This window comes from Paenibacillus sp. FSL R7-277 (genome assembly GCF_000517965.1).
Classification (GTDB): domain Bacteria; phylum Bacillota; class Bacilli; order Paenibacillales; family Paenibacillaceae; genus Paenibacillus_AQ; species Paenibacillus_AQ silagei.
Genome location: NZ_ASPX01000009.1, coordinates 115,344 through 173,014 on the forward strand (window position 1 = coordinate 115,344; position 57,671 = coordinate 173,014).

A 57,671-nucleotide genomic window follows, 5' to 3' on the forward strand; every position below is an offset into this window, starting at 1 on the left:
GCGTGGAAGCCGCCTGCTCCTGCCCGACGGACGCAATCTGGCCTATGGCTTGACTGATCCCTTGCATGGCCGACTGAATCTCACTCAGGGTGTCCCTGATCCGCTGCGCCGATTGCTCGGTTTCCTTCGAGAATCTGCGGATCTCCTTAGCCACAACGTCGAAGCCCCGGCCCCGCTCCCCGGCATGGGCGGCTTCAATCGCCGCGTTAATGCCAAGCAGGTTCGTCTGGTCAGCCACCTTCCTCAGCACCGCCAGAACCTCACTGCTTTTACGGACACTATAAGCCGTTGCATCCGATTGAATCAGCAGCTTCTGCGAATAATCGGCAAGCAGGCCTGAGCCGTCCGCGACCTGGCTAATCCGCGCATTGGCCTGATTCAGGGACAGCGCCATCCGGTCCGCGATCTCCCGCAGCTCCGTCTGCCTGCGTACCTGAATGCATACCGCCCCACAGACCTCCTCATCCTCCCCATGTACCGGCAGAACCGTACCCACAAATTCATACCCGTAATATTCCCTGGGGACATTAGCCACCGAGTATTCATCCTGCTTCAGCGCATGATACAGAGGCTCATCTGCCTGAATGATCTGCCCTGCCCGGATGCCCAGATCAATGGAATCACCGGGGTAATAGGCAAGGAACTTCTCTGTGTCGCAGATGGCAATTGAGATATCGTAAGGAAAAGCAGCTTTCAGAATGGGTGCCAGATTCATTAGTTCTTCAAGGGAGCGGACGATGTTTTTCATAGATGCGGTTCTCCTTCTATTTCAGGTAGCTTCACGGTACAGTGAAATCTTGAGTTAAGTTCGACATTTTGCGACAAACCTCCTTTATTCAAAAATGAATAATTAAAAATTGATTTATAAGCACAGCATCAGCCTGACGGGTGAAGGAAGCGGGTGCTTCAAGCAGCACCCACATTTTCTTCGCCTACCTGCAGGCGTGACCATTGTGGGCGGTTTTTCGACCACATCTGGCTCGCGCGCCCTCGAAGTGACCAGTGTGGTCGGTTTTTCGACCACATTTGGCCCACGCGCCATCGGCGCGACCATTGTGGTCGGTTTTTCGACCACATTTGGTCTGCGCGCCCTCGAAGTGACCAGTGTGGTCGGTTTTTCGACCACATTTGGTCTGCGCGCCCTCGAAGTGACCAGTGTGGTCGGTTTTTCGACCACATCTGGTCCGCGCGCCATCGGCGTGACCATTGTGGTCGGTTTTTCGACCACATTTGACCCGCGCGCCATCGGCGTGACCAGTGTGGGCGGTTTTTCGACCACATTGGGCCCGCGCACTCTCAACGTGCCAAGTGTGGGCGGTTTTTCAACCAAAAAAGCCGGAACCCGTCAGTCTATTGCTGACAGGCTTCGGCTTTCCTTCGCTCATTGCGGCTTAACTCTATTGTACTCCTGCCCCTATTGCATCCTTCAACCGGTCCAGTTGAAGCAAGTGGTGGCGGTAGTGCATCTCGATCAGCAGATACCATTCTGCTGCAGTCAAGGGGCCGAAGCGGGGATGAGGGACAGTGCTGTGCTCAGGTGCCTGCGCAAGCTTCGGCAGGGTCTCCCGCATACGGTCCATCACGGTGTGCAGACCCTGGATCAACTGCTCCTTGCTCTCCGGCTGTACCGGCGTGTACTGCGGTGACGGCGGAACATGAACGCGTACAGGCGGGAAGCTGCCCCCGGCAAAAATCGCTTTACCCTCCGGGGTCATCTCTGCTTCATTCCCCGCCGCTTCCCCGTTCCCGGCCAGACACTGATCGATATTACGGAGCTGCATGTACAGCGCCGATTGTATCAAATGCTGGACCATCTGCCCGAGAGACCACTCTCCCTCGGCAGGCTGCCGCAGCAGCTGCTCCATACTGAAGATATCTAATTCCATAAGATAGTGATGGGCAGTCTTCTCAAACTGCTGTAAGGCTTCTGTTGTCTTCATATTCTTATTCATATTCATATTCATAATATTCAGGCAGCTCCTTTATTCTTAAGGTCTGTTCTGAATATACACAACCTCTCCTGACAACGTTATGTCAGTAGCGTTCCAGCATTCTCGCCGCTTCCTCCCGCACAAGCCTCCGCAACGCTTCCGGCTCCAGGACAACCGCCCCCGCTCCCCAGCCAAGCACCCATTGCAGCAGGTCCTCGGGCTGGCGCACACGGAAGATCATATGCCTGCCATCTGCCCGGTCCTCCACTGCCTCCAGATAAAAGTTACCCGATTCAGCCGCCTTGCCCGCGATCTCCGGCTGAACCAAAATGCACACACGTACATGGCGGTCATCCTCCGGCTGGTACTCGTGCAGATCGAAATCCGCAGGCGCTTCGAACCGGTCATCCAGAATGGTAAGCTCACTCATTCTGGATAAGCGGAAATGACGGATCTCCTGCCGCAGTCCGCACCAGGCCACCAGGGTCCATGCGCCTCTGTTCAAGACAAGTCCATACGGCGAGGCGGTTCGGACACTGCGGTGACTTCCGTCAGCTTCCTGTCTGCCCTTTGTATACCCAAAGCCGATCTTCCGCTGCTCCAGAATCGCGCGTCGGATCTGCTCCATGTACTCCTTCTCCTGTCCTTGCAGCTTATCTTTACTGGTATTCAGCAGCAGGATGCTCTGGCGGAGCCGGGCGGCATTCTCCTTGACATCCTCCGGCAGAACCGCTTCAATCTTCCTCCCTGCTGCGGAGGCCTGGTTACCATACTGAGTGTCGAACCGCTGCTCCACGAAATCCGTCCCGATCAGCAGGGTCACTGCCTCCTCGGCGGTGAAGCTGACCGGAGGCAGGAAATACCCTTTTACCAGTGAATATCCCTGACCCGTAGCGCCTACCACCGGCACTCCGGCTTCACTAAGCGCCTGGATATCGCGGTAGATGGTTCTTACGCTAGTCTCGAAGACGGACGCCAGATCCTCTGCCCGTACGACCCCTTTGCGCTGCAGCTCCAGTACGATAGCTAACATGCGGTCTGTCTTGTTCATGCGGCGGCTGCACCCTCTTCATCCTGAAATCAGTTTATGTATTGATTATACTGATTTCCTGATCACTTTTCTCCTTACGGCTTCTAATGGAATACAGAACGAACAGCAGGATGAACCAGAGCGGGGTGAACAGCAGCGCCGGACGGGTCTCGGCAGCAAAGAGCATGATCACAAGAATGGCGGCGAACAGCGTCAGGACGGCATAGTTAATTACCGGGGTGAACGGCGCTTTAAATTTGGAAGCGGCATGTAAGTCCGGGCGGTTCCTTTTATACTTGATATGGCAGACCAGCACAACGCCCCAGACCCAGATGAAGCAAATGGCGCTGATCGTAGTCACGATGCCGAAGGCCTGACCCGGAATAAGCTTGCTGAGCAGTGCCCCGGCAGAGATCACCAGCGTGGAGAGGAATAAGGAATTCGCAGGCACATGATTCCGGTTCAGCTTGCCAAGCTGAGGCGAGGCCTGATTCCGTCTGCTCAGATTGTAGAGAATCCGGCTGGTCGAGAACATCCCGCTGTTGCAGGCGGAGGCTGCCGAGGTTAAGACCACGAAATTGATAATCCCCGCAGCAACCGGAATCCCGACCAGACTGAAGGTGCGCACGAACGGACTTTCAGCTGCGCTAAGCTGGGTCCAGGGATTAATGCACAGCAGCACGAAGAGCGCGCCGACATAGAAGAAGAGAATCCGCAGCGGAATTTTGTTGATCGCGGACGGGATGTTTTTCTCCGGATTAGCCGTCTCCGCTGCCGATACCCCCACCAGCTCCACGCCGACATAGGCGAATACCACCATCTGAAAAGAGAACAGGAAGCCCTTCACCCCGTTCGGGAACACGCCCCCGTGCTCCCAGAGATTGCTGACCGACACTGAGCCTGCATCTGTCTTGAACTGGGTCACAAGCAGGACAATCCCCAGGCCAATCAGAGCCAGAATCGTAACCACCTTGATCAGAGCAAACCAGAATTCGAGTTCGCCGAAGCTTTTGACCGTGAGCAGATTGAGTCCGAGCAGAATGATCAGGCAGATCACGGCCGGTACCCACTGCGGAATATCGAACCAGTACTGCACATAGACGCCCACCGCAATCACATCGGCCATCGCCGTCATAATCCAGCAGAACCAGTAGGTCCAGCCCGTAATGAAGGCCGCGCGCGGCCCCAGGTAGTCTTCCGCAATATCGGTAAAAGACTGATACCCCGCCTTCGAGAGCAGCAGCTCCCCGAGCGCACGCATCACGAAGAATACCGCCAGCCCCACGATCAGATACGTGAGCATGATGGAGGGCCCGGCCTGCTGAATGGCTTTGCCCGATCCCAGGAATAAACCTGTGCCAATCGTACCTCCGATAGCGATAAGCTGGACGTGCCGGTTTGCCAGCTCTCTTTTTAATTCTGTCTGTACCATACCTGTTTCCCCCTTAGTGTATATGACGCTGTCCTGCCGGGTAACGCAAAAAGGAGACTGGATATCATCCAATCTCCCGGTTCATAAGAAGTTCCAAATAAGCTTCTGCAGCAGCGGCTAATCCGCACGGCAAAAAACAAATTCGGTACTCTTCTGTCCTTTTGCCTGAGATTGTGAACCCTTCGGCGCTGCGGTTCCCCGCAGTCTCTCCAGAAGCTGCTCCTGCTGTAGTGTGATCCACAGCAATCATAGCTTGCTAATATTTAATTTTATGAAGCTGGCTTCATGTAAATATTTTTCAATTCTATGCACAGTCCAGACTTCTGTCAATATCATTTGTTACTCTCGTGGTCATCGCCGGGTGTCCTGCACTGCTTCATTGCACGTTATTTAACCGTAATTTTGGTTTCCAGGTCTTTATAATAAGTTTTAGCCCATTGGCCCTGCTTGTCTTTGAACATCTTCCCGCTGGCATCTTTGGAATACGTAAAAGGCTTAACGCTAATGGACTTCGGAACGGCTGGGAATGCACTATAGTTCTGTTCCTCGGTACCGCTTGTTTTAACCTTCTCAAACGGCTTGCCCCACGGCGAGACCACATTCCCCTTCTCATCCACAAGATCATATAGCATTCTTTCCGGGTTGTTCACTTTGGACTTGGCCGCTGCCGGAACTTCCCCCTTAAAGGTCACCTGCAGAGACATCGTTAACGCGGTCATCTGGAAGGAATTCACCGTATAATTGAATTTGTTGTTCTTCTTGGAGACGCCCGGCTTCAGGCTTAACAGGGTCCCCAGCTTGTTCACTTGAACTTTGAAAATAAACGGCTCCTTCACCCCGTTGGCGTATGCCTTCAGCGTCAGGTCGAATTTGTCCGGGATTTGCTGCTTCATCGCTCCCTTACTCAAATAGATCAAGGCTGTGTCCGTATCTTCCAAATTGGGAATGATGGAAGTATCAAACAGCAGCTTTTTCCCATTGATCAACACGTCCACATTCCTGGTCTGGTCCATGAAAGAACCGTTCTTGCCCACCGTCCCTCCCTCCTGCCGAATGCCTGCGACAAGCTCATTACTGTCATAGATCAGATCGGTTAGAGTCAGGGTCACCCCTTCCTGGGTCACGGCCTGATTCGGGGCAGCAGCAAGCCCTTTCTGGAAAATAGCCTTCAGAGTGGCGTTGTCGCTGATCGCAAACACGCTGCCAGCCTTAGCATCCTTATTGACATTGACTGCCGCCGCTACGGGTACAGTGAATCCCCCGCCGACAACTGTCCCTCCGAGTACAGCCGTTACTGCTGTTGCTATCATTGCTTTCTTCATCGTATTTAAGCTGATCGTGTACATAGTTTCTCTCCTTTGCTGATTAAGAATATACAGGTATAACGTTCCCTTGCTTCTATTTTGTGACAGGAGCGCAGAATAACATCTTACTTGCACAAAGTCATTTTTGAATAAACAGGGTCATTTGCAAGAGAGAATTCGGTTCATCCGCTCTACTATAATAAATTCATCCAGAACAAGTAGAGTGAGGTTAGAACTTATGGCAAATCCCGCACCACAAGCTATGAACACCAAGCTAGCGACACCGCCCCAGGGCCGTTTCGGCCGTCTGCTGCACAATATCGTGCGATACCGGGTGCTGCTGCTGATGCTGCTGCCCACCTCGATTATCTTTTTCATCAACTGCTATATTCCGATGTTCGGATTATTCATTGCCTTCAAGAACATCAACTACATTGACGGCATTATGGGCAGTCCTTGGGCCGGGCTCGACAACTTCCGGTTCCTGTTCGCCACCTCTGACGCCCTGCGCGTGACCATCAACACCGTAGGGTACAATGTGGTCTTCATTATCTCAGGACTCATCCTCTCGGTCTCACTGGCCATTGCGATCAATGAGGTGCGTAACAAGCTGGCTTCGAAGTTCTTCCAGACCGTCATGATTATGCCGAACTTCCTGTCCATGGTCGTGGTCAGCTTCATCGTCTATGCCTTCCTGCACCCGGAGTACGGCTTCCTGGTCAAGCATATTCTGCCAATGTTCGGCTACTCTTCAGTGAATGCCTATATGCATCCTAACGCATGGCCTTACATTCTGTGGATCACCAAAATGTGGCACTCCATCGGGATCGGCAGCGTCATCTACCTTGCAGCCATCACCGGCATCAGCGAAGAGCTGTACGAAGCCGCGGTGATGGACGGCGCCAGCAAATGGCAGCAGATCACCAAGATTACCCTGCCGCTGCTCACACCGATCATGGTCATTCTCACGATTCTTAACATGGGCGGCATCTTCCGCTCTGACTTCGGGCTGTTCTACCATGTGACCCTGGACTCCGGTGCGCTGCGCTCGACTACGGACGTCATCGACACCTATGTCTACCGGGGCCTGATCCAGCTCAACGATCTGGGGATGTCCTCAGCGGCGAACTTCTATCAATCGGTCGTCGGCTTCTTCCTGGTCATCGGCGCGAACGCTCTCGCCCGCAAGCTGAACCGCGATACGGCGCTTTTCTAGAAACGGAGGATTCTAATGACTACTGCATCCCGAAGCAACCCCTATACCAAAGGCTCCACTACCGCCCAGATTATTCTGAATGTGTTCTTCATCGCCTTCAGCCTGGCATGTATTCTGCCGATCCTACTCATTGTCGCCATCTCCTTAACCAACGAGAAGGCCTTGACGCTGCAGGGTTACAAATTCTGGCCCGATCATATCGACGCATCCGCGTACCAATATCTGTTCAAGCATTCGGAGACACTGGTTAAGGCGTATGGCGTCAGCCTGACCGTTACCATTATCGGGACTGTTTTGGCCGTGCTGCTGATTGCGCTATATGCGTACCCGCTTTACCGGAAGGATTTTCCCTTCAAAAAAACATTCAACTTCTACCTGCTGATCACCATGCTGTTCTCGGGAGGGCTTGTTCCCTTCTATCTGCTGTACGTGAACTATCTCGATCTGAAGGACTCGCTGGTTGCACTGATCCTGCCCGGCCTGTCCAATGCCTTCTATATCTTCATCACCCGTACCTTCTTCCAGCAGACGATTCCGGAGGAGATGATTGAATCCGGCAAGCTTGACGGGGCCTCGGAATGGAGGATATTCTTCCAGCTTGTGCTTCCGATCTCCCTGCCTGTTCTGGCTACGATCGGTCTGTTCACTACGCTGATGTATTGGAATGACTGGTTCAACTCCATGCTATTCATTAATGACACCGACAAGTTCTCCCTGCAATACGTCATGATTCAGATGATCCGCCAGGCGGAATTCTTCAAAACCCAGCTTGCCGGCAGCGGTGTCGCCCTGATGGTACAGGAATCCGTTCCGACCGAAAGTCTGCGGATGGCTATGGTCGTGCTGTCGATTGGTCCGATTCTGTTCATCTATCCGTTCTTCCAGAAGTACTTCACCAAGGGCCTTACTATTGGTGCGATCAAGGGTTAAGCTGTCTAGCTCTGGCGTAAATGCCGGTTAGAATATATGATCTAATTATCATTCGAGGAGGTTCATACAAATGAGAACAACAAGAAGCTCAGGCACGGTGCTTGCCGCTCTGACTGCCGTGATACTGGGCATTACCGGATGCGGCGGGGGCAATTCAGGTGCATCCGCCCCGTCCAAGGCAGAATCGACAGCAGCAGCCGCAACAGCAGGCACGGAAGGCAGCACGAATCCTGATACCTCAACGTTCCGGAAGCTGAAAGTTTACACGGTCGGGAATTTCCCGCAGAATGATACCAAGGCAGTTGTAGATGAGATCAACAAGTATCTCAAAGAGAAAATCAACGCCGAGATTGACTTCCAGGGACTCCCTTGGTCCTCCTGGGCCGAGAAGATGGCACTGGCTTACCAGTCCGGTGAACAGGTTGATCTGACCTTCGCCCCCAACTGGGCCGACTTCGCCAATAACGTAGCCAAGGGCGCGTTCCTCCCGCTGGATGATCTGTTAGCCAAATATGGACAAGGCATCAAGGAGACCCTTGATCCCCGCTTCCTTGACGGCGGAACCGTAGACGGCAAAATCTATGCGATTCCTACCAATAAGGAAATTGGTGAGAGCCATACCATTATGTTCCGCAAGGATCTGGTAGATAAATACGGCTTCGATGTGAACTCGATTGAGACGCTGGAGGATCTGGAGCCATGGCTGCAGACGATCAAGGAGAAGGAACCGGCTATTGCGCCGATCTGGCTCTCCGGCAGCGGCTCCGATACCCTGGGCTACTTCGACAAGACCAGAGAGAGCATGAAGGAGAACTTCCGTTATGAGCTGGTGGCCGGCGCTCCTGCCGGAATCGTACTGGATACCAAGACTGATAAGATGGTGATCAGCTCGATGGAGTCCGACACCGCAATCTACCGGATGAAGCTCTACGGCGACTGGTTCAGCAAAGGCTACATCAATAAAGATGCCGCAACGACCAAAACCAGTACTGAAGACGCTTTCAAGGCCGGTAAGACCTGGATGAAATTCGGTTCAGACAAACCGGATTCCGACAAGGAAGATTCCATCGCTACCGGCATTGAGCTGGTGAAGCTGAAGGGGAATGAACCCGAGATCAGTACAGCCAGCGTCAGCAACTCCATGATGGCCATCGGACGCACCTCGATTGATCCCGAGCGGACCATGATGTTGCTGAACCTTCTGCATACCGACCCGGTGCTGGTCAATCTCATTGACTTCGGTGTAGAAGGACGGCAATATGTGAAGGTGGAAGGCAAAGAGAACTTCATCAAGCTGCCTGACGGCATTGCTACCCGTGCCGATACCGGCTGGGCGCCGGGCATTGAATGGATGTTCGGTAACCAGACCATAACCTATCTGTGGGAAGGCGAAAGCGCCGACAAGTGGGAGAAATTCAAGGCTTATAACGAGAGCGCCCATAAGGTGAAGTCCTTCGGCTTCAACTTCAATACCGACGCTGTCAAAACACAGGTCTCCGTGGTCAGCAACATTATCAAGGAATTCCGCCCGCTGCTGGAAACGGGCAGCCTGGGTGTAGATAAGGTGCTTACGGAGTACAATAAGAAGCTTAAGGCTAACGGCATTGAAGAGATCCGCGCCGAGGTTCAGAAGCAATACGATGCCTGGAAGGCCAAACAATCCTAAACAAACAAGAGAAAACGACTATGCCGTCCTTTTAAGGACGGCACCCGTTTCAGCGAGAAATATAAGGATAAGTTGTCGTGTGGAACATACAAATTCTTATATTTTAAGCTAAGGGGAAGGACGGCTGCCGTCCTTCCCCTTTCCTGCCGCTCAGCGTGTAAATGTACCTAAGGATAAGGGGGAAGACTGTGAAACTATCATTGCGATTCAAAGTGAGTGCCCTTGTCCTGCTGCTGGTCACGCCGCTGTTCCTCTTTCTCTCCTACACCAATCTCTATTCCACCAACATTGTCCGGGAGAAGGTTGCGAAGTCCGCTTCGGACACGTTGACCCTGCACTTAGGTACACTCGATGAGCTGCTGGAGCAGACCAGCCATTATCTGCTGCGTACGGCCAATGAAAACATGCTGCTGGAGCTCTATTCGGACAGCGGGCCCGACAGCGTCAATTATTATCTGTCCATCCGCAAGCTAATGGACCAGTGGTACAGCGATGTCAGCTACTACACCATTATCCGCAGTGTCTTCGTCTACCATCAGGACCGGGATGAACTCTTCCTGAGCAGCCAGAGAGAGTATTACCAGGAGAAGGAGATGATTGCCTCCGGGCTGTCTTCACACCTCAAGACCCCTAATCTCCAGGCCTCCCTGAAGTGGGAGACCGTGACCCTCGGCGGAGAGCCGGTGTTATTCAAGGTGCTGCCGGACAAGAGTGGCCGGCTTCTCATGGGGGTACTGGTCAGCATCGATTCTCTGGCCCAGCCCCTGACCCAGCTGGAGTCTACCGGGGGCAGCGGACAGGTCGGCATGATCGACAATGACGGTAAATTACTCTGGGGCCAGTTCGCCAGTGAAGATCTTGCGCTCATCCGCAGCCGGCTTAATCAGCCCAACCCTCGTGCGGATGCCTCGATTCGCCTGAGTAACGGTAATTCGTATCTGCTGATTGACAAGCCATCCCAATATTCCAATCTGAATGTCTTTTTCCTGCTCGACGAGAAATCCATTCTGGACGAGCTGCCGATCTTCCAGCAGATCATCAAGGTGATTCCCTTCGTCATTATCCTCGTAATGGTTATCCTGTTGGCTCTGCTTAGCAGACTAGTGTTCAAGCCTATCCAGCAATTGACCAGCGGGATGCGCATCTTGGGGAAGGGACAGCTGGAATACCGGCTGAAGGATGGCAACAGCAGAGAGTTCCAGATCATTACGAAGCAATTCAACCAGATGGCGGAGCAGATCGGCAATCTCAAGATTGATGTGTATGAGGAGCAGATGAAGGTGCAGCAGGCCGAGCTGAAGCATCTCCAGGCGCAGATCAATCCGCATTTTTTCATGAATTCCTTGAATATCGTCTTTCATCTGGTGGAGCTGAAGCAATATGCCTTGATCAAAAAGATGATCGGACATCTGGTCTCCCACTTCCGGTTCATCATGAATACCAACGACGCCTGGCTTCCGCTGCGCAGCGAGCTGGGTCATATTCAGAACTATATTGAGATCCAGATGGTTATGTATCCGAACAAGCTGTCTTATGAGGTGCTGCTTCCGCAGGAGCTGGAGTCTACGCTGATTCCGCCGCTGCTGATCCAGCCCTTCGTCGAGAATGCCATCAAGCATGGCTTCATCAACAATTCGAAGCCCTTCAATGTCGGCATCATAGTCAGTGAAGAAGCCGGAGAGAGCGGCGATTCCTGCATTGCCATTCAGATCCGCGATTCCGGGCCGGGCTTCTCCGCGGCTCAGCTCGACAGGCTCAATCATGGCGTATATGAGCGCAAGCCGACAGACCGCCATCTGGGCATATGGAACGTATACAGACGCATGCTAATGTTCTATAACAACCGGGCACGGCTTACCTTCCACAATGCTCCAGACGGAGGCGCGGTTGTGGAAATTAGACTACCCGTTCAAAAGGAGCTGTGACGTTCAATGTACAGAGTTCTAATCGTTGACGACCAATACTTCGCCTTGCTCGGCCTCCAGCAGGGGGTGGATTGGAGCGCGCTTAGCGTGTCAGATGTCTGTCTGGCGGAGAACGTAGACCAGGCGATTGCCGTTCTTGAGCAGCAGCCTGTAGACCTGCTGATCTGCGATATCGAAATGCCGGGCAGAAGCGGCCTGGAGCTGCTGGCCTGGGTGAAGCAATCCGCTCCCGGTACGCTGACGATTATGCTGACCTGCCATGCCGATTTCGAGTATGCCCAGCGCGCGATTTACCATGGTGCCTTCCATTATCTGCTCAAGCCGGTAGACTATGAGGAATTGATGAAAATCTCCCGTGAGGCGCTATTCGAGATCAGCAAGCAGAGAGAGCAGCAGCAGTTCGAGGCCCTGATCCAGAAGTACCGGAGACAGTGGGAGCATCAGCTCCCCCTGCTGGTGGAACGGTTCTGGCAGGATATTCTCAGCCAGCGGGCAGCGCCCGTGCTGGAATCGCTCACCCTTCCGGCGAACACCTACAATCTGGATCTGCAGCCTGGAGACCGGTACTTCCTCGCTCTGCTGGGGTTGGAGCAGTGGAAGGAGAACCTTAGCGCACGGGATGAGACGATTATGGAATATGCACTGCGCAACATGGCCGATGAGCTGCTGCTAAGCGGGCTGGAAGGCACTGTGCTGCAGGATCAGGTCGGCCATAATCTGGCGGTCATCTACGTGCGTGGCGATATGAACGCCGTCCGGCATACGCTGGAGCAGAATGGCCGCACCTTCCTGGATACCTGCGGACGGCTGCTGCATTGCTCCCTCTCGATCTACATCAGCGCGGGTGTCCCTCTGTCTGGAATCATGAGCGCTTACACGGATGTCACGGAGCGGGAACAACGCAACCTGAATCGTTCGCGTCAGGTGTTCGGACCGGAGGATCAGGCATATAGCCGAGATCAGCCGCTTGCGCCGGTGCCTCAGGCAGCGCCTATGCATATCTTCGGAGAGTGGGCAACCCTCCTGGAGCTTGGCGAGCTGGAGGAGTTGGAGCGCCGCGTGACGCTGTGGTTCTCGGGCATTGAGCCCGGCCGCTGGACAAGTGAGCTGCACCGCCAGCTTATCCACGGCATCCTGTTCATTGTACACACCGTTCTCGCCAAAAAAGGCTTATCCGCACACGCCTCAGCGGAGCTGAAGCCCTTGATGGATAAGGAGAATTATCCGAAGCAGTCCGCTTCGCTCCAGCATTGGGCGCTGGAATGCCTGCGAGCCGTAATGCACTTATTGCAGACCAGCAATAACGTATCCTCGGCCACAGTCACCAAGATCAGGCAGTATATCCGCTCCCGCTTGAGCGAAGAGATCACCCGCGACGAACTCGCGGCTTATGTCTACTTGAACCCGGCCTACTTGTCGCGGCTGTTCAAGAAGGAGACCGGGCTGTCAATCTCCGATGTGATTATTCAGGAACGGCTGCAGAAGGCCAAGCAGCTGCTGGAGGAGACAGAGCTGAAGATCACCGATATCGCCGAGCAGGTCGGATACACCAGCCTCGGCAGCTTCTCCAACCTGTTCAAACGGATCGTCGGGGCCACACCGCAGCAATACCGTGCGCGGAATAAGAAGTGAGCGGAGCAGGCGGGGACGTTAGGGACACCAGGGGCACTGGTCCACGCGCCCCCCATCCGCCGCATTGTAATCGGTTTTTCGATTACATTTGGTCCGCGAGCGCCCATCCGCCACATTGTAATCGGTTTTTCGATTACATTTGGTCCGCGAGCGCCCATCCGCCGCATTGTAATCGGTTTTTCGATTACATTTGGTCCGCGCGCTCCCATCCGCCGCATTGTAATCGGTTTTTCGATTACATTTGGTCCGCGCGCCCCCATCCGCCGCATTGTAATCGGTTTTTCGACTACATTGGGCCATCTACCGTCGCAGCAGCAAATTGTGTTCAGTTTTTCGCATACATCTTTCTCACGCTTCCCGGCGGGGCAGGCAGATGTCTTTTGCATACCGGCGCCGCGCCCGCCATACCTGCCGAACAAAAAGAGCGAGAGGGCTATATGCCCCTTCGCTCTTCTTCACATGCTGCTCGCGCTTCCCTTAACAAGTTACTCTAATTACTTAATAATTACATATTCCAGGCCAACCAGCTTCGCATAGGTAACGATCTGATCGGTGGTCAGGTTCAGCGATACAACGGTGTGGTGTCCGCCGCCGTTCTCGATCCAGGCTCTGACTCCGTCCTGGAAGTTAGGCTTCACCTGCCACAGTACACGGGCTACCGGCAGATTCGGAGCCGGAACGGTAGGTTCGAAGGCGGTAACTTCGTTGATCAGCAGCTTGTAATGAGTGCCGAAGTCGGCCATCGATACCACGACACCTTCGCCTGCCTTGCCGTCGAAGACGAGGCGGGCCGGGTCTTCACGGTCGCCGATCCCCAGCGGGGAGACAATGATCTTCGGCTGGTTGCTAGCCAGGCTCGGATCAACCTCCAGCATGTGGGACTGGAGAATCGCTTCCTGTCCAGCAGCCATTTCGTAAGTGTAATCCTCCATGAACCCGGTGTTCAGGTTGTGGCTCATCACCTTCATCAGGCGGTCCAGGGCCGCAGTCTTCCAGTCCCCTTCACCGGCGAAGCCGTAGCCTTGGGCCATCAGGCGCTGAACAGCCAGACCCGGAAGCTGCTTCATGCCGTGCAGGTCCTCGAAGTTAGAGGTGAAGGCATTGTAGCCGCCTGCATCCAAGAAGCGCTTAAGGGCAATCTCGTAGCTCGCCTGCACCTTCACACTGGCTTCCCAATCTTCCTTGCTGTACGTGCCATAATCAACGGTATACAGCTTGGTATATTCTGCGAACAGGGCATCGATCTCTTCCTGCTTCACTTCATTCACATAAGCGACCAGATCGCCGATGCCGAAGTAGTCTACGGTCCAGCCGAACTGAATCTGGGCTTCTACCTTGTCGCCTTCGGTAACGCCGACGTTGCGCATGTTGTCGCCGAAACGGGCAACCTTGATGTTGAAGCTTTCGTTATATGCTACGGCAACATCCATCCACTCGGCAATCTGCTTCTGGACTTCCGGACGTTCCCAGTATCCTACAACGACCTTATTCTGCTTCTTTAGGCGGGCATTGATGAAGCCATACTCACGGTCGCCATGGGCAGCCTGGTTCAGGTTCATGAAGTCCATGTCAATCGTTGCCCAAGGGATGCTCTCATTGTACTGGGTAGCCAGATGCAGCAGCGGCTTCTGCAGCAGCTTCGTGCCGCGAATCCACATTTTGGCCGGGGAGAAGGTGTGCATCCAGGTGATTACACCGGCAACCTCATCACGATAGTTCACTTCTTTCATGATGGAGGTGATTTTGTCTGCGCTAACGGCCAGATCCTGCAATACCAGCGGATAAGGAAGCACCCCGCTGTTGTTGAGCGCATCAGTCATTTCCTGGGCATGTGCCTTCACCTCACCCAGCGCTTCATCTCCATACAGGTGCTGCGATCCTACGACGAACCAGAATTGCTTGTCGCTTACTGTTGACATATCATTCATCCTCTTCTCTATTAGTTTGGTAAAAGTCGTTACTTCTGTCCGTAATACGCATCCTTGCCGTGCTTGCGCAGATAATGCTTGTCCAGAATCCGCTGCGGCAGCTCCTCGGCGAACGTATTCAGCTGGCGGGCGAAGTGGTTCATCTTAGATACTTCCTCCAGTACCACACTGTTCATTACAGCGGCGTGGGCATCCTTGCCCCATGTGAACGGCGCGTGGCCCTTCAGCAGAACGCCGGGAATCGCCATCACATCCAGCCCCCGCTGTTCAAAAGTCTCAATGATCACATGCCCGGTCTCTGCTTCATAACCGCGGTCAATCTCTTCCTGGGTCAGGAACCGGGTGCACGGTACAGAACCATAGAAGGTGTCTGCATGTGTCGTCCCCATAACCGGAACATCCAGTCCGGCCTGAGCCCAAATGGTTGCCCACGTGGAATGCGTATGCACGATGCCGCCGATCTCGGCATAATGCTTATAGAGTACAGCATGGGTCGCTGTATCCGAGGAAGGCCGCATCTCTCCCTCCACCACATTGCCATCGAAATCCACAACGACCATATCGCTCGGCTTCATCTTGTCATAGCTGACTCCGCTCGGCTTGATGACGAACAGACTGCTCGCCCGGTCCACCGCGCTCACATTGCCCCAGGTGTATTTGACCAGCCCGTGCTTAGGCAGCTCCAGATTGGCCTCGTACACCTCTTCCTTCAGTTGCTCCAGCATGTGTTAATTTCCTCCGTTCTCTACGAGATGATCTACAGCGGCCTGCTCAATCGCCAGACCCGCCGTGTAGCGTTCCATGAACAATTCAAAGCCCTTCACATCCGCCGCAACCGGATGAATGGTCTCGCCTTCGATATCCTTGAAGACCTTCTGGTCGAGGAAATCATCCAGACGCTCCTGCTGCGCTCTGTTCTTCATATAAGAAGCCAGAATCGCCATGCCCCACGCGCCGCCTTCTCCGGCTGTTGCCATCACGGAGACCGGAACATTCATCGCAGCAGCCACGATTCTCTGTCCGACAACAGGCGTTTTGAACAAGCCGCCGTGCGCCAGAATGCTGTCGATGGACACCTGCTCCTTCAAGGTCAGAATATCCATACCAATCTTCAGCGCGCCAAAAGCGGAGAACAGATGCGTCCGCATAAAGTTGCCCAGCGTGAACCGGCTCTCCGGTGAACGGACGAACAGCGGCCGTCCCTTCTCCAGCCCGGTGATGTTCTCACCCGAGAAATAGCCGTAGCTGAGCAGCCCGCCGCCATCGGCGTCCGCCTCCAGCGCTTTATTGAACAGAACACTGAAGAGCTGGGCCGGATCAGCCTTGAAGCCCATCGCCTCCGAGAATTCCCGGAACAAGCCGACCCAGGCATTGATATCGCTGGAGCAGTTGTTGGCATGCACCATCCCTACCGGACTGCCATCGGGGGTAGTCACCATGTCAATCTCAGGGTATACCGCTGTAAGGTCCTTCTCCAGCACGATCATGGCGAACACGGAGGTGCCTACAGAGATATTACCGGTCCGTTTGCGCACACTGTTCGTAGCGACCATTCCTGTTCCGGCATCGCCCTCTGGAGGACAGAGCGGAATGCCTGCCAGCAGGTCCCCGGACTCATCCAGCAGTCTCGCTCCGGCTTCCGTTAACACACCAGCCTGCTCGCCTGCTGCGTAGACCTTGGGCAGGAGATCACTCAGCCTCCAAGGGTAATTCTTAGCGGCAATCAGCTCATCGAACTGGCTGACCATGGCCGGATGGTAATTCTGCGAAGCTTCATCTATAGGGAAGACCCCGGAGGCATCGCCAATCCCGATCGCCTTGCTGCCGGTCAGCAGCCAATGGATGTATCCGCCCAGCGTCGTTACGAACGTTGCCTGCGGAACATGCTCTTCCCCGTTCAGAATCGCCTGATACAGGTGGGCAATGGTCCAGCGCTCCGGAATATTGAACTGGAACAGCTCTGTTAATTCCTTGGCCGCCGCACCGGTTGTAGCATTACGCCAGGTCCGGAACGGAACCAGCAGCTCGCCCGCGCTGTCAAAGGCCATATATCCGTGCATCATTGCTGAGAATCCGATCGAACCGACAGTAGTAAGCGTAACCCCGTATTTCTGTGCAACCTCCTGCTTCATCTCGCGGTAAGCCGCTTGCAGCCCCTTGATGATATCGGTGAGGGGATACGTCCAGTACCCGCCTTCCAGCAGGTTCTCCCACTCGTAGCTTCCGGATGCAACCGCCTCGAATCGCTGATCAATCAGGACGGCCTTGATACGTGTGGACCCAAATTCGATACCCAGTGATGTCTCTCCCTTAAGTATCGCTTGCTTGATGTTCTGATCCATGCCCACGTTACTCCTCTCTGAACCAAACTGTGTTACTTACGAATCTAAAGAATGCGCTTCCTTTATGAACAGGTTTAGTATATTTTTTGTTCGTACATTTGTCAACAATAGATATAAGATATACCTACAAATTTACCGGAAAATCACCCGTATTTTACGCAAATCATGATATATAGTAGACATCCGGGGATATAAAGCTTATATTCAAACTATAATATGTACGTACAACTACAATAATTTCTCCACTCCATATAAGAACAACTATGAAAGAAGTGACCCGTGTGCGAACCAAGTACCAGATCATATTCGATGAACTCAAAAGCAACATCCTGTCCGGCACCTACAGTGTAGGCGAGCAAATTCCTACGGAGTCGGCGCTGCAGGAGATGTACGGCGTCAGCCGCCAGACCGTGCGGAAGGCCATTCTGGAGCTATCCAATGAGGGGTTCCTGCGCAGCGAAAAGGGCTCGGGCACCTATGTCAGCCACCAGTTCCGGTCCAAATCCGGGAATGGCGCGGGCAAGCGGACCATCGGCGTAATAACCACTTACCTCTCCGATTATATTTTCCCGTCCATTATCCGGGGCATTGAAGGCAGGCTGAATGAAGACAATTATTCGCTGCTGCTTGCCAGCACCAATAACGATGTCGCCCAGGAGAAGAAAGCGCTGGAGATGATGCTGTCCTACGGGGTAGACGGGCTGATCATTGAGCCAACCAAGAGCAACCTGTACAATCCCAACATCGCTTACTACTTGTCGTTCAAGGAGCAGGACGTCCCGTTCATCATGATTAACGCTTATTATGAGGAGCTGGAGGTGCCGTTCTTCTGCCTGGATGACGTACAGTCGAGTTATCTGGCGACCCGGGAGCTGATTGCGAAGGGCCATACCCAGATCGGGATTATCGCCAAAATGGACGATCTCCAGGGCAAATACCGCATGAAGGGCTATATCAAGGCACTCGGCGAGGCCAAGCTGCGCTTCCACCCGGAGCAGGTCCTCTCCTTCGATACCGAATCGAAGCAGGCGCTGTCGGCCAATCTGGAGCAATTCCTGACAGATAACAGAGAGGTGCTGACCGCTATCGTCTGCTATAACGATGAAGTGGGCCTGGAAGTGGTCAAGGTGTGCCGCGAACTGGGGATCTCAATTCCTGGAGAGCTGTCGATTATCGGGCAGGACAATTCCTATATCGCCAAGAATGCAGGGATCAAGCTGACGACGCTGACCCACCCGCAGGAGAGAATGGGCCGTGACGCCGCCGAATGGGTCATTAAGAAGCTTCAGGGTAAAAAAGATCTGAAGAACAGCAACTACTATCTGCCCGAGCTGGTAGAGGGGGAGACGGTGCGGGTGCTGGAGCCGGCTCCAGTGGAATAGGAAGTCCGCCCGGGAATAGGCAGACAAAAGACAAACAGCCCTGACCGCGTCATGACCGTTACAGGCCGTGAAGCGGCAGGGCTGTTCAGTATTCTGCTGATTCAGGGGACTGATTTAGTCCAGCAGAGTAGAGATGCTTATGCTTTCAATCTTAGCGCCCTTGACGTGGAACAGCATATAATCCACATAGTTGCTTGGGGCGAACCGGAAGTCATCCTCTTCCTCAGGTGCACCGTCTCCGGTCAGCTTGCCTTCGGGATAGGCTTTTTTGAGCGTATCCAGGCTGTCTCCGACCTTGATATTACGGACCGTAGTGTACTTCGGATCAGTGATCTTCATGTTGAAGATGTAGAACCGCTTGCCGTCACCCGAATCAATGGTCTTAATCTCAAGGCCCGGGAAGGTATACGTGTTCTCTGTTCTGCCGATCAGGGTATCCATATTTTTACCGTCATCCAAGGAATAAGTGTGCGATTTCTTCGCCGTTGCCTTGCCAAGCATACTCTCCAGCTTAGCATCATCCACAATGTCAGAGAGGGCAATAGTCTGGTCCTTATAGACAAAAGCCAGCTCCTTCAGAACCACATTCCCTTCCTTCTCAATGGTTCCCTCCTTGATTGCCTCCGGGCTGCCCGCTGAAGCCGCAGGGGTTGGCTCGGCCGTAGCAGCTTCAGTCGCCGCAGGGGTAGCCTCCGGTGCCGCCGTGGCCACCGCTTCAGTTGTAGGTTCTGCCGAAGGAGTGGCCGCCGGAGCGGCCGAATCGGATTGGCATCCGGCCAGAAGTGTCATTAATAATACTGCGGGCAGCAGCAGCGCTGCCGGTTTTTTAAATGTTCCCATAAGTAATCCCTCCATGAATGTACGCGATGGACGCGTTGTTTGTTTGGTATGAGGTTAGTATACGAAAAGCATTTATTAGTGTAATAACAGAGTTGTATCAGTCTTGTAACGCCTGTTCACAGGAGCGGCAGACGGATGTAGACCGTGGTTCCCGCGCCGAGCTGGCTCTCTATATCCAGATGCCCGCCGAACTTCTCAGCGATCTCCTTACAGATGGACAGCCCCAGCCCCGTTCCGCCTGCCCCGCCTGCATTGCTTGCCCGGTAGAACCGCTCCTGCACACGGGTAAGCTCATCCGCGCTGATTCCAATGCCCTGATCGCTGATCCGCACGACAGCTTCCTGCTCCCGGACCAAAGTTTCAATGCTTACCCGGGTACCGGGACCGGAGTATTTGATCGCGTTGTCCAGCACATTCGCGATGGCATGGGACATCAGCACCTGATTGACATTGACGAAGGCCGGCGGCCCCTGCCGGATCGTAAGCTCTATCCCCTTACTGTCAGCCTTGGCCCGCATTCCGGCGGCTACCCCCGTAGCCAGCTGTGCCAGGTCCGTCTTCTCGGCATCGATTCCATCCTGCCCTGCCTTATCGAAGCGCGACAGCATGAGCAGCTCATTGACCAGCCGGGTCAGGCGGTCCGATTCATTCACCAGATGGAAGTAGATCCGCTGCAGCTCCTCATCCTCGTCCTCGCCTTCGTACAAATATTGAGAGAACCCCTTGATCGCAGCAAGCGGCGTTTTCAGCTCATGGGATACGTTCGAGACAAACTGCTTCTGATACTGGATATAGTCGCTGAGCTGAATGCCCATCCGGTTCAGGCCCGCAGCCAGCATGCCCAGCTCATCCTTCCGATTCAGGTGAACCTCGCGGAACTGCTGCTTGGAGAAGCTCTCCGTAGCACCCAGCAGATATTTAATCGGCTTCGTCGTATTCCGGGCAATGAACAGACTGGAGAGCGTAATCAGAATAATGAATCCCCCTGCACCGGCGAACAGGATATAGCGGATCTGGTCCATCATCGTATAGAAATAAGAGACATCCTCCACGAACTCGTACACATAGCTATTCTGATAATACTTGTCTTGGATCGGAACCGCGAAGTACAGCAGATGATCCTCGGAGACCGTATACGCATAATTGCCCTTAAGGGCATTCTGGATATTCCCGGGGAAAATGACAGGGGTCTTGTTATTGATCACAATCCCGTCAACGGCGAGTCCCAGCAGCTTCTGGCTGCTGTCGTAGATGCGCACCTCCTTGACGGAGGCTTTTAACGTCTCCAGCGCGCTTCTCGCCACCGCCTCCATCTGCCCCGCATCTACCTCCTGTTCGTGCCTGGAGAGCACCTCCCTGAAGGACATCTCGCCAAGATCGGCCTTCTCCATCATTTGCTTCTCTATGGTTACGAAGCTGAAATAGTCAATCGCCTTATTAACCGAAATAATGATAACGGCAAAGGACAGCACCGAGAACAGCAAATACATTAGCACCAGCCGGGTCGCGTATTTCAGGCGGAGCCACCTCCCAGCTGATAACCGAAGCCGTAGACGGTGCGGATATATTTCGGATTCTCGGCATCATCCTCCAGCTTCTTTCTTAAGCGCATGATCGTCATATCCACGCTGCGGCTGTCGCCCATGAAGTCATAGCCCCAGACAATCTCCAGCAGCTCATCCCGGGTATAGATTTTGTCCGGGCGCTTCAGCAGGGTCTCCAGAATCCGGAATTCCTTGGCTGTCAGAGCCACCGGAACGCCGCCTTTCTGCACCACCCGGGTCTCCAGATCGAAGGTCAGCTCCTCATGAGTGATCCGGGTATCTTCAGCTTCTGCGGGCAGACCGCTGTTCTGGGCTCTCCGGAGCACCACCTTGATCCGCGCCAGCAGCTCCCGGTTATCGAACGGCTTGGTCATGTAATCCTCTGCCCCCAGCTCAAGCCCCAGCACCTTATCGATAATCTCATTCTTGGCCGACAGCATAATGACGGGAACGGCCTGCCGCTTGGTGATCTCCTTACACAGGTCATAGCCCGAGCAATCGGGCAGCATCAGATCCAGTACCACCAGGTCCGGCTGAAAAGCATCCAAGGCCGTAAGTCCCGCACTCCCGTTCTCCGCTGTCCGCACCTCATAATTCTCTCTGCGGAGCACAAGCTCGATCAGATCTCTAAGGGCAGCTTCATCATCGATTACGAGAATTTTGTTCATCCGATCCCTCCTCCTATACTTAATATTAACACTGGCAGCGCACGTTAATCTCTCTGCGGTGCAGATCACCTGTTATCATTGCCCGTGAACCCGTCGCCAGCATATTGTGTTCGGTTTCTCGCCTACATTCGGTCCGCGCACCCTGGTGTAGCCGGAGCCTTTGCTGTTTCCGGACCGCTAGCTATATCCTTTCCAAAAATAAACCTTCGGCAGGCGGTTCACCTATCGCATTTTCCAACATACCTTGAATAAACCAACTAGAAAGGGGACAAATCAATGTATCTGCTCTGGGTAATCATCGTAGGGGGACTCATCGGCTGGCTAAGCGGCAATCTAATCGGGCGTGATGTTCCGGGAGGCGTACTGGGCAATGTAATCGCCGGGTTCATCGGTTCCTGGCTGGGCTCTGAGCTGCTTGGTCCAAGAGGCCCTGTAGTAGGTGGCTTCCACATTGTTCCGGCCATTATCGGCTCCATCGTTGCGCTATTGATCTTCTTTGCCCTGGCCCGCGGCGGCGCCTTCCGGCGTCGTTAATCCTTCCCGCCGGCTGCTGCAAAGTCAACACAGAGCCCCTCCTGTTCAACCAGGCAGGGGCTCTGCCATGTCATCCTTACAGAATCCTTAGAATCTGCCCTTAGAGTATAGGGAGAGAAAGGATGATATACTATGCAGGAACATATTCTGGAAATACAGGATCTATGTAAAAGCTTCAAACGCCAGACAGCCGTAAACAACGTATCGTTAACTGTTGCACGCAATTCGGTCTACGGGCTGCTCGGTCCGAACGGTGCAGGCAAATCGACCCTGCTCAAAATGATTACCGGCATGCTGCGGCCCGATTCCGGGACAATCCGCTTCCAGGGCCAGGAATGGACCCGGAAGGACTTAAGCCGGATCGGCGTATTAATTGAAGCACCTCCGCTGTACGATAATCTGACCGCCCGGGAGAATCTGAAGGTACGCACGCTGGCCCTCGGACTGCCGCAGTCGCGTATCGAAGAGGTGCTTGCCGTTGTCGATCTGACCGCAACCGGGAAGAAGCGGGCCGGACAATTCTCCATGGGGATGAAGCAGCGGCTCGGCATCGCCATTGCGCTCCTCAACCAGCCGGAGCTGCTGATTCTGGACGAGCCGACGAACGGGCTGGACCCGATCGGGATTCAGGAGCTGCGGGAGCTGATTCGCTCCTTCCCGGAGCAGGGAATCACCGTCATCTTGTCCAGCCACCTGCTCTCCGAGGTGGAGCAGACAGCCGACCATATTGGCATCATCGCGGGCGGCGTACTGGGCTATCAGGGTCCAATCTCCCCGGACCAGGACCTGGAGGCGTTGTTCATGCAGGTTGCTGCGGCCCACCGGAGGGACGGTGCGGTTCATGCTTAATGTCATACAAGCCGAACGCCTGAAATGGCGGCGGACCTTCATTCCCAAGCTGACTTGGCTTGCCCCGGCGGTTGCGCTTCTGCTGTGTGCGGTGCTCATGGGCGGCAGCCTGTTCCAGAGCGGCTCCTACAACTGGTGGTATACCCTGTTCCTGCCCGGTGCGCTGAGCCTGGCCTGTTCGCTGGCGCTGCTCAAGGATGCCAAGCTGAAATACCGCAGCCTGCTGGCCCTGCCCTTTACACCAGGTACGCTCTGGACCAGCAAAATCCTTGCCTGCACCGGTTGGCTGCTCACTACTCTAGCCGTGTTCCTGACCGGCGTTACAGCCGGTAGCTTGCTGTTCGGACAGATGATTACACTGCCAAGCAGTCTGGCAGGCAGCGCGCTGATCTTCCTCACCTTCCTGTGGCAGATTCCGCTGTGCCTGTTCCTGGCTGCCCGGCTCGGATTATTCGCAGCCATCCTGCTGAACCTGTTCGGTACTATTCTAGGTGTAGTTCAATTCGACAAGGGCGGCTTATGGGATTACATTCCTTATACAATTACCGCAAGGCTCATGTGTCCGGTGCTGTCCATCCTGCCGAACGGCCTGCCGGTCCCGGCGGACAGCCCGCTGCGCAGCACAGATATGATTCTTCCCGGTACCTTGGTCTCCCTCGGATGGTTCGCCCTTCTGTTCCTGCTGACCACCTTATGGTTCCGTAGACAGGAGGCGAAGTAGCATGAATGCACTGCCGGGTCTGCTCAGGGCCGATCTGCTCAAAATGCGGCGCACCCCGTTTCTCCTGACCCATCTGCTGACTCCGCTGATCGGGGCTGCCCTATTCATGGCTTACTATTCCATTTCCTCTGCCAGCGAAGGGGTTAAGGTGATGGCGTTCATACAGGCGGTCGCCTGTGCGTTTCCTACCCTCATCGGGCTGCTCTGTGCGATGGCAGCGGAGCAGGAGGCCGCCGCCGGAGGATTCCAGGGAATGCTGGCCTTGCCTGCGGCAAGAAGCACCACCTATGCAAGCAAGCTGCTGCTCCTGCTGGGCTCCAGCCTGGGGGCTGTCCTGCTGATCTTTGTCCTGTTCAGCCTGGGCTTTGCCGGAATGCTGGGGCAGGACCGGCACGGCATACTCTTTTATCTGACCGGTGCCGTGATCCTGTTCGCAAGCAACATCCTGCTCTATCTGGTTCACTTCGCTGTCAGCCTGCGGTTCGGCCGGGGAGTCTCCATCGGCATAGGAATCACGGGGAGCCTGCTCGCCGCCCTGATGCTGACTGGTCTTGGCGATATCCTGTGGCCGTATATCCCCTTCGCCTGGGGCGGCCGTTTCCTCTCCCTGCTGGAGATTCAGCATTCGGGACTCCGGCTGCCCCGGGCTGAAACGGGACTGGCCACCGGCATATCCATCTGTACAGGAGCAACAATAGCCGCTGGCCTCCTCAGTATGTTATGGTTCAACAAATGGGAGGGCCGCTCTGCGGATAACTAGCCTCCTAATCTGTAAATGAAGGAAACAATGACTATGGCCAAAATACTTGTGGTAGACGACGAACCCGCTATCCTCTCCCTGATTCATAACGCGTTGAGCACAGACCAGCATCTGGTGACCACCATTTCCAATCCGGCGGAGGTGCACAGCACCGATCTGGGGGCATATGATTTGATTCTGCTGGATGTGATGATGCCGGGAGTGGATGGCTTCACGCTCTGCCGGGAGATCCGCACGGCGGTGGATTGTCCTATTCTTTTTTTGACGGCAAAGACGCTGGAAAGTGACCTGATGTACGGACTCGGGCTGGGGGCGGATGACTATATTACGAAGCCCTTCGGCATCGGCGCGCTGCGCGCGCGGATTCAGGCCCATCTCCGGCGGGAAGGCCGGGAGCGGCGCAATATGCTGTACCTGGACCCCGTGCGCCTGAACCTCTCCGGTAAGGAGCTGTATCTACGCGAGAATAAGGTTCCGCTGACCAAAAGCGAATATGAAATCTGCGAATTCCTGGCCCGCCACCGCGGACAGGTCTTCTCCAAGGACCATATCTATGAAGGGGTCTTCGGGATGGACGGGGACAGTGACAGCAGTGCGATCACCGAGCATATCAAGAATATCCGCGCTAAGCTGGCCCGGCACGGGCTGGAGGCCATAGAAACCATCTGGGGGATCGGATACAAGTGGAAGCTGTGAAACAACGTAAAGCCGTGCGACTGCGCACTTTTTTCCTAAAATACCTGCTGCTGCTTAGTCTGGGCACCATTCTGCTGCTGGGAGGACTGCTCGGTGTATTCGCGCTGGCGTTCGCCCGGGGGGCGCTGCTGCCTGCCAACTATGAGGAGAAGGCAATTGCCCAGTTCAAGCAGCAGTTAGCTGCTGATGTAACAGATACGGTTCCCCGGGTCCCGGACCAGCTGAATTACACCGTATTCACCTTGGACGGGAAGCCGCTGGCCGGCAACCTGACGGCTAAGGAGGCGGAGCAAGCCTGGAGAATAATCCGGGAGGGGAACAACAGAAGCGCCTACTACTATACCACCGCTGAGCATGGGCAGGAGCTATGGATCTTCCGCTATGTCCTGACACCGCAGTATGCTTCTCCAGTGCTGCGCAGCGCGCTGCCGAATCCCCAGCTCCTGGGCCCCTTGCTCTTCGTGCTCGGGTTCCTGGTGATGGCCGCCCTGCTCGCGGCCCGGTTCGGCCGGAAGCTCTCGGAGCGGATGGCCGGACTGCAGGAAGCGACCGAGAATATCCGGCGCGAGAATCTGGAGTTCGCCGTCCATCCCAGCGGCATTGTGGAGATTGATGAGGTACTGGGCTCGCTGGACCGGATGAAGGATGCCCTGCAGACTTCACTGGAGAAGCAGTGGGAGCTGGAGCGCTCCCGCAGAGAGCAGATCTCCGCGCTGGCCCACGACATCAAGACGCCGCTGACCATTATCCGGGGCAACGCCGAGCTGCTGCAGGAGATTGTAGAGACGGAGCCGCAGCGTGAATACAGCGGCTATATCCGCCGCAGCGCTGAAGACATTGAAGCCTTCGTGCAGGAAGTCATTGATCTGTCCAGCCAGCAGGCCGGCTCCTCCCGCCAGAAGGCGCTGGTCCCGGCAGCAGAGATCATAGCTGAGCTGGAGCTGCAGATGAAGGCGCTCAAGGCAGGCAGGGACCTGAAGACCTCTATCCGGCAGGAGAAGCTGCCGGAATACCTGTTCATTCACAAGGAGCTGCTGCTGCGGGGCATGATGAACGTGATTACCAACGCCGCCGAGCATACCCCGCCCGGGGGCAGCATTGCCCTGCTTGTCCAGAGCGGGCCGGATGCGGTTCAGTTCACGGTTACCGACACCGGCAGCGGCTTCTCGGCGGCCGACCTCCGGGAGGCCACCAGCCAGTTCTACCGGGGCGACCCGAGCCGCAGCTCCGGGAATCATCACGGAATGGGGCTCTATATTGCACGCTCTGTGGCCGAGCAGCACGGAGGCAGCCTAAGCCTAAGCAATGTCTCCCCTTCCGGGGGCGGGAAGGTGACGATGCGCATTGCCACGCCTGAGTAGCAGCACATCCAGCTCGTGGCTGAATTCCATTGTTCTTAATATTGCTCTTCCTGCGTTCATTGATGGTTCCTCCTAATTAAAAATTCAGGCTTCTCCCCAGTTCCGCTGATACAAGCGGCGGGAGGGTGTGTGTTCCGTATGCTCTGTGTACAGGTTGGTCGCGGTTATAAGCGCAGCCACCTTGTCCATGAAGATCGCCTTCGGCAACTCCTGGCCGAGAATCACCTCGTAGACCTGCTGCAACTCGGCCAGGGTGAATTGTTCAGGCATTAAGAGTAGCGCGATTCCGGTTCTTTCCATCTCCTGACGCAGCCGTTCAATGGCATAGGCAATGATCTTGGCGTGATCAAAAGCAAGTCCGTCATTGGACAAGACGGCATATTGCACCGATCTGGCCGACGGTGTCACCGTCACCGTCTGTTCGATCACTGCTGCCAGCTCCTGCCCGCCCGCTTCCAGCCGAAGCTCATAGGTACGGGTGCGGATGCAGCCCTGCTCCAGCAGCTCTTTGTGCTCCTGCCGGAGCTGGTAGCTTACCTTGAACCAGGCCGCAGCCTCGGCATCATCCCCTGCCTCTAATTGGATACGGCGGCTGTTGACCAGCGCCATATAGCTGCTGCTGATCACCCAGGTACGGGGATCGCGCCCGGGGTCAGAGAAGGTGCGAAGCTGCTCCAGATATACACCTGTAACACCGGTCTCCTCCTCCAGCTCGCGTGCGGCCGCCTGATCCGTGGTCTCGTCCGGCTGGACGAAGCCGCCCGGCAGCGCCCACTTTCCCAAGCAAGGATGCCCGCCTCTGCGGATGAGCAGCAAGCGCAGCTCCTTCGCCACTGGACCAGGCCCTTGGTCTGCTTCTGTGTCCGTGACGGTGAAGATTACCATATCCGTAGCCACTGAAGGCTGCACATAATCCCCTGCCCGGTACTGCTCCAGGAATTCACGCTCTGTAAGTCCGTTAGCATCTCTCAATTCCACTCTCTCCGCCTCCTCTGTCTCTGGCTCAATGCTCCAGCTTTCCGAAATAATTCCCGTACGGCTTGAATTTTGCCAGTACACTGTCCACCTTGCTTATACGTTCCGTAAGCGTGCCCCTAAGGGTTATATAGGGAATCCGCCTCTCCTTCAGATCTGCGATAATCTGCTTGTGGAACACCTGACGCTTCTGATCCCCGCTGCGGTCCCACGTATCGTCATACGGAATATCATCGTCGCACAGAAAGAACAAGTCATAGCGCTGCGCGTTCTCCAGGGCCAGCCGGGTCAGCAGCTCAGGTGCCTTCCCGTGGTAATCCAGCGCATACATATAAGTGGTAATCGCATTCGTGTCTACAAATAAATACCTGTTGGCATCAAGCAATGCCTGCTCTTCCCGCTCCAGATGCCCCACCGCGATCTCGTCAAAAGCCTCCAGCCCAATCCGGCGGTCCACCTGATGCTCCGTCCAATAGTCCCGCCCGTATTCACTGGCGAAGGACGTGCCGTATTTCCGGGCAAGCGCTTCGGTGATCGTCGACTTACCGGTAGACATCGCCCCTACAAATACGACCTTGGTAATTAGATCGCGGTACACTAGCCCGCTGACATAACCCCGGTATTGGTAAGGGTCCGAGCGGACCATCGTGGCCGATACCGGAACCTGCACCCTCGCCTCATCCACCCGCCGGTCAATAGCACCCAGCGCCAGACTCATATGCTCTCCATAGAATTCACTCGAATAAAAATGGGTCACCTGCTCGCCCTTCAGCAGCCCGAGAATGTACTGCTCCTCCCGGATCTCATGCTCCCTGTCATCCGAGTATCCACCCGGGCCGTCCCAGGCCTCGATTACCCGGACCGCAGGATAGAGCCTGCGAATCCAGTTGGCCCGGATCTGCAGCGGTACCGGAGAGACCTTGGTCTCATAGATCACCACAATCAGCTCGTCAACCTCCCGCAGCGCCGTCTCGAACATGAACTGGTGCCCTTTATGCAGCGGGGCGAACTTCCCGAGGGTTAATCCAAGTGTCTTCATGACAGCGCCTCCTTAGCCCCATTGTTCCAGTTGTAGTAGCCGTAGACCGCATTGATCAGATAGGCACTCCACATGACAATCATCAACAGACCCTCCCCGCTGCCTTCCAGCGTCCGGATCACCCAGAGCAGCACGGTGAACATATTCAGCACAATATAGACCAGCCACTGCTCCTTGAAGCGACGCACCATCAGAATCGTTGCCACTACCGATAACACGGTAGTCAGGGCATCGATGTAAGGTGAGTTCTGCGCGGGAATGAACGATAAGCCGAAGCCCAGCAGCAGCGCTCCCGCCACACAGACTGCAACGGTGAGCAGGATGCCCCTCGTTTCCATTTGGCGCATGGACAGCTTGCCGCCGTGCATGTTTCTTTTCCACATATAAAAGCCTGCAATATTCATGGGCACAAAGAATAGCAGATTCAGCATAACCTCGCCGAATAATCCGTTGATATAGGCCAAATAAGCATATCCGAACGTATTATACATCCCGAATCCATAGCTCGCCAGCTTCCCCTTCGCCGTCAGCACCACGCATAGTACCCCGGTGATGAAGACCGTGAACCCGAAGAGCGAATCCTTGGACATCACCGTAAAAACAACCGCGATCAGCGTAAATATCACCAGCCAGGCGAGTTCAAACCTACTCCAATTCCCTAACGCCTTCTTCATGCTCATCCCTCCGATTCCTCTGTATCCTGAGAAATTTATACTTATTAACTAATTGATAATTACATTTTGTTAATATCAAAATAACAGAATTTATGGCGGGATGCAAGCCCGATTTTCCACAGCTTATGAGATAGCGGTCTTCGGCCGCCTGTTGAGAACCAATCATTTGGAGGATTAGATAACGGCGGTATTAGGAAGCAATTAAAACCTCCTTCACACGTACAAGTCAGCCTATAAGCTGGCTATTTTTGACGCCCTTCTACTTTTCTTCCATTTGTTGTTGCCTAAACCTCTTTATGCAAATATGATAGATTCATATACCCTAAGATCTTACATATTATCCACCCCATTAGCGATCATATAAGGAGGAACGGCAGCAATGTTCAAGACAAGGATCATGAAACGAAGCTTCATCTTATTTGCCATTCTGGTATTGGTATTCTCTTCTCTTCAGCTCAGGCCCGCTCTAGCTCAGGAAGACACGGGCGGCAAGCAGCAAACAATCTACACAGGAGAGGGGTACGAGGTAATCTACACAATTTCCTCCCAGTGGGAAGGCGCCTTTAACGCAGATGTCACGATCAGGAATACGGGTAACCGGACGCTGGAGAACTGGAGTATTGATTTTACATCCCCTTATGAGATTACGAATATCTGGAACGGACAAGTACAGTCCTACGAGAACGGAGTTTATACCATCAAGAATGCAGGCAGCAATCAGGACATTCCGGTGGGTGGCAGTGCGAATTTCGGCTTCACGGCTTCATTTGAAGGAGAGCTTCAGCTGCCTGTAGCATTTGAAATGCAGGGCGCGGAACAGATCGTACCGGCGGGGCAATACGAAACAGGCTTCAAGGTAACAAGTGATTGGGGGAGCGCTTTTAACGGCGAGATTGCCATTAAGAATACATCGCAGTCTACCATAGAGGATTGGACGCTGAGGTTCGATTATGACGGGAACCTGGACCGGTTCTGGACGGCTGAAATTACCGGGCATACCGGCAATCATTACGTCATACATAATGCGGGCTATAATGCCAATATTCAGCCGGGCGAGACTCTGATCCTGGGCTTCTCCGGGAACCCGGGGAATGTAGCAAGCGGGCCATCGGGCTACCAACTTACGCAGATCTCCACCCGGCAAATAACACCGGAGCCTGAGCCGGGCGGGGTCTCCGTCCAGCTTGACACATACAGTCTCCAGCTTCAGAATAGTCCGGACGGAGACTATTACTTTCTAACCTCCAAAATGGACAAGCTGACGGGAACGCTGGGAGGAGTATCACAGGTCAAGGCATTCACTTATGAGATTACGGACAAAAATAAAGCAGTCCTCCAGCAAGGGACGATCCCTGTAAGTGCGGCGTGGTCTGCGGAAGGAATCGGGCTTGGCATCGGATACAATCTGCTGAAGCTGCGCGCACAAGTTCAAGATGGGACTGAAGTGACCCAAGAGTATACTATCGTGAACTTCGACGAGAGCAATCTGGATAACCTCGGGATTGACCGGGAGAAGGACAGCGATAATGACGGAATTAGCGATTACTATGAGGAGCATTATGGCCTCTCCGCTACCAGCAAGGATACCGACGGCGACGGGTTAAGCGACCGGGATGAGCTGCTTGTGCTGAAGCTGAATCCGCTTGAACCGGACAGTGATAAGAACGGGACTGCTGACGGTGATGAAGACTACGACAAGGACGGATTAACCAACCTGGAGGAGCTGATGCTGGGCACCAGCCTCATCAGTGAGGACAGTGACGGCGATGGCCTGACGGACGGCGAAGAGATCCATAAGCACAAGACCGATCCCCTGAAGGCCGACACCGATGGAGACGGACTCTCTGACGCGTGGGAACTCCAGATCGGAAGCGACCCGCTTGTGCCTGAGACGAAGTTCGCAAGAACAATGAAGGCAGAGGATGTCGGGGGCAAGGCTGTTCCAACGGTAGCTGTAGAAGGGATCACTGCGGAGCAGGTAGACAGCTTGTCTGTCCAGCCGGTCCAAGATGGCATTCTTAATGATACAACTATTCCCGGATATATTGATCAAGGCTATAATTTCTCCATCGACGGAAGCTTTGAGAAGGCCACAATCTCCTTTGAGTTTGACAAAAGCTTACTGAGTCAGGCAGGCTTTGTGCCGCGAATCTACTATTACAATGAGGAGTCGCAGCTGTTCGAAGAGCTACCGGATCAGCAGGTGGCCGGGAATATGATCTCGGTCCAGACGGTTCATTTCTCCAAATACATTCTGTTAAACAAGACAGTATACGACCAGGTCTGGTTATATAAGTTCCTGTATGATGAGGGACAGGAGCATTATGCGGGGATGGATATTGCCTTCGTCATCGATTCATCGGGCAGTATGTCAGATAATGACCGGAGCAATGTGAGAATCAGCGTAACCAGACAGTTCGTCAATCTGCTGACGGACAGTGACCGCGGGGCTATTGTTGATTTTGACGACTCTGCCAAGGTGTTATCCGGCTTCACTTCAGACAAGACCGTGCTGAGTCAGGCTGCGGGGCGGATTGATGCGAACGGCGGAACGACTCTGAGCAGCGGGATTTCAAGTGCAATTAATCTGTTCGCCACCACCAGCAGAGCGGATGTTCTGAAGTACATTATTATGCTTACTGACGGGGAAGGCTCTTATGATACCGCACTAACCAAACGGGCTGCCGATCAGGGTATTGTGATTTATACGGTAGGCCTGGGCAGCAGCATTTCGACGAGTGTCCTGACCAGCATGGCCCAGGGCACCGGCGGCAGCTATTATCATGCAAGTAATGCCAGCCAATTGTATGGGATCTTCGATACCATTGCCGCGACTTCCGATCTGTACAAGGATACAGACCAGGATGGCATCAGCGATTATCATGAGAAGGAGATGCAGGCCGGAAGACTGCGTGTTGGTACTGGCGGTGCGGCAATAAGGTTGAATTATCTGGATGCAGACAGCGATAACGACGGGCTTAAGGACGGGCAAGAGATCCGTATTGTTAAATCCGGCGACAAGGTCTACGCCTATTTGTACTCCAATCCCAACCTGGCCGATACGGACGGAGACGGCTTGAACGATGCGGTGGACAGCAGAAGACTGATTCCAGATGTAAGGGAGGCCCTGATCCTTCAATCTGATAACAGAGAAGGAATTCTTAAGAAAGCACCGCAGGGAACTTCCCCAGTCTCCGATGACCTGACGTTCAATGACTACACTTATTTTGAGTTACTCAAGCTGGACCCGGTATTCTCGGTGGCCAGAATTACGCCCGAGCCCATGATCTGGGGCGAGATGGCCCTCCTGTTCGTTGTCGGCACAATAGGTGCAACGGATGATATGAAATTCGTTCTTGGCGATCTGATCTCAACGTTCAAATACAGCAAAACCATTAATGAGGGATCTTCGGTAACCCTTGGCGACACCTTCGATACCAGCAAATATATCAAGTATCATAACAGCCAGCTGGATAATGCCGTCATCACGGACGCCAGTACCCAGAACTATGGACAATTAATCAAGAATTTTGTTGTGCAGGAGCTGCGCAGTAATAACGGTGATCTGTCCAGACTAAAATTTGATCCGAACAGCAACCGGAATGTGGTGTATAGTTACGTGAATCAATTCTCGACCAGCCCGTATCCGGTATTTACGGAGAAGACCAATCTGGCGTTATCTCTGGCTATCCATGCCTTCCATGGTCATAATATTACCATTAAGGACTTCAACAGCAACGGAGGTCAATTCAGCGGCAAGCTGGTGTTCCATTTCTACGATCATTTCGGCCTGGATGCTGATGATGAGATTAATAATCCGGGATTTGTGGACTGGTTCACTTTGCAGCACTACGAACGGTTCAACGGCAAATATGTACCGTTCATTACAACGATTGACTACGAGCTGCCTTTTAGCGGCTCCGTTAACTAATTTCAATGGAGCAGGCAGGTGAAGCTATTGAGTCGCAGGACACGAATCTTACTTGGCATTACCATTATACTGTTGCTTGCAGCGGCAGGCTTCATCATCGGCTACGATTCCTCCAAGATGAAATATGAACTATTCCGGGAGCACCGCGCGCAGTTTGAGGCCGTGAAGGCGGAGACCCGGCTGCTGATGGACAACCTGGATGAACGGAGTAATATCGGGAATACCTTTATCTACTCCAATAATCGTAATACCACCTCTCCGTTCCATGACAGTGTGAATACAGAATTGCAAGACAAGATCCGGCAGATCGCTGCATGGTCTGGGGACAGCCTGGACTTCGTGCGTTACAGCAAGCAGGACGGGAAGCCGCTCCTCAGGTTCATATTTGACTGGGAAAGGGAGCATGGCGCGACCTATCATATCGTGTATTGCGGGAGTCAGAGCATGATGGAGCAGGCGTATGCGACAGAGCCGGTTAAGTATAAGCTGACTCCACTTGCAGACGGCTGGTATGGGATTGAGATAGAGTAATTTAAAAAAGGGGTGTCCCACGCCATGTGTAATGGCTGAGACACCCTTTCTTTTGAACAAACCGGTTACCCGCTCTGCTCACACCACATATTCGGCCATAATCTGCTCAATATGGTACGGAGTCACTCCCTGGTCTACCGAGAATACGGTATCCGCCTGCTGTTGGGATGCGGCCAGTTCACCTCGGGCCTTGGCATGCAGCGTGAACAGATCATACAGATCGGGCTTCTTCAAGGAGGTCATCGCCTTGCCGATGATCACCATCCCCTTCTGGTTCCCCTCCACGTTATTCACATGGAACGGATCTCTGGTCAGGGACAGGTCTGTCCAGATCACGGTCCGCTCCACCAGATCGAGTATCACAGGAATGGCGAGTTGGGTATCCGCCGTGACATCAATCTTGTTCGACACCGTGGCTGGCTCATAGATTTCACCGGACCCTGGCTTCTTCCGCATCATCCAGCCCGTAAAGCACTCCGGCAGATTGCAGTACGGCTGTCCTGTGAAGGAATGGAGAGTCGCCACTACATACCTTCCGCCATACTCAACAATAGAAGGAATATGCAGATCAATGAACTCACTGGCCCCGTAGGGCGCCGTTACAATATCCCCGCTATGGGCTGCATGATATTGTGCCGAGCGCAGATTCGTATAAGAGATATGTTCCACATAATTCCAATTCTTATCATACAGCACAGCGGACAGGTCAATATCTACACGGCCTGTAGGTGTACCGTCCACCTTCCCTTCCTTCCACCAGCAGAAGAAACGGATCGTGTTCCCTTCGCCCATCGGAATCCTGCTTCCCCGTACCAGCGTATGCAGCGCTTTGCTGGCAGACCGCTGGGAGAACGGCACAAGATAGTCCTTCAGGCGCTCATCCACATATACCTTTCCCAAGGAAGGCCGGACAGCAAACCGTGCCACCAGCGTCTGCTCGCAGAGATCCGCAATATCCCGGCAGGCTTCTTCACTGATCTCCGGCAGGGTATTAGGAGTGGCCCAGGCTTTGGCGACATTTCCCTTGGGAAAAAACACCCTAAGCTCCGGCAGCTCCCGCTGTCGCGCGAAGTAGCTCTTCACCTGCAGCAGCACCGGGGTCGATACCTGGTCTGCCACTTCTGCGAAGGCCATCACCACGTACTCCGGCTCGCGGGTCATCCGCAGCAGCTTCGCCAATCTTCGTGCGAATTCGCCCGGACGCTTCACCAGCAGATCCAGCGCCGTCCACATCTGGTGATACTGAAGGGCCAGCTCCACACTCCCGTTAAAGGTCGTGAAGGCTTTTTTGTTACGCAGGATATCAAAAGCTTCCTCACAGCGCTTATACCGCTGCTTGTATTCAGATGGATGCAGGATCTCTCCGAGACGAATCCAGCGCTCCCTGTACTTAAGCATATCCTCCGTGATGGGATGACACCGTTCCAAGAGCCCCAGCAGCAGCCGGCGTTCACTACGCTTGAACTTGCGGAAGCGGGTGGCCGCTGCCAGACTGACATCGCCCTCCGACCAGGCCACCGCCAGCCGCAGCACATCGGTTGCTGTCATGAAATAGGGGCTTATTCTGGCTACATCCGCCTTATCATGCCTAAGCAGCGAGGCTGCCACGAATCCGGCATTCTCCTTGAACGGGATCTCCTGCGGCAGGAGTTCATCCAGTTCTTCGTTGGCTGTATTCGCAATCACAGCATCGATATCCTTCTGATCCTCTGCCGAGATCGAGCCTCTGGCCTCCATCAGCTGGCGGATTAGGGTCCGGAACTCCGTGATGCTCCCCAGGTCAATGACCTTCAGCTTCACCTGTTCCTCAAGGGGCGTTCGCTGCACGGAATCAGCATATGGAAGCTCCCAGGTGTAATAATGGAACATCGCATTGAAATACAGCTCCGCTTCATCCTCCTGCATGACCTGCTCCGGGAACCCCGGATACATCGGTGCATAATGCACATGCGCGCCAACCATCCGTCTTACATCGGCAATCAGCGGATAATACAGCTGCTCGAAGGCCTCGCGGGGCAGCTTCTGGACCGCCCGGAACAAGGCAGGCGACAGGGTATACCCAAGCCCCTGCAGATTGCGGAGGGCTGCGGCCAAGTACCCCTTCGTGAGCTTCTTCGTGTCAGCAGCATCAGGTGTATGTTTCAGCATTATTTTGCCTGCTCTACGCAGGTAGATTCGGTTTATTTGCATAGTAAAAGTGTCCAGGAGAGCCGTATCCCTACTCGGTTTCAGTCCATGGGTAGAAGGAAGGAATACAATAGCCTGGACGCCTCCTCTCTGGATAAGCATCCTTCAGGAGAGCTGCGGCTCTAATTCATCCAATTGAGTAGAAGGAAGAACCGCAATAGCCTGAAGATCTCCCGGCGATCTTGCCGCCGTTTGATGAATCCATCATCGCACACGGTCCAGCGGGCCAACAGGGCGGAAGTATTACGACAGAGGGAAATTTTAACTTATAGCTCGTCCCGCACCTTATCGCAACCAGTATTTTTGTTTTCCTTAAGAATATGTTATCATTTTTAATGTAAGTTAAATTTTAAATGTTTAGGAGGGATACCTGATGAAAAAGAGATCTATTCAACATCTGTCTGCTGGAATCGGGTATTCGACTGCTGTTTTTTTCTAGAATACATTCAGACGGGATAGGTCTGTCCAATATGAAGTAATACTATAAAAAACAGCCCATTTAAAAGGAGACTTATAAGTAATGAGCCTAAATAACAATGTCATTCAAAGATATAATCCGGAAAATATAGCAAAACCGGTTGGAAGCTACAGCCATGTCACTAAGATCAGCAGAGACGCTGAAATGTATGTCTTTTCCGGTCAAATCGGGATCGATCAGAACAACAATATCCCTGCCGATTTCAATCAGCAAGTAACCAATACGATGAGCAATATTGTAGACATCTTGTCCTCTCAAGGGCTGACCCCCGATCATGTCATCAAAATCAACATCTGGGCCACTGAGGAAATACATTGGGATCATTTCTATTCCATCTGGAATGAAGTGTTCGGCCCTACGCCTCCTTCCATGACGGTGGCCTATATCCAAGGATTAGGCCTGCCTGAATTGAAGATCGAATTGGATGTTTGGGCCGCTGGTTAGAGCGTAGCGTAAATTAATACACCCAAAACAAGCCCTAGAAGTATTCTAGAGGCTTGTTTTAGGTGTTTTTTTCTGCGCTGCGGGTAATTAAGAGATAAAGGTGTATTATTGATGTGCATAAGATAATTTAAGAGGATTTTAATGTCGTTTTTCTTAAAAGGTTAGATATCGTTGTTAAATCATTCCACTTAGGGATATACTAGAACAGAATACGGAACTAAGATATCTACAACCATTTAATGCTGCTGAGGGGTGATTGTTTGAAGCTCAGAGTTAGAGATGTTTTTATTGCTGGTGCCCTTCCGATTCACACCTATATTTCGCGCAAATCGGAATTTGGGCTGACCTATGAATTCCGTCTTCATAATGTGATCGATATGGTCGGATTTTTAACTTCAATTATAGGTCCATCGAAAACAGGAAAAACCGTACTGTGTGACAAGGTAATCGGCTTGGACGGATACGTCGATTTTATAGGAAGCGACTTTAAGGATACCGTAGATTTCTGGGAGACGGTTGCAAATAAAATTGGTATTCCCCTCGAACGAGACCATACAGAAATACGCACGCTTGAAGGTCAGGGGCTCGCCGGAACAACAGAAGGAATCACCACCTCCATCACAGAGTCTTTCCGTTCCGGCAAAGATAAAGTCATTAAATATTTTATAGCAAACAACTTAGTTCTATTACTAGATGACTTCCATTACGCTTCACCCAGCAAACAGTTTGAGATTGCCTATCAGCTCAAAGATGCGATCCGCAAAGGGCTTCGAGCCATCATCATATCCTTACCTCACCGTTCGGATGATGCCATTCGAAAGAATGCCGATTTAAGCGGGAGACTGAACCTGATTAATATCGAGCCTTGGAATCCAGATGAACTGCGTGAAATTGCTGTCGGAGGATTCAACAAACTAAATATGCAGATTGATCTGCGGATCGCCGATAACATTGCGCAGGAGAGTCTATCTTCTCCCCAACTCATGCAATCTATCTGTTATAACCTTAGTATGATACTCGATATCGACAATACAGATTATCCGGCAATGCCTGATCAGGAGACCCTCAACCAGGCCTACAGAATGACCTCATTGAACCTTCTTGCTTACCAAGAGGTTGCCAGGAAGTTGAAAACAGGTCCAAATCCCCGGGGACAAAAAAGAAAAACCTATTCGACTATAAAAGGTGAACAAACCGATATCTATGAGTTACTTCTAAAGGCAATTGCTGATGATCCGCCCATTGTGAGCCTTTCTATCGACAGCATCAAGCGAAGAATTGATGTGTTGCTAGGTAATCATGCTGACAAACCGGATCGGGTGAAAATCAAAGCAGCTATTGATCAGATGCAGGCTATTATGCAGAGCAGCGAACCGATGTATCAGGTTTTTGAATATAAGGACGATGAAGTTTACATTTTAGAACCGTTATTCCTGTTCTTTTTGCGCTGGGGTAATCTCAACTAATCGAAGGGGGATTATTTTGACTACGATTAATGAGGATAGACTACAAGTTATAAGTGCGCTTCAAGTGCAAATTCAATCTTTCCCACAGGGACAATCGGCTGACTTCAGCAGATGGGTAGATACTACCAGCCGCATGTTAGAGCGTCTCTTCTCCGATCAGTCCATAGCACAGAAATTTGTCTTGCTCACCAGAGCAGGTATACTCCAGGCACAATTATACCTGGAGAATTTAATTACAGATATTAACGCTGGGCTTTTCGATGATGCCAAACCACTTAATGAAATAGATGAAGCACATTTTCATCTTATCATAAGCAGAGTTCTTCATAATTTTGATAAGCATATTTACGAAATGTATCAGAAGCCAGTCCATGGAAATGGAACACTGAAGCTAGAGAGCCTTGCTGACATTTCACTGGGTAACGAATATGATGTGCAGCGGTTGCTATATTCACTGCTCCGTCCCATTTTCCCTGAAGCAAGGGTCGAGGTGCCCACTGACGGAGGATACAAGGGTTATCGCTTTGATATATTTATAGATTCCTACGAAACTGTAATTGAAGTTAAATGCTCGCGTCCAAATATGACTGAGAGGAAGCTCACCGAAGAGATCGGGTCAGATGCATTTCATTATCCCAAAAAGCACATCTATTTCTTCATCTATGATAAAGCTAGAATCATTACAAATGTTGATGCATTCTGTAAGAACTATAACAGGACTCATGATTCCAAGCAGATAAAAACAATAATAATCCAACCAGTTAAAATGATATGAAAAAACAGGCTGCTCTCCATCATTGGAAAGCAGCCTGTTTTTTTAATCTGCAATATCACTCCTCCTCCTTCTTCGCCGCAGGCCGCTCATACACCACAGCATAATTCTGGCTGCCCAGTAGTATCCGTTTGCCCTGGAACTCATCGTAAATATTCACCCGCACCGTTGCGCCGGTAAGGGACTTGTACGCTTTGTTGTTCAGCGGGAAGGACAAGCTGCCCGTGGCTCCCGCACCAGCCGGTCCGTCTCCCAGAGGCAGAAGCTGCTCCGACGGCTGCCCGAACGGATCAATCAGCTCGGCCACCAGCTTATGCTCATTCGCCTCAGCAACATACTGCTCACTTCGGGTTAACCGGTAGTTCATCTGTACCTCTATGGACTCCCGGTCTTCAGGCATCGTGGCGGTCACCTGGTTCACGGACAGGGAGTACGGGAACAGGTCCAGCTTCTGAAGGGACGGCTGCGGAGCAGGATTGGCCGGACTCAGCCCCAGGCCCACGGTCTGGATGTAAGCGGTCGGCACTGCCCCCGGCGCGGTCAGCTTGCCTTCAGCAATCCCTTCCCCGAGAAAGAGAGTCAGCTCTGAAGCATTGATCTCCGGCGGAAGCTTGCTCCAGACGGTTACGAGACTCTTCTCTTTGGGGTTCAGGGCCGCGGCGGACTGCGAGATTACCGCCTCGAAATACTGTCGATCCGGGGTCCGGTAATACCCCACCAGCTGCGCCGGCTGGGTCTTGCGTAGTTCCTCGTTGGTCATCACCAGCTCGGTATAGATCAGCTTGGAATCCGTGCCCGGATAGATCCGGCTCTGCCGCTCCAGAATCTCTGCCTTCTTCCCGGCCAGCTCCAGACGGAAGGGTTCACCGGCCGCTACGGTTCTTAAGGTATTCTCCACCTGGCTGGTGAACAGCGTGAGGAAATTCGCCTGGGTCTCTTCCGAAGGATACTGGAGGATCACCTTCAGCTTCGTCAGATTATAAGAATAGGGAAGGTTCCCCGTAATATACAGAACCGCTGTCTCCTGCGGGGCCAATTGGCTCTTGGAGCCTTCGATCACCATCTGCGAACTGCCGCTGATATCGAGATCCTCCGCCTTCAGAAGCGCTGTAAGGGCCGGAAGCTGAACATTCGCCATGCCTGAGTTGCGGAGGCTGATCTTGGTCACGACCTGATCGCGGTCCGACCACGGCAGGCGTTCCACCGATTCCAGCTTCACCACGAAGGTACCCAGACTGTTCTGCACGGGGTACTCAGTCGCCAGCAGATGATTCGGCTGCAAGGAGTAAGGAATCTGATAGTAAGCCGCCGGGAAGGCGATCCGGCCCTCTTCGGCCGGCTCGTTCATCTGCAGCTGGAGCACTCCCTGATTAAGCTTCAGGGGCAGCTCTGCACTGAGTTCGACTACCCGCTCCTCCAGCGGCTTCAGACTCAGACCGGCCAGTGCCTTATTGCTGACCGGATAGCTGTACCCTTCGGCAGTCGTCAGGCTGAAGGGGTAGGCCGGAATCGTCACCGCTTGGTTGCCTGTGTTGCGCACCCGGAATTTCAGGCTCCATTTCGCCAGGTGATCCTCCGAATACACCGCCGCGCTTGCGAGCTGCGTCTCAATTGTATTGTTAGCAACCTTAAGCTTCGCGACGGCATTAGCGGGTACGGTGAAGTTGGGCGACTGTGCAGCAGGCAGCTTATACTCGGCCACAGGCAGGTTCAGCTGCAGCGCGCTGTCTTCCTGGACGAACTGCAAGGACATATTATCCGTCTTCGTATAGGAGGGAATGTCCGCCAGATATTGCACGGTCCGTTTCTCCTTGGGCTGAATCTGGTAATCGGCAGGGGCGGCATTCAGTTCAAATCTGGAGCCTCCCGAGGATATCAGATATCCCTTCAGGCCCGTTTCCTTAAGCACCTTGGTACCCGAATTGGCGAAGCTGATGCCCACCCTGGCATACACTTTTCCGTTAGCCTTAACGATCTGCAGGCTCTCGGCCTTACTGATCACCGGCACACCCGCCAGGACCAGCTTTTTGCTCTGCCCTCTGGCGGTGGCTACCGAGTAGGAACCCGGAATCGTGAACGTCCCCAGCTTCTTCTGGTAATTCACCTGGCTGAAGTCCCAGCCGAACAGGGCGATTCGGACTCCGGTTATTTTGGCAGCCTTACCCGCATTGACATAATACGTGACCGACTGGCTGCTATTAGCCGGAATGGATTTGACGGCAGCACTGTCTGTCACTGGCTTGCCTTGAATCACAGCGCCGCTTGAAGTGGTGACCTTGGCGAAATAATCGATCAGGCTTACGTTGCTGCCCGTTCCGTTGTAGTAATTCAAGGTGTACGTGAGTATATTCCCGCTCTCCTGAGGCTGTAGCGCAGCGTTCAGCAGCTTCACACTCACGCCGCTTTTCAAGGAGACCGCCCCCAGTCCCTCCAGCGTGGACACGGCGGCTGTAGCCGCCTTTCCCGCTGAAGGCCCGGCCGCCGCATAGGCTCCGAAGGCGATGGACTGGCTGAGAACCGCCAGGCTTAGCATGGCGACAGCATATTTTCTAGTGGTATGATTCATAATTCTCTCCTCCCTTAACTTCGCTTAAGCTTGCGGCAGCCGGACCTCGAACCTCGTCCGCAGCTCATTGCTCTCTACAGATAGGCTCCCGTCATGCTGCTCTACAATATTGCGTGCAATGAACAGTCCCAGGCCGGTCCCGCCCTCCTGATGTGTCCGTGCCCGGTCCCCCGAGTAATACATCTCGAAGATATGCGGCTGCTCCTCCGGCGGAATGGGATTTCCGTAATTGATGATCTCAACCGCTACTGAACCTGAATCAGGGCGGCTGTTAATATCCACATAACCGCCTTCCTGTCCGTAACGGGCGGCATTGGTCAGCAGATTGCCTAAGACCCGTACCAGCAGATCCCCGTCCCCGTAGATCATTAGGCCAGGAGTCACATTCAGCCGGGAGGTCAGGCCATTATGCTCGAATAACGGGTACATCTCCTCGTTCAATTGCCGCAGCAATTCGGTAATATCCAGATATGTCTTCACCACAGGCAGTGTGCCATGGTTCATCCTGGTGATCTCGAACAGCCCGTCAATCAGCTTCTCCAGCCGCTGGGACTTGGTGAAGGCAATCGTCGCATAATGTCTGATCGTCTCCACTGGTAATTGCTCATCCCTCAGAATCAGATCCAAATATCCGAGAACAGACGTCAGCGGTGTACGCAGATCATGCGCCAGATTGACGACTAGCTGGTCCTTGCTGCTCTCAGCGAAATCACCTCTTTGTACGGCCTCCTGCAGCTTGGCTCCGGCCACATTCAGATCCTCTGCGATGGCGCTGAACTCATCCCTGGAGGCAATCCGCACCTGATTCTGGAAATCTCCGCCCGCCAGATGATGAATCCCCTTGGAAATCTCGTTAAGGTAGCGGATGTACGGCTTGGTGAACATGAAGAATAAGATCAGCATGATTGGAATGAACAGCATCAGAGACACATTGAAGTCTCCGATCCTGTAGATGAACCGGCGGATTTCCGCCTCCGGGTCCTCCCACTTCACCCCGGCGTAATAGAGCTGAAGCAGCTTGAAGATCCCGTAGGTGATCCCGGCAGAGAGCAGCATGCTTACGCCCAGTAACTGAACCAGTCTGGTTCTGAAGCCCCGGCTTCTCTTAGGCATTGAACGTGTACCCGACACCCCAGATGGTCTTGATGAACCGTTCCTTGTTCTGATCCTCTCCCAGCTTCCGGCGCAGGGTGCGGATATGTACCATCACTGTATTCCCGCTCTCATAGTACGCCTCGCCCCATACCTGCTGAAAGATACTCTCTGCACTGAACACCTGCTTCGAGTGGCTCGCCAGCAGATAGAGGATGTCGAATTCCTTCGGCGTAAGGTCAATCTCTTCGCCATACAGCGTAACGGTGTGCTGGTCAGGGGAGATGATCAGCCCGCCCAGCTCCAGAACCGAAGTCAGATGGGCACCCGGAGGCTGGCTGAACTGCAGGGAGCGCCGTAACTGGGAATTGACCCGGGCCAGCAGCTCCATCGGATTGAAGGGCTTGATCATATAATCGTCCGCGCCCATGACAAGACCCGTAATCTTATCGAAGTCAGAGGTCTTGGCACTGAGGAAAATAATCGGCAGATTATGCTTCACCCGCACCTGGCGGGTGACCTCGTATCCGTCCAGCTTCGGCATCATAATATCCAGGATGGCCAGATCAATGGATTGGGACTGAATAGCCTGCACGGCCGCTTGGCCGTCGAATACCTGAATGCAGTGATACCCTTCCTTCTCCAGGTGCAGGGCAATCAGGCCGGCAATCTCTTTCTCGTCCTCTGCGATCAGAATAGTAACTCGCTTCATACCGGAACCCTCCTAGACCTGAATCTATTCGTTCAAGTAGGTAGTTGCCTTGTTCTGAATCAGCTTCGCCACTTCCTCCGCTGTCTTCTGTCCGCTGAAGAAGGAGACCGCCTCTTCTCCCGCGATGTTCAGAATTTTGACATCCAGCATGGCGAAGTTATCCGCAGTATTCATCCTCTCTCTGAATACCTTGAATTGCTCGTCAGGCACACTTGCAGACTTGCCGTCTGGAAGCTTATACGTCCCGCCCTTCACTTCCTGCTGAAGCTCGCCAAGCTGCTTGTCGTTTACCGACTTCAGCAGGGAGAAGCCTTCTTCACGCTGCAGGTTCTGCACTTCCTCTGACAGCAGGAATTCCATGAACTTCCAAGCCTGTTCTGCCACCGGCGATTTGGCCTGGATTGAGAAGGTGGAGACCGGAATAATCCGCATGGTGCCGGAATTTCCGCTATGCGGCTTATCCAGCAGCTGCGGATTGGTGAAGTAAGCATACGGAACATTGACGAAATCAGCCGGGGTTTGCAGAACGGCCGAATAGAACAATTGATTATCGGCTTCCCCCGAGCCGGCGCTCATCACTCCATCGTCATACATCTCTTTAATCTGCCGCATCATAAATATGAAGGCAGGGGAATCGAATTTGGCTTTGCGCGCCGCAGCGTCTACGAACTGGTTATAGCCGTCCACGACCATCTCCTGAAGCAGCATCTCCGGCGGATACTCCTGGAGCGCGAAGCGGTGCCCGGACCCTGCCTTCTGCCCGGCTTCAATTATCGGTTTGGCAATCCCGCTGAATTGCTGCCAGGTCCAGCTCTTATCGTCCACATTCGCATTCTTAAGCGCATCCCCGTCTCCAATGAAAGCTCTCAGATTGTACCCGGAAGGGATGAGATAGGTGCCCCCGTTCAGCTTCAGGGCGTTCAGCACATTAAGCTCCAGATTCTCCTGCTTCAGCGTTTGTGACTGCTTCAGGTAATCGTCCATATTCAGGAACAGCTGCTTGTTTACGTAATCACTGACCGGCAGAGTGCTGGTCTCGTAAATATCGGCGCCTTTGCCCGAGAGCAGTGCCGTTCCGGTGCTTTTGATGTATTTCTCATAATCCTGCGCTTTCTCACCGATCGCCTTGTAAGCCTGCACCTGCAAGTCAATATCAGGGTAGGCCTGTTCAAACTTCTTCTCCAGCGCACGGTAGAATTCACTGTCCTGCCTAACCGATAACGTCAGAACGGTCTTGCCGTCTGTGCTTGGAGCTTCCGCGCTGCTCCCCGAGCTGCATGCGGTCATCACCGTTGTAAAAGCAAGAATCATTCCTAGAAAGCCCATCTTCTTCTTCATCTTCATTCTCAAATACCTCCCAATAATTATTCGTAGAAAATGCCTTACTCCTATGGCTACTGCAGACGTACACGGTTCCCGTCCTGCAGGGGCTCGCTGCTCTCCAGAATAATCAGCTCATCCTCATACAGGTTATCCGTCTGGATGATGCTGTCTATGCCATTGGTTGTACTGGAGCGGATCGTAACCTCGCGGGCGATAAAGGTATTGCCCAGCGCCCCCCTCTGCTCCTCGATCTTATAGATATAGCTTCGCTCACCCAATTGGTGGATAACCTTATTGGATACGAGGAGTCCGTCCTCCCGGGAAGGCTTCTTCAGCTTAATCTGAACCTGCTCACCCCCCTTAAGCGACTCTTCATTCAGCACAATGAAGACATTCTTCTGCGCAATTTGCTCCACCCTGCCGTCCTCCTCAGCGGATGCGCTGTCGGTACGCGCCTGAGCGTCCTTGATCTCTGCAACCTTACCCTGCAAGGAACGGGCCTGCTGGCCCTGTGCCGGATGAACCTGCACCTCAAGCTGCTCCCCTAAGGTAACCCCGAGGCTGGATAACAGCTCCGCGTCCGCCGTGAAGCCGAACTGATACCCCTTGCTGCTGCTCGACAGGACCAGATCCGCTTCCCCCGCGGACAGCATTCCCGCAATGGCATTCACCTGGGTGACCACCCCGTCGAAGGGTGCCGTAAGCTGCTGCTGCGCCGTTAACCGCTCTCTCAATCCGGCAATTTTCCGCGCCTGGGTGACCTGATCGACCTTACCCGCTTCAATCTCGCGCCGGGCCTTGCGAATCTGAAGCTCATCGCCTTCCGCATACGTCTGAATGAACTGATCCTGCAGCGTCTGCTGCGCGATCTTTTGCTTATCGAGCGCCGCGACTTCATCCTTCAGCTCCGCTTCGGCGGCCTGGCTGTCATAGCGGATCAGTGTTTGCCCCTTCGTGACCCGGTCCCCCTCCTTCACAAGAACCTGCCGGACCTTCCAGCCGCTGGCATTCAGGAGCTTCGCTTCACTCACGGGCGTAAGCTTTCCGCTGCCCTCCAGCGTGAATTCGAGGCTCTTGGTCTGCGGCTTGACCGTGGTCACCTTGGGCAAGGTCAACGACTGCAGCGTATTGCTGAAGAAGGTGAAGAAGAGTAACACGCCCAAGAGCAGAAGGAAGGCTGTTCTGATGTTTTTTTTGCGCCTGCGGTCTGCGGGCACTCCTGTAGTCTCCATATTCCGTCTATCTCCTCCTGCCATTGAAATCCCTCACACACGAACATCAGCCCTTAATTCCTGACAGTTGAATCCCTTCGATGAAGTACGTCTCCGCATACAGAAACAGCAGAACCATCGGTGCCATGTAGATCATAGATGCGGCGAACGCCAGGCCCTTCTCGCTGCTGACATTCGATAAGTAGACGGATAAGGGCTGCCTGAGCGGGTCGTCCAGGAAAATAAGCGGCTGCTCCACCATATTCCAATAATCGACGAATAACAGAATCGTCAGAGCGGCCAGGCCCGGCTGGACCATCGGAACAATAATCGTATAGAAAATCCGCAAGTGTCCGGCCCCATCCATCTTAGCCGCTTCAATATAGGCATACGGGATATCCAGCATGAACTGCCTGAGCATGAATACTCCGAAGGCGGCAAAAATTCCGGGCAAGATAATGGCCCCCGGGCTATTTAATAACCCCAGCCGGTCAGCCATAATATAATTGGGCACCAGCGTGACCTGAAACGGCATCAGCATCGTCAGAACATAGACCAGGAACAGGAATTCCCGGCCCCGGAATCTCAGCTTGGAGAACGCATAGGCCGCGAGCGCGGCGATCACCGTCTGTCCGGCAATGATAGGCACCACCAGGAATACTGAATTCCAGAACATCGACAGGTACATCGGGCTGTCCATCAGCACCTTGCCATACTGCTCCAGGGAGACCTGATCCGGCAGCCATTTCAGATTGGCGAACGGATCGCTCCTGCCTTGAATGACAGGATTCATCTGTCCGATGGGGCCGTAATTGATCCCGATTTCGCGGCTGCTCATGAACGAATTGATGAGGGTCACCCCGATCGGGAACAGCATCAGGAGGGCAACCGCCCCCATCAGGACGGTTAACGTCAGCTTTTGTATGACTTTACCAACTGCCAAGACCTCTTTCACCTCTATTCCATATACCGCCGGTAGCGGCGTTCCATAGCGAACAATCCCAGCACGATGATCAGAATGCCGCCGACCATCAGGGTGGATGCAGCCGTCATCTTCTGGAGGTCGAGCGACAGGAACATGTTGTTCATATAATGCTGAAGCATATAGATACTGTCATGCGGGTAAGCTCCGGCAATCAGATACGTCTCCCGGAAGACCTTGAAGGAATTAATGACCGACATAATGACGACAAAAAACATCGTAGAGGTTAAATAGACCAGCGTAATGCTCCGGAACTGCCTTAGACGGCCGGCCCCCTCAATCTGGGCGGTCTCGTAATAATCCTTCGGAATCTGCTGCAAGCCGGCCAGGAACAGGATCACGTTATACCCGATGTTTTTCCAGACATACATCAGCATGATTACATTCCGCGCAGCCTCCGTCTTCATCCAGTCCACCCGCGTCCGGCCGAAGCCGCTCAGCCAGGCATTAAGCACCCCGTTCCAGTCGAACAGGATCTGCCAGACCAAGATAATCGAGGCTACAGGCACGACCAGCGGGAGTACGTACGCAGTTCTCAGCCATTTCTGAAAATACAATTTCCTGTGCAGCAACAGCGCTAGTCCCAGCGACAGCACAATCAGCAGGGGAACACTCACCATACTGAAGTAGAGGGTATTAGAGGCCGCCTTCCGGAAGGATTCGCCCGCAATGACCTCCCGGTAATTATCCAGTCCCACATAGTGGCCCCCCACCGTGCGGTCCATGAAGGAGTAGAACAAGCCCATGCCGAACGGAATCAGATAAAACAGGGCAAACCCCGCCACACTGGGCGCCAGAAATAACCATGCAATTGTTGAATCTTTACGGGCCCAATTCTTCAAGTCGCTCCCTCCCTGTAATCAAGAATAGGCACAACTGTTTAAGAAGAAGTCGGGTAAAGATTAAAAGTTTCTTAAATTCTCAGCGCAGCAGCACATTCGGCCTGATCGCCCTCCCGCCAGCAGCAAAAAAAGCCGCAAACGGATGCTTCATCCATTCGCAGCTATATTCGTGTAGCGCAAACTCACTACTTCACCGGCTGTACCTCCATGACCTTATCTTTGAACCGATACGTCACACTAACATTCTCGATAACCGCTGTGTCGTCGTAGGCCAGAGAACCCTCGAACGCTAACGTGTCATTATCTTTCCACACGAGTTGACTCGGATAGCTGTAATTCTCATGATCACTGCGCGTCCAAGTATCCAGCTTGCGCTGAGCGCCATGTCTGATTCTTGCCGACTCTACCAGCTCCGGGCTAATGGTTCCCTTCTCCACATCCAGGATTTGCACAAATTCACTCTTATTAGAGCTGGTGACCACCGCAAGGAGCTTGCGGTCCGGAGACGGGAGGATTTCCTTAATGTACATCGAAGGGGCGGCGAAGCTGAAATACGGTTCCAGCACATCGTCCTTAATCCGCCACAGCACATTCTGGGTGCCATAATCCGAGTAATTGTTGAATAAGGCGAATAGGATGCTCCCGTCAGCCATTTTGTAGAGATATGGACTCTGGTAGCTTTTCGACAGAATATCTGTGGCAAAAGCAGCCGACTCCGCGATCTTCGCGGAATCACTGGTCAAGAAGGGCTGCAGCTTCTGCAGCGCCAGCTCCCGGGCCTGCGGATCATTAAAGCTCTCCACCAGCCGGTTCACCGCAATGTAGACATGCTCATCGTTGCCGCTGGCTAACGCCTGCAGGAATTTGTCGGCCTCATACTTCACGGGAGGGGCCAGCTCCATGTCCGCTGCTGTCAGGTAACGGATGTAAGGCTCTGCTGCTTTATTCTTCGTGTATTCCGTGGCGAGCAGCGCCGTAGCCGTAGAACTGTAGACGATCAGGCACGCGACCAGTGCGATCCACCTTTTGGAGAACCGGCTTCTTCTGACTCTTCCCTTTGCTCCACTGTGTTCAGCCGCTTCAATCAGCGCATCGTCGATCTGCCCGATCTCCCAGTATAGCTCTTCCCGTCTCATAGACGCACTCCCCCCTGCTCCAGATGTACTCTAAGCTTCTGTCTGACCCGGAATAAACGGGACTTCACCTGGCTGCTGCTCAGCTTGAACCGCCCGGCCAGCGCCTCCACCGAATCCGAATACCAATACCGCCTGATGAATAAATTTCGTGTCCCCTCCTCCAGCCCATACAGGAATTCATTGATCAACCGCGCGGTTTCACCGGCGGCATACTCGGTCTCCACCGTCTCTGCTGCGGGAAGGCAGTCCTCCAGCTCCTCCAGAATCACCTCAAGCTGGCGGCTCCGCTTCTTGGCCGTATTATACCCATACTTATCGAGCGCGATATTGCGGGTGATCCGCCCCAGGAATACCGGCAGCCTTCTCGGCTGGTTAGGCGGTATAGCGTTCCATGCAGCGAGGTATGTATCGTTCTCACACTCTTCGGTATCGGAGGGGCTTGCGACAATATTCCTGGCGATCGCCCGGCAATATGCCCCGTATTTGCTCCGGGTCTCGGCAATGGCCTGCTGTGAGCGCTGCAAGTATAGCTGAATGATTCCCTGATCTTCCATCTGCTAGTTTCTCCTTTGGCATCCTCTTATCTATATAGTAGAGAATTCCGGGTAACGGTTGCACTTATACGCTAATTATTTTTAGCACAAAAAAAATCCTGGCACATAAGCATCACTGCTTACACACCAGGATGGGGATATAAATCTCTTGTTAACCGAGGACCGGCGGGTCCTGCTCAGTGGTGCTGTCACCCTCCGCATCTGCCGGTTTCGGGATGACCTTAATGTCCACAATCAGGGAATCCGTCAGCTCCGTATCGGCCCAGGCGGTGCCGTCCCATACCTGCTTGCGGTAGATGACGGTTATCTTGTAATCACCTACAGCAGTTGGAACATAGGCAGCCTGATAGACCTCATCCGTTACGGTGAAGACGCCTGCCATACCATCCTCTGTGGAGCTCCAGGCTTCCGGATAATAACGCTCATCTCCGGGGGCAACAGGTGCCAGGCTCTGGTTATGGCCTTCAGCCGTCAGAGTAAGTGTCTCTCCTGCAAGCGGGCTGCCCGGGCTAAGGCTGAGCCGATTGCCTTCAGGCGTAACCGCTTCATACACATCTTGTGTTACCGTCTTAAGCGCATTGGCCGTCACCTTGTGTATCCCTGTAACGCGGGCATTATCGAACACCGCATTCTGGGAGGTTGTTCGGAAGCCGATCTTCCCTGCGGTTAATTCCGTTTGCGGGTTCGTCCATTCGAGCTTCAACTGGCCGTCCACAAAGCCTAGAATTCTATTCCCTTTGATGACTGCCTTCAGCGTATACCACTGGCCCGCAGCCGCATCGGCGAAGAGGGTACTGGACACGGGGGTCAGCGTTCCGCCAACCGCCTTGAACAGCTCCAGCTTCTTGTCGTTGACATTGATCCGGTACATGTAATAGTTATTGGCGTCCTGCACCCGGAAAAGAATGCCGGCATTGGCATTCGCGATGGGAACCTTCACCTTGGCTTCCATAGCAATATCTTGCCATGAATCCCCGGCTGTAATGAGCCCTGTAGAATTTCCCTTCGTCTGGATCAGGGCTTTGGTGCTGCCGTCTGTAGTTACACTCCAGGTCCCGCTGGCAGCCGTCCAGCCCGTCGTATTACCATCCTCAAAGTTATCCGTGAACCGGACGGAATTGGGATTAGCATCAATCGGGGTCTCATCTACATCTGTAACCTGAATCGTGAAGCTTTTTTCCAGAGACAGGCCGCTCGCATCAATGCTCTTCACCCGGATGCTGTAGCTGCTCTTCGCTTCATAATCCGGCGTGGTGCGGAGAATCAGCCTGTCTCCCTGCGGGGTAATGGAGAAGCTGCTGTTATCGGCGTCGCCTTGCCCGGGAACCAGCGCATAAGTAAAGGTCTGGCCCGCATCCGGATGGGCTGTAGTGAAGGTGCCCACTAGACCGCCCGGAGTAGTCAGCTCCGGCACCTGGGTAGCGCTGAAAGTGATATCCGTGGGCGGATTGTGAATGGCGGTCACCTTGGCATCGTCATACCAGACCCCGGCTGAGGTGGTGCGGAAGCCGATTCCGCCCGAGGTTAATTCATTGACCGGGTTGGTCCATGTGGTCTTCAGCACTCCATCCACATACCCTTTAATGGTATTGCCTTGAACCGTCGCCTTAAGGGTATACCATTGATTCTTGACAGGCACGAACGAGGTCGTCGAGACCTGCGTCAACGTTCCGGCTACAGCCTTGTAGAGCTCCAGCTGGCTTGTGCCGGCATTGATCCGGTACATATAGAAGTTGTTCTGATCCTGCACCCGGAAGACAATGCCTGCGTTCTCGCTTCCATTAATGAGAGGAAGTCTGGCTCTGGCCTCATACGTGTAATCCGTCCAGGCTGCACCGGCCTTGGCGGTGATCAGCGCCGTCGTAGTCTGGCTGGTGGACAGCACCCGATTCCCCGTCTGATCGGTTACCGCCCAACTGTTGGCACCTGAAGCCATGGTCCAATCCGTGGTCAGTCCGGAGGTGAAGTGATCGCTGAACCAGGCCTGATCCGTATTCGCGAAGACGACCCCGCTTACATTCTCATTCTTGATGCTCACCTTCAGGTCACTGAGATTCTTCGCCAGCGTTCCTTTGACCACCACATTTTCAAAAGTCACCCCGTTCACCATCCCGCCTCTGGTAGGATTACCCTGAATGGGGGAATCTCCTCCCGTCTCGCGGACATTGATGTTTCTGAGAATGACATTGCTTACATCACCGGCGGTGCTGGTGGAGACCCGCAGCCAGTAATTTCCGAACTGGTTAATCCCTACCCGTTCAATATCAATATTCTCGAAGGTAACATCCTTAGCCCAGCCTTCGACCGGGAGCGGATTCTCTGTATAAGCATGATCCACCAGCAGCGCCCGCGCGCTTTGATAGACATACGAATTGCGGATGGTGACGCCAATCTGCGGCGTGCATATGCCCATGCCCAGCTTGAAGGCGGCGCAGCGCGTCCAGGCGAAGCAGTCCTCGAACACCACATTCTCCAGATGCTCAATGGCTCCCGGCCAGTCCTTGGACATTCCTTTTTGCGGCCAGGTCTTGGTGGAGAAGGTATCATCGTCCGAGATGGCAAGGGCATGCTTCACCAGCACGTTCTGGCTCTCATTAATATCGATGGCATCATCCTCAAGCGTAAATAAATCCTGGTAACCCTTATAGTTGGTGATGGTCACGTTATCGGAGCGGACCACCAGGAACGCCCAGAAGCCGCCGTCCCGCAGGGTTAACCCGTCAAACTTGAAGTTGCTGGTTGCCATCGGCACCACCAGGTTATTGATGAACCCCTCTCCCTGCTTGTGGGTTGCAGGCGGGTTGGTCATCTTGCGTTTGCGCATTTCTATTCCTTTGCCGTCGATGGTTCCGCGCCCCCGCATGGTGATATTCACGGAATTGGTGGCTGTGCGGATAAAATAGGTTCCATCCGAGATCGAATCCTTGCGGAAGTCATTCCGGTAGTCCTCGCCCCGGCCTGTGCCGACGATGACTGCACCCCCGGCCAGGTAGAACGTAACATTGCTTTTCAGGGTCAGATTGCTGCTCTTGTAAACGCCCGCCGGAATATACACAGTGCCGCCTCCGGCTTGACTGGCCGCATCAATCGCCTGCTGGATGGCGCCCGAGGTTATCGTTGCCCCCGTCTTGTCTGCGTTGTACGGTGCAGCGGTCACATTGTAGATTCCCGGGCCGGAGGACGCGGGGATGTCTGTCTCCAGCGGATCGGCGGCGATCACGAGTCTTTTGCGGCGCTTGTCCGGGTCCTTCTCATTCGGGTCTTCGTTCGCAGGTGTATTAATATCCACGATCACATAGGTAGAGGCCGACAGGGTGAAGGTCAGCTTGTTGCCGTTGACCGTTCCTGTGATGTTCTTGGCCAGCGGGCTGATCGAATACGAGGTAATCGGCTTGTCTGCCGTTACCTCAAGACTAATGGTTCCTTCAAAAGAGAACTGGGCATAGTCATAATCGGGTAAATACTTGACGACAGGGACGTTCTCATTGTTCACCTTCAACGAATAGACAGAAGACGGAGTATAGATAGACGGCATCGGGTAATTCTGGATGGTTGCAGGACCAGCGGCGGCCACCTGCTGAACCGGTTCCGTTCCCGGTTCCGGTTCAGCCGCACCGGCGGTCTGCGGGATGAACCCCGCAAATGCAACGGCAAGCACCAGCAGCAATCTCATTACTTTGTGAGTAAGCATAAATACCTCCTCCAGATCAATTTGGCTCCAGGCAACCGCTTTCAATTTCCAGCAGGATACATAGAGTCATTCCCTACTATAATCCCGGGCCAAAAAGAAAGGAGGGTGGCAAACCCACTCTCCAGGGACACAATTATACTGTTCTGCACCATCTGTTAACCTTAGATGTAATGCATCAGATGAATGCTTCGAAACGCCCCTCTGCATTCACTGTCGCTGTCCGCGGATCCGTCTGGCCGATCCCCTTCAGGAAGCCCTTCCACTCTGTCCTCATGGGCGGAGCATGAACATTCTGGAGGGCTGTGCTTACGTCGGTGGAAGTACTGCTGCCGGCTTTGCGTGCGAGCTGAACCTCCAGCAGCCGGATCTGCCGCTGCAGCTGCTCGCGGCGGTAGGGTACGGCCTCGGTGCCCGGTGCCGCGTTCACTCGGTCCAGCTCCAGCATCAGCCGGTCCCGCTGCTTCTCCAGGGAACTGACATCGCTCTGTGTGCCGCCGTAGGCCATGATGACCTGTACCGGACTGATTCCTGATACACTCTGTCCTATCATGATCCATCCCTCCAGTCCTTGGCTCCCGCCGCAATCCGGATGATTGTACATGTAACATTGCCGTGCCCGGGTTGCCGTAGCTCCAGTTATTGGCTTCTATATTTGTCTATTACCCCGCTTCTTCCGGTATGACTACAGCGTAGCCGCTGAATGAATCTAAAATCTATCAAAAAATCCCAAAAAGATAATTTACATAATATGCTAAATATGGTATCCTGATGTTGGATGCGCTTACATTGAATGTCGGGAAAGGAGGGCTCTGCTTTATAGAGGGACCTTAGAGGACGGATGAATCAGGTTTGACCTAATCTATTTAAACTAAGGAGGATATGTGAAATGAAGAAGATTATGACCCGTATTGCCGCTTTGGCTCTGACGGCAGCGCTGATGCTGCCGGCTATGTCCTATGCCTCGCCTGTAGTCGAGGAGCAGGATCTGAGCCTCTCTGCGGATGCCGCTGCGGCTGTAACCAGCACCATCACTCCCGCTCCACAAGGCTATGACGGATACCGCAATAATATTCCCCACGGCAACGTACAGCAGATTTCTTATTATTCGACTACTGTAGGCAAGTCAAGAAACGCGATGGTGTACACCCCTCCGGGTTATACCCCTTCCAAGACCTACAACGTGCTCTACCTGCTGCACGGCATCGGCGGGGATCAGAACGAATGGCTGAACGGGATGAATCCGCGGAACATTCTGGACAACCTGTACTCCCAGAACAAGCTGGAGCCGATGATTGTCGTATTCCCGAATGGCCGCGCCATGGCGGATGACCGTCCGATCGGCGATATTTATGCACCGGACAAGGTAGCGGCCTTCGAGCGGTTTGAATTCGACCTGATTAATGATCTCATTCCTTATGTAGATTCACATTTCCCGGTATACAAAAACAAGCAAAACCGCGCCCTGGCCGGCTTATCCATGGGCGGCGGACAGACCCTGAACTTCGGCCTGAAGCATCTGGACAAGTTCTCCTGGATCGGCGCGTTCTCCTCTGCTCCGAATACGAAGTCGGCCTCACAGCTGATCACCAATCCGGCGCAGACGGCCAGCCAGCTGAAGCTGCTCTGGATCTCCTGCGGCGCTTCGGACGGCCTGCTCTATGTCAGCCAGAATTTCCATAACAGCCTGACCAGCATGAATGTTCCGCATCTGTGGTATCTGGATGTAGGCGGACATGAAGGCAAGGTCTGGAGCAGCGGACTGTATCAGTTCTCGCAGCGGATCTTCAAGTAACTCCCGTCATAGCCTGCCCTCCCCCGATCCGTTAAGGTAGGGGGAGGGCAGTTGTGCTTAATAAGGCCCGGCCAACGATAAGGAGGGCAATATGGTGAGTGCGATAACGGATTACTATGATTCCTATGATGAGGAGGGAAGGCTGTCCAGGGATAACGGTCATCAGATCGAATGGATCACAACGATGGCGTACTTCAAGAAGCTGTTTAAGCAGGAATCTTACATTCTTGACGGCTGCGCAGGGACAGGGAATTACTCTTTTCCACTGGCAGAATTGGGGCATAAGGTTGTAGCCGGAGATCTCGTTCCGCATCATTTAGAACTCATAAGAGAGAAGCAGAGCAAGCACCCGGTATTGACTGATATATATACAGGAAGCATCACGGATTTATCCCGTTTTGACAGTGAAATTTTTGATGTTGTCCTGAACATGGGCGCTTTTTACCATATCGGCAATGAAGACAGACAGCTGGCCATGACCGAATGCCTTCGCGTGCTGAAACCAGGAGGGCTGCTTGCGGTCTCCTATATTAACAATGCAGCAGTTTCGTTATTAGGCGTAGGCGATAGACTAGGAAATATGGAAGATGTACTTACCTGGCATGCCAACCAGACGAAAGATGGTCTATTCCTACATATGTCTCCCTCTGAAATGGAACACATGGCAGCTGCCTATCACACAGAGATCGTGGCCCATATTGGAACAGACGGGGTCGGTTATTTGTTTGCTAAACAAATCAATGAGGCACAGCAAGAAGATTTTGAACGCTGGCTTCAGCTTCATCTGCGGACCTGTGAGGATAAGAGTCTGCTTGGGTATAGTTTGCATGCACTGGCCATTCTGCGCAAAGGATAAAAAACGTACCCGCCCAGCTGTCGATTTACGCTACCATTCACGACCGCACATGGGCACATCCAATCAACTTCCAGTGCCGGCAGATTGTATTCGGTTTTTCGATTACATCTGGCCCACGCGCCCACGCAACGCCAAATGTATTCGGTTTTTCGATTACATCTGGCCCACGCGCCACGTAACGCCAAATGTGATCGGTTTTTCGATTACATTGTGCAGACTCACTCCCCAGCAAGCAAAAGAAGGGCTGCACGCTCATCGCGTGCAGCCCTTCTCCGGCCCTCTTATGGCGTGTCAACACGTAGCCACTCTGCTGGAGTCTTCTTGATGAAATGCTTCTCGATCGAAGCAAGCACGGCGTCATTTCCCGGTAAAGCGGCCCTTTCGATGGCTTCATTCACCGGCAGCCATTCATAATCAATATGCTCATGATTAAGAATGACATCCTGGGTCTCATCCACGTATCCCACGAACACTGGGGCGACGTAGATATAGTTCTCTTTTGCCGAATAGATCTGGTCGAAGGTATTGGAAGTGTAAAGAGCGACTTGGGTAATCCCCGTCTCTTCCCGAATCTCCCTTAATGCAGCCTCCCACGCTAGTTCCCCTTCTTCAATGCCCCCGCCGATATAGCACCAGGCATCCCTGAGTACCGAACCGGCCCGCTTCAGTAACAGGACATGATGACCCGAGGGTGTATTCTTCAGCAATACTACAGCAACACCTGTACAACGTATGGGTACTTCAACGTTCGTCTTCATCATGCCCGATACTCTCTCCTATTCGTTCTCCACTCTATCCAAGCTCCGTATAGATCTGGAATGTCACCCCGAACTTGTCCGTCAGATCGCCGAAGCCCGGGCTGAACGGCTCCTCCCGAAACGGCATATTAACCTCCCCGCCCTCCTGCAGCGCATCAAAAATTCTCCGTGACTCCTCCACGCTGTCCGTAGTAACGCAGACCGTTACCCGCTTCCCACTCTCAATCGGCGTACCGCCGGGAGCATCTGAGAACATCAGCTCCGTGCCGCCCACCTGTACCTTGGCATGGGCCACCAGACTCCGCACCTCATCCGGGAACGTGTCCGGGAGATCCGGCATATCACCATACGTCAGGATGGAAAGGACCTCAGCCCCCATAACCTGTCCATAGAACTGAATAGCCTCCTGCGTGCGCCCCTCCAGGGTGATGTAGGGAGTAAGTTTGATAGTCATTGTGTGTTCCTCCTTGAGTTCGGAATGGTCTCGCTTGTGCCTTTCATTAGTATAGACGTTCCGGCCGCGGCAGAATCATCGGTGTTCCGGCAATCCGAAGCGAATAAATAATTCAGCATCTATAAAATGATGAACATGCGCGATCTTCCCCCCGCTCAGCTCAAGCACATGAATCGCCCACGGGACCAGCAATCCATCTTCTCCAGAGGGAACGTACTGGGCAAATGCGGGCCGGTTCCCGTTCACCCGGACCGGCAGCAACCGCGAGCCCACACAGTGACTGCTTGTGATCTGGTAGAAGGCCGCGAGATCCGCGCCGCCCTGCACCCACATCGTAAACGGCGGCATCGACAGGCTGCCATTCTCCTGGAATAAGGCCAACAACGCATTAATATTGTATTGTTCAAAAGCCTCCACGTACCGGGTAATCAGTCCTTCGTCCACTACGTCATCGTCAGCCTGCAGTGCCTCGGACCGGAGCTGTGCCTTGGCCATGGTTGCCCGTGCCCGCTGC

At 53.5% G+C, this 57,671-nt stretch carries 50 protein-coding genes and 1 riboswitch (2 of these 51 cut by a window edge); of the genes, 19 read left to right on the forward strand and 31 right to left on the reverse strand.

The window, feature by feature from the left end:
- The 6 genes from C173_RS04555 to C173_RS04575 all read right to left on the reverse strand — a co-directional run.
- Positions 1 to 748: the 5' portion of a methyl-accepting chemotaxis protein gene (locus tag C173_RS04555; RefSeq protein ID WP_036722852.1), read on the reverse strand. It extends 74 nt beyond the left edge of the window; 748 of the gene's 822 nt are visible here — the first part of the coding sequence; it begins with the start codon at positions 746 to 748; its stop codon lies beyond the left edge, outside the window.
- Positions 749 to 862: 114 nt separating this feature from the next.
- The gene (locus C173_RS34845; RefSeq protein ID WP_235191768.1) at positions 863 to 1,330 is read right to left on the reverse strand and encodes a hypothetical protein; all 468 of its coding nucleotides are present in this window, start codon (positions 1,328 to 1,330) and stop codon (positions 863 to 865) included.
- 67 nt (positions 1,331 to 1,397) lie between these two features.
- Positions 1,398 to 1,940, reverse strand: coding sequence for a DinB family protein (locus C173_RS04560; protein WP_036723075.1), 543 nt, complete (start codon positions 1,938 to 1,940; stop codon positions 1,398 to 1,400).
- A 94-nt stretch (positions 1,941 to 2,034) separates the two neighbouring features.
- Entirely contained in the window at positions 2,035 to 2,982 is a 948-nt protein-coding gene (locus tag C173_RS04565; RefSeq protein WP_036722853.1) for a helix-turn-helix transcriptional regulator, read from the reverse strand.
- 34 nt (positions 2,983 to 3,016) lie between these two features.
- Entirely contained in the window at positions 3,017 to 4,393 is a 1,377-nt protein-coding gene (locus C173_RS04570) for an amino acid permease (protein WP_036722854.1), read from the reverse strand.
- A gap of 143 nt (positions 4,394 to 4,536) precedes the next feature.
- Positions 4,537 to 4,616, reverse strand: a riboswitch (glycine riboswitch).
- Positions 4,617 to 4,779: 163 nt separating this feature from the next.
- Complete coding sequence (locus C173_RS04575; protein WP_036722855.1) at positions 4,780 to 5,739, reverse strand: DUF5643 domain-containing protein; 960 nt, start codon at positions 5,737 to 5,739, stop codon at positions 4,780 to 4,782.
- Between the two features lie 220 nt (positions 5,740 to 5,959).
- Here C173_RS04575 and C173_RS04580 point away from each other — a divergent pair, with 220 nt between their 5' ends.
- The 5 genes from C173_RS04580 to C173_RS04600 all read left to right on the forward strand — a co-directional run bounded on the left by C173_RS04580 (position 5,960) and on the right by C173_RS04600 (position 13,066).
- On the forward strand, positions 5,960 to 6,913 hold the full coding sequence (locus tag C173_RS04580) for an ABC transporter permease (protein WP_051477819.1): 954 nt from the start codon (positions 5,960 to 5,962) through the stop codon (positions 6,911 to 6,913).
- A 15-nt stretch (positions 6,914 to 6,928) separates the two neighbouring features.
- Complete coding sequence (locus C173_RS04585; protein WP_036722857.1) at positions 6,929 to 7,843, forward strand: carbohydrate ABC transporter permease; 915 nt, start codon at positions 6,929 to 6,931, stop codon at positions 7,841 to 7,843.
- Between the two features lie 70 nt (positions 7,844 to 7,913).
- Entirely contained in the window at positions 7,914 to 9,509 is a 1,596-nt protein-coding gene (locus tag C173_RS04590; RefSeq protein ID WP_036722858.1) for an ABC transporter substrate-binding protein, read from the forward strand.
- A 188-nt stretch (positions 9,510 to 9,697) separates the two neighbouring features.
- The gene (locus tag C173_RS32660; protein ID WP_162174663.1) at positions 9,698 to 11,434 is read left to right on the forward strand and encodes a sensor histidine kinase; all 1,737 of its coding nucleotides are present in this window, start codon (positions 9,698 to 9,700) and stop codon (positions 11,432 to 11,434) included.
- Between the two features lie 6 nt (positions 11,435 to 11,440).
- A complete protein-coding gene (locus tag C173_RS04600; RefSeq protein WP_036722860.1) occupies positions 11,441 to 13,066 on the forward strand; it encodes a response regulator in 1,626 nt (541 codons plus the stop codon).
- A gap of 18 nt (positions 13,067 to 13,084) precedes the next feature.
- Here C173_RS04600 and C173_RS34850 read toward each other — a convergent pair whose 3' ends face one another.
- The 4 genes from C173_RS34850 to C173_RS04615 form a co-directional block, all read right to left on the reverse strand.
- On the reverse strand, positions 13,085 to 13,366 hold the full coding sequence (locus C173_RS34850; RefSeq protein ID WP_235191769.1) for a hypothetical protein: 282 nt from the start codon (positions 13,364 to 13,366) through the stop codon (positions 13,085 to 13,087).
- 194 nt (positions 13,367 to 13,560) lie between these two features.
- Positions 13,561 to 14,985 (reverse strand): L-arabinose isomerase, encoded by a 1,425-nt coding sequence (gene araA, locus C173_RS04605; RefSeq protein ID WP_036722863.1) that lies wholly within the window; start codon positions 14,983 to 14,985, stop codon positions 13,561 to 13,563.
- Between the two features lie 38 nt (positions 14,986 to 15,023).
- Complete coding sequence (locus C173_RS04610) at positions 15,024 to 15,719, reverse strand: L-ribulose-5-phosphate 4-epimerase (protein ID WP_036722865.1); 696 nt, start codon at positions 15,717 to 15,719, stop codon at positions 15,024 to 15,026.
- A 3-nt stretch (positions 15,720 to 15,722) separates the two neighbouring features.
- Positions 15,723 to 17,336: a xylulokinase gene (locus tag C173_RS04615; RefSeq protein ID WP_036722867.1), complete on the reverse strand. Its 1,614-nt coding sequence runs from the start codon at positions 17,334 to 17,336 to the stop codon at positions 15,723 to 15,725.
- Between the two features lie 281 nt (positions 17,337 to 17,617).
- Here C173_RS04615 and C173_RS04620 point away from each other — a divergent pair, with 281 nt between their 5' ends.
- Entirely contained in the window at positions 17,618 to 18,718 is a 1,101-nt protein-coding gene (locus tag C173_RS04620) for a GntR family transcriptional regulator (RefSeq protein ID WP_036723078.1), read from the forward strand.
- Between the two features lie 114 nt (positions 18,719 to 18,832).
- On the opposite strand, the gene C173_RS04625 is transcribed toward C173_RS04620, so the two are convergent.
- The 3 genes from C173_RS04625 to C173_RS04635 form a co-directional block, all read right to left on the reverse strand.
- A complete protein-coding gene (locus C173_RS04625) occupies positions 18,833 to 19,558 on the reverse strand; it encodes a hypothetical protein (protein WP_036722869.1) in 726 nt (241 codons plus the stop codon).
- A 116-nt stretch (positions 19,559 to 19,674) separates the two neighbouring features.
- Positions 19,675 to 21,048: a sensor histidine kinase gene (locus tag C173_RS04630; RefSeq protein ID WP_235191770.1), complete on the reverse strand. Its 1,374-nt coding sequence runs from the start codon at positions 21,046 to 21,048 to the stop codon at positions 19,675 to 19,677.
- Between the two features lie 23 nt (positions 21,049 to 21,071).
- The gene (locus C173_RS04635; protein WP_036722870.1) at positions 21,072 to 21,770 is read right to left on the reverse strand and encodes a response regulator transcription factor; all 699 of its coding nucleotides are present in this window, start codon (positions 21,768 to 21,770) and stop codon (positions 21,072 to 21,074) included.
- 276 nt (positions 21,771 to 22,046) lie between these two features.
- Between C173_RS04635 and C173_RS04640 the strand changes: the two genes are divergently transcribed.
- From C173_RS04640 to C173_RS04665, 6 genes are all read left to right on the forward strand, one after another.
- Entirely contained in the window at positions 22,047 to 22,304 is a 258-nt protein-coding gene (locus C173_RS04640; protein WP_036722871.1) for a GlsB/YeaQ/YmgE family stress response membrane protein, read from the forward strand.
- Positions 22,305 to 22,436: 132 nt separating this feature from the next.
- Positions 22,437 to 23,153 carry a lantibiotic protection ABC transporter ATP-binding protein gene (locus tag C173_RS04645; RefSeq protein WP_036722872.1) on the forward strand — a complete coding sequence of 239 codons (717 nt, stop codon included), beginning with the start codon at positions 22,437 to 22,439 and terminating at the stop codon, positions 23,151 to 23,153.
- Positions 23,146 to 23,874, forward strand: a complete 729-nt coding sequence (locus C173_RS04650; RefSeq protein WP_036722873.1) for a lantibiotic immunity ABC transporter MutE/EpiE family permease subunit — start codon at positions 23,146 to 23,148, stop codon at positions 23,872 to 23,874. Before C173_RS04645 ends, C173_RS04650 begins: the two co-directional genes overlap by 8 nt.
- A gap of 1 nt (position 23,875) precedes the next feature.
- A complete protein-coding gene (locus tag C173_RS04655; RefSeq protein WP_036722875.1) occupies positions 23,876 to 24,634 on the forward strand; it encodes a lantibiotic immunity ABC transporter MutG family permease subunit in 759 nt (252 codons plus the stop codon).
- 33 nt (positions 24,635 to 24,667) lie between these two features.
- Positions 24,668 to 25,330, forward strand: a complete 663-nt coding sequence (locus C173_RS04660) for a response regulator transcription factor (protein WP_036722876.1) — start codon at positions 24,668 to 24,670, stop codon at positions 25,328 to 25,330.
- On the forward strand, positions 25,327 to 26,691 hold the full coding sequence (locus C173_RS04665) for a sensor histidine kinase (protein WP_155991234.1): 1,365 nt from the start codon (positions 25,327 to 25,329) through the stop codon (positions 26,689 to 26,691). Before C173_RS04660 ends, C173_RS04665 begins: the two co-directional genes overlap by 4 nt.
- An 84-nt stretch (positions 26,692 to 26,775) precedes the next feature.
- On the opposite strand, the gene C173_RS04670 is transcribed toward C173_RS04665, so the two are convergent.
- Genes C173_RS04670 through pnuC form a run of 3 tightly spaced genes read right to left on the reverse strand, consistent with a single transcriptional unit; the run spans position 26,776 to position 29,379 of the window.
- A complete protein-coding gene (locus C173_RS04670) occupies positions 26,776 to 27,669 on the reverse strand; it encodes an NUDIX domain-containing protein (RefSeq protein WP_036722879.1) in 894 nt (297 codons plus the stop codon).
- A 25-nt stretch (positions 27,670 to 27,694) separates the two neighbouring features.
- On the reverse strand, positions 27,695 to 28,705 hold the full coding sequence (locus tag C173_RS04675) for an AAA family ATPase (protein WP_036722880.1): 1,011 nt from the start codon (positions 28,703 to 28,705) through the stop codon (positions 27,695 to 27,697).
- Positions 28,702 to 29,379, reverse strand: a complete 678-nt coding sequence (pnuC, locus tag C173_RS04680; RefSeq protein WP_036722881.1) for a nicotinamide riboside transporter PnuC — start codon at positions 29,377 to 29,379, stop codon at positions 28,702 to 28,704. Before pnuC ends, C173_RS04675 begins: the two co-directional genes overlap by 4 nt.
- 379 nt (positions 29,380 to 29,758) lie before the next feature.
- On the opposite strand from pnuC, the gene C173_RS32665 reads away from it, so the two are divergent.
- Both C173_RS32665 and C173_RS04690 read left to right on the forward strand, forming a co-directional pair.
- On the forward strand, positions 29,759 to 33,310 hold the full coding sequence (locus C173_RS32665) for a DUF3289 family protein (RefSeq protein WP_051477821.1): 3,552 nt from the start codon (positions 29,759 to 29,761) through the stop codon (positions 33,308 to 33,310).
- A 27-nt stretch (positions 33,311 to 33,337) separates the two neighbouring features.
- The gene (locus C173_RS04690; RefSeq protein ID WP_235191771.1) at positions 33,338 to 33,841 is read left to right on the forward strand and encodes a hypothetical protein; all 504 of its coding nucleotides are present in this window, start codon (positions 33,338 to 33,340) and stop codon (positions 33,839 to 33,841) included.
- 78 nt (positions 33,842 to 33,919) lie between these two features.
- On the opposite strand, the gene C173_RS04695 is transcribed toward C173_RS04690, so the two are convergent.
- On the reverse strand, positions 33,920 to 36,031 hold the full coding sequence (locus C173_RS04695; protein ID WP_036723082.1) for a TerD family protein: 2,112 nt from the start codon (positions 36,029 to 36,031) through the stop codon (positions 33,920 to 33,922).
- 517 nt (positions 36,032 to 36,548) lie between these two features.
- On the opposite strand from C173_RS04695, the gene C173_RS04700 reads away from it, so the two are divergent.
- The 3 genes from C173_RS04700 (at position 36,549) to C173_RS04710 (ending at position 39,191) form a co-directional block, all read left to right on the forward strand.
- Positions 36,549 to 36,950 carry a RidA family protein gene (locus C173_RS04700; protein ID WP_036722883.1) on the forward strand — a complete coding sequence of 134 codons (402 nt, stop codon included), beginning with the start codon at positions 36,549 to 36,551 and terminating at the stop codon, positions 36,948 to 36,950.
- Between the two features lie 260 nt (positions 36,951 to 37,210).
- Positions 37,211 to 38,416: an ATP-binding protein gene (locus C173_RS04705; protein WP_235191772.1), complete on the forward strand. Its 1,206-nt coding sequence runs from the start codon at positions 37,211 to 37,213 to the stop codon at positions 38,414 to 38,416.
- A gap of 16 nt (positions 38,417 to 38,432) precedes the next feature.
- Positions 38,433 to 39,191 (forward strand): hypothetical protein, encoded by a 759-nt coding sequence (locus tag C173_RS04710; RefSeq protein ID WP_051477822.1) that lies wholly within the window; start codon positions 38,433 to 38,435, stop codon positions 39,189 to 39,191.
- A gap of 55 nt (positions 39,192 to 39,246) precedes the next feature.
- On the opposite strand, the gene C173_RS04715 is transcribed toward C173_RS04710, so the two are convergent.
- The 11 genes from C173_RS04715 to C173_RS04765 form a co-directional block, all read right to left on the reverse strand.
- Positions 39,247 to 41,754 carry a hypothetical protein gene (locus C173_RS04715; RefSeq protein ID WP_036722886.1) on the reverse strand — a complete coding sequence of 836 codons (2,508 nt, stop codon included), beginning with the start codon at positions 41,752 to 41,754 and terminating at the stop codon, positions 39,247 to 39,249.
- Positions 41,755 to 41,778: 24 nt separating this feature from the next.
- On the reverse strand, positions 41,779 to 42,867 hold the full coding sequence (locus tag C173_RS04720) for a HAMP domain-containing sensor histidine kinase (RefSeq protein ID WP_036722888.1): 1,089 nt from the start codon (positions 42,865 to 42,867) through the stop codon (positions 41,779 to 41,781).
- A complete protein-coding gene (locus C173_RS04725) occupies positions 42,860 to 43,558 on the reverse strand; it encodes a response regulator transcription factor (protein ID WP_036722890.1) in 699 nt (232 codons plus the stop codon). Before C173_RS04725 ends, C173_RS04720 begins: the two co-directional genes overlap by 8 nt.
- A gap of 24 nt (positions 43,559 to 43,582) precedes the next feature.
- The gene (locus C173_RS04730) at positions 43,583 to 44,902 is read right to left on the reverse strand and encodes an ABC transporter substrate-binding protein (protein WP_327196428.1); all 1,320 of its coding nucleotides are present in this window, start codon (positions 44,900 to 44,902) and stop codon (positions 43,583 to 43,585) included.
- Between the two features lie 50 nt (positions 44,903 to 44,952).
- A complete protein-coding gene (locus tag C173_RS04735) occupies positions 44,953 to 46,113 on the reverse strand; it encodes an efflux RND transporter periplasmic adaptor subunit (RefSeq protein ID WP_036722891.1) in 1,161 nt (386 codons plus the stop codon).
- A gap of 46 nt (positions 46,114 to 46,159) precedes the next feature.
- Positions 46,160 to 46,990: a carbohydrate ABC transporter permease gene (locus C173_RS04740; RefSeq protein ID WP_155991258.1), complete on the reverse strand. Its 831-nt coding sequence runs from the start codon at positions 46,988 to 46,990 to the stop codon at positions 46,160 to 46,162.
- Between the two features lie 59 nt (positions 46,991 to 47,049).
- Positions 47,050 to 47,916: a carbohydrate ABC transporter permease gene (locus tag C173_RS04745; RefSeq protein ID WP_036722894.1), complete on the reverse strand. Its 867-nt coding sequence runs from the start codon at positions 47,914 to 47,916 to the stop codon at positions 47,050 to 47,052.
- Between the two features lie 185 nt (positions 47,917 to 48,101).
- Complete coding sequence (locus tag C173_RS04750; protein ID WP_036722895.1) at positions 48,102 to 49,052, reverse strand: hypothetical protein; 951 nt, start codon at positions 49,050 to 49,052, stop codon at positions 48,102 to 48,104.
- Positions 49,049 to 49,606, reverse strand: coding sequence for an RNA polymerase sigma factor (locus C173_RS04755; protein ID WP_036722896.1), 558 nt, complete (start codon positions 49,604 to 49,606; stop codon positions 49,049 to 49,051). Before C173_RS04755 ends, C173_RS04750 begins: the two co-directional genes overlap by 4 nt.
- A 151-nt stretch (positions 49,607 to 49,757) precedes the next feature.
- Positions 49,758 to 53,297, reverse strand: coding sequence for a family 16 glycoside hydrolase (locus C173_RS04760; protein WP_063830877.1), 3,540 nt, complete (start codon positions 53,295 to 53,297; stop codon positions 49,758 to 49,760).
- A gap of 175 nt (positions 53,298 to 53,472) precedes the next feature.
- Positions 53,473 to 53,898, reverse strand: a complete 426-nt coding sequence (locus C173_RS04765; protein ID WP_235191773.1) for a hypothetical protein — start codon at positions 53,896 to 53,898, stop codon at positions 53,473 to 53,475.
- Between the two features lie 285 nt (positions 53,899 to 54,183).
- Between C173_RS04765 and C173_RS04770 the strand changes: the two genes are divergently transcribed.
- Both C173_RS04770 and C173_RS04775 read left to right on the forward strand, forming a co-directional pair.
- Positions 54,184 to 55,089: an alpha/beta hydrolase gene (locus C173_RS04770; protein ID WP_036722898.1), complete on the forward strand. Its 906-nt coding sequence runs from the start codon at positions 54,184 to 54,186 to the stop codon at positions 55,087 to 55,089.
- Between the two features lie 94 nt (positions 55,090 to 55,183).
- On the forward strand, positions 55,184 to 55,945 hold the full coding sequence (locus tag C173_RS04775; RefSeq protein ID WP_235191774.1) for a class I SAM-dependent methyltransferase: 762 nt from the start codon (positions 55,184 to 55,186) through the stop codon (positions 55,943 to 55,945).
- A 281-nt stretch (positions 55,946 to 56,226) separates the two neighbouring features.
- Here the strand turns inward: C173_RS04775 and C173_RS04780 are convergent, their stop codons facing one another.
- The 3 genes from C173_RS04780 to C173_RS04790 all read right to left on the reverse strand — a co-directional run.
- The gene (locus C173_RS04780; RefSeq protein ID WP_036722900.1) at positions 56,227 to 56,706 is read right to left on the reverse strand and encodes an NUDIX hydrolase; all 480 of its coding nucleotides are present in this window, start codon (positions 56,704 to 56,706) and stop codon (positions 56,227 to 56,229) included.
- Positions 56,707 to 56,737: 31 nt separating this feature from the next.
- Complete coding sequence (locus C173_RS04785; protein WP_036722901.1) at positions 56,738 to 57,157, reverse strand: VOC family protein; 420 nt, start codon at positions 57,155 to 57,157, stop codon at positions 56,738 to 56,740.
- A gap of 75 nt (positions 57,158 to 57,232) precedes the next feature.
- A protein-coding gene (locus C173_RS04790) for a sigma-70 family RNA polymerase sigma factor (protein WP_081751011.1) crosses the window boundary here: on the reverse strand, positions 57,233 to 57,671 show its 3' portion. Its footprint extends 560 nt past the window's final position; only the last 439 of its 999 coding nucleotides appear in the window; its start codon lies beyond the right edge, outside the window — the gene reads right to left on this strand; its stop codon occupies positions 57,233 to 57,235.

Bases quoted from the DNA above. Each gene is read 5' to 3' on its own strand.
- C173_RS04560 (WP_036723075.1), bottom strand. From the start codon at position 1,940: ATGAAGACAACAGAAGCCTTACAGCAGTTTGAGAAGACTGCCCATCAC.
- C173_RS04565 (WP_036722853.1), bottom strand. From the start codon at position 2,982: ATGAACAAGACAGACCGCATGTTAGCTATCGTACTGGAGCTGCAGCGC.
- C173_RS04570 (WP_036722854.1), bottom strand. From the start codon at position 4,393: ATGGTACAGACAGAATTAAAAAGAGAGCTGGCAAACCGGCACGTCCAG.
- C173_RS04575 (WP_036722855.1), bottom strand. From the start codon at position 5,739: ATGTACACGATCAGCTTAAATACGATGAAGAAAGCAATGATAGCAACA.
- C173_RS04580 (WP_051477819.1), top strand. From the start codon at position 5,960: ATGAACACCAAGCTAGCGACACCGCCCCAGGGCCGTTTCGGCCGTCTG.
- C173_RS04585 (WP_036722857.1), top strand. From the start codon at position 6,929: ATGACTACTGCATCCCGAAGCAACCCCTATACCAAAGGCTCCACTACC.
- C173_RS04590 (WP_036722858.1), top strand. From the start codon at position 7,914: ATGAGAACAACAAGAAGCTCAGGCACGGTGCTTGCCGCTCTGACTGCC.
- C173_RS04600 (WP_036722860.1), top strand. From the start codon at position 11,441: ATGTACAGAGTTCTAATCGTTGACGACCAATACTTCGCCTTGCTCGGC.
- C173_RS34850 (WP_235191769.1), bottom strand. From the start codon at position 13,366: ATGGCCCAATGTAGTCGAAAAACCGATTACAATGCGGCGGATGGGGGC.
- araA (WP_036722863.1), bottom strand. From the start codon at position 14,985: ATGTCAACAGTAAGCGACAAGCAATTCTGGTTCGTCGTAGGATCGCAG.
- C173_RS04610 (WP_036722865.1), bottom strand. From the start codon at position 15,719: ATGCTGGAGCAACTGAAGGAAGAGGTGTACGAGGCCAATCTGGAGCTG.
- C173_RS04615 (WP_036722867.1), bottom strand. From the start codon at position 17,336: ATGGATCAGAACATCAAGCAAGCGATACTTAAGGGAGAGACATCACTG.
- C173_RS04625 (WP_036722869.1), bottom strand. From the start codon at position 19,558: ATGGGAACATTTAAAAAACCGGCAGCGCTGCTGCTGCCCGCAGTATTA.
- C173_RS04630 (WP_235191770.1), bottom strand. From the start codon at position 21,048: ATGTATTTGCTGTTCTCGGTGCTGTCCTTTGCCGTTATCATTATTTCG.
- C173_RS04635 (WP_036722870.1), bottom strand. From the start codon at position 21,770: ATGAACAAAATTCTCGTAATCGATGATGAAGCTGCCCTTAGAGATCTG.
- C173_RS04640 (WP_036722871.1), top strand. From the start codon at position 22,047: ATGTATCTGCTCTGGGTAATCATCGTAGGGGGACTCATCGGCTGGCTA.
- C173_RS04645 (WP_036722872.1), top strand. From the start codon at position 22,437: ATGCAGGAACATATTCTGGAAATACAGGATCTATGTAAAAGCTTCAAA.
- C173_RS04650 (WP_036722873.1), top strand. From the start codon at position 23,146: ATGCTTAATGTCATACAAGCCGAACGCCTGAAATGGCGGCGGACCTTC.
- C173_RS04655 (WP_036722875.1), top strand. From the start codon at position 23,876: ATGAATGCACTGCCGGGTCTGCTCAGGGCCGATCTGCTCAAAATGCGG.
- C173_RS04660 (WP_036722876.1), top strand. From the start codon at position 24,668: ATGGCCAAAATACTTGTGGTAGACGACGAACCCGCTATCCTCTCCCTG.
- C173_RS04675 (WP_036722880.1), bottom strand. From the start codon at position 28,705: ATGAAGACACTTGGATTAACCCTCGGGAAGTTCGCCCCGCTGCATAAA.
- pnuC (WP_036722881.1), bottom strand. From the start codon at position 29,379: ATGAAGAAGGCGTTAGGGAATTGGAGTAGGTTTGAACTCGCCTGGCTG.
- C173_RS32665 (WP_051477821.1), top strand. From the start codon at position 29,759: ATGTTCAAGACAAGGATCATGAAACGAAGCTTCATCTTATTTGCCATT.
- C173_RS04695 (WP_036723082.1), bottom strand. From the start codon at position 36,031: ATGCAAATAAACCGAATCTACCTGCGTAGAGCAGGCAAAATAATGCTG.
- C173_RS04700 (WP_036722883.1), top strand. From the start codon at position 36,549: ATGAGCCTAAATAACAATGTCATTCAAAGATATAATCCGGAAAATATA.
- C173_RS04715 (WP_036722886.1), bottom strand. From the start codon at position 41,754: ATGAATCATACCACTAGAAAATATGCTGTCGCCATGCTAAGCCTGGCG.
- C173_RS04720 (WP_036722888.1), bottom strand. From the start codon at position 42,867: ATGCCTAAGAGAAGCCGGGGCTTCAGAACCAGACTGGTTCAGTTACTG.
- C173_RS04725 (WP_036722890.1), bottom strand. From the start codon at position 43,558: ATGAAGCGAGTTACTATTCTGATCGCAGAGGACGAGAAAGAGATTGCC.
- C173_RS04730 (WP_327196428.1), bottom strand. From the start codon at position 44,902: ATGAAGATGAAGAAGAAGATGGGCTTTCTAGGAATGATTCTTGCTTTT.
- C173_RS04735 (WP_036722891.1), bottom strand. From the start codon at position 46,113: ATGGAGACTACAGGAGTGCCCGCAGACCGCAGGCGCAAAAAAAACATC.
- C173_RS04740 (WP_155991258.1), bottom strand. From the start codon at position 46,990: ATGGGGGCGGTTGCCCTCCTGATGCTGTTCCCGATCGGGGTGACCCTC.
- C173_RS04750 (WP_036722895.1), bottom strand. From the start codon at position 49,052: ATGAGACGGGAAGAGCTATACTGGGAGATCGGGCAGATCGACGATGCG.
- C173_RS04755 (WP_036722896.1), bottom strand. From the start codon at position 49,606: ATGGAAGATCAGGGAATCATTCAGCTATACTTGCAGCGCTCACAGCAG.
- C173_RS04760 (WP_063830877.1), bottom strand. From the start codon at position 53,297: ATGCTTACTCACAAAGTAATGAGATTGCTGCTGGTGCTTGCCGTTGCA.
- C173_RS04765 (WP_235191773.1), bottom strand. From the start codon at position 53,898: ATGTACAATCATCCGGATTGCGGCGGGAGCCAAGGACTGGAGGGATGG.
- C173_RS04770 (WP_036722898.1), top strand. From the start codon at position 54,184: ATGAAGAAGATTATGACCCGTATTGCCGCTTTGGCTCTGACGGCAGCG.
- C173_RS04780 (WP_036722900.1), bottom strand. From the start codon at position 56,706: ATGATGAAGACGAACGTTGAAGTACCCATACGTTGTACAGGTGTTGCT.
- C173_RS04785 (WP_036722901.1), bottom strand. From the start codon at position 57,157: ATGACTATCAAACTTACTCCCTACATCACCCTGGAGGGGCGCACGCAG.